Source organism: Deferribacter autotrophicus, assembly GCF_008362905.1.
GTDB classification, from domain to species: Bacteria; Chrysiogenota; Deferribacteres; order Deferribacterales; family Deferribacteraceae; genus Deferribacter; species Deferribacter autotrophicus.
The window spans coordinates 1-57,671 of the sequence record NZ_VFJB01000001.1 but is presented as its reverse complement, the minus strand read 5'-3'; the positions used below and the strand labels follow the sequence as shown (position 1 = coordinate 57,671).

Here is a 57,671-nt window from a genome sequence, read left to right as displayed (position 1 = left end):
CAGGTTGGGATTTTGAAGCTTTGGGTGGACATGTTCACAATTTCAGACCAGATCAGTCCAAAAATTATAGTTATAACAACTCTGTAGTTAGATTCATTCATGATATTGATGGTGCTTACAATGGTTATAACCCTGGTTTTGATTATTTTGTTGGTGGTAGAATTAATGGAAGTCCTACTCAAGGATATGTTGCATATCTGGCTGGACATAAATATATTGAATGTCAAGGGGCAAATAATGGTTCTCAAATTTTAGAAGTTGATTTAAAATTTGATAATGCTTTAAATAATAATGATAATATAACTTTCACTGTTAATTATAATACTTCTCAATCCGTAACTGCTTGGTATGTGGTTAATGGTGGTTATGGTAATGCTGATAATGGTGAGTTAAAGATAATTTTGGATGATGCAACTTTAAAGAAAAACAATGAACTTAAAACAATTTATATTAAAAATGATAGTGTAAGCAAAGTAAATATCGATTCTTTAGTAGTTCATATCAATACCAGTGGATTAAAATTAGACATCAAAGATGTAAATCAAATTTCTGGGAATAAAGATTTGTGCAAAGATTTGACTTCAAACATTCCTAATTATACTTACAGTTGTTCTACAAATATCACTTTGGATAGTTCTGCCACTTCGGGAGAAATTAGCACATGCAATGTGAATTGGTCTCAGAAAAATAAAAGTAAATCAAATACCTGTGGAATAAGATATGTTTTGAACACTGTTCTGGGGTTGCAGTTTACAGTAATTTCTAAAGAGTATGTTACTTCATCTCCCATAATAGATAGTGGGATAATGTATATAGGTTCTTTTGAATTTCCTGCACACAGGGGGCATCTTAAGGCTTTTGATTTGACAGATAATGAAACGTATTTGCTTTGGGACGCTGCAAACAGTATACCATTAGCTGGAACAACAGGTAATCTTTATGCTCCATCAAAAGATAACGGCTATCGATACATTTTTACAAACGATGGTAGCAATAAAATCAGTTTTGATTTGAACAATACCTTGGCGTTGTTAAACAAGCTTAATGTTACAACAGAAAATGAGGCAAAAGTCCTTATAAACACCGTGAGAGGCAGATTTGGTGCTTCTTTAACGAATATTAATGGTACTGGAGAGATAACTTACAAGTTGTGGGGGATTCACAACTCAACCCCTGCAGTTGTTGGTGGCACACCACTAATCCCAGGTGAGGAACATCGGGATAAAATTATTTATGCTGGTGCTGATGATGGTATGTTGCATGCTTTTTACGGAGGATCCTGGGATGCTGCAAATAATAAATATACCGCAGGTAATGGTAAAGAAATATGGGCATTTATACCTTCATCATTACTTCCGTATCTGAAGGATCAACCATTCAATGACAACAACAGGGATGCTGTTGTTAGCGTTGATGGAGCACCTGCGGTTGGAGATTTTTTTGTGGACATTGATGGCGATGGTGTAAAAGAATGGCGAACGATCTTGGTTGGAACAGCAATGGTTAAATCGTTAAATCAAGGAATAATTTTTGCTCTTGACATAACAGATCCTTACAATCCTAAGGTTTTATGGGAAAAAATGTATCCGGCAGAAAACATGGGCAATTCAAAGGGGGTTGCCATTGGTTCTTTGAATATTGGTAATAAGATTGTGAACTATGTATTTTTAACCTCAAATTTCAAGGATAAGATTCTGGATAATGGGACAGGTAATGTGAACGGTAGTTATGGCATCAATGCTTTTGCTTTAGATTTATTAACAGGGGATATTAAATGGAAATTTGAAAGTTTATATACAGGTGATGCAGTTAATGTAAATGAAACGCCAGCTATCCCATCATTGATGGATTTAGATAACAATGGAAATATTGATTATGTTGTTTTTGGTGATATGGCTGGTAGACTATGGGTATTGGACGCACAAACTGGAAGATCGATAATTGTTGATAATGATGAGGATGTGCCAGCTTATGTCGTGCCAAATGGGGCAAATGAACCAATAGGTTCAGGTGTAGCGATTTATAATAACACTGTAATATTTGGCACAGGTGGAGCTGAGTTTGCTTCAAATACATTAAACTATCATCTATATGCTGTAGAAATAAGTAGAACTTCAGCAAAATTGTTATGGGAATATGAGCTTGGTGTAGGAGAAAAAATATGGGTGTCACCTACTGTTGACAAATACGGAAATATCTATTTTGGTACTGGTATTGGTTATTCTAAACAGAAAAAACCTGATGAATTGGAAACAACCGTTGGAAGAATAGTTATTTTAGATAAAAAGGGTAATCTTTTAAAGTCCATTGATACTGAAGGTGCTGAACTTGGTAACATCGATGTTGATTCTGGAATAGCTGTGGCTGTTTCATTTACTGGTAATGTATATAAAATGGGCAGTGCTAATCAAAATGCTAATAATACTGGATCTGGTAAGCTTCTTGTGAAAGTGTATTCATGGAGAATTAGATAGTGAATAAAAAAGGGTTTACCTTAATAGAAATGGTTGTTTTGTTGTCGATTATCTCTATTTTATTTGGAATAGCTATATATTCATACAAAACTATTAATCGTAAATATTCAATAAAACAAGAGGTTTATAAACTCTATGATGATTTAAAATATATTCAAACTCTTGCGGTAAATTTGGGTGCTCATAGTGTTGTAAATGGTAAATTGATAGAAAAGATGGTGTATGTTGTTTTTGATGAAGATCAAAATTCATATTTTGCCTATAAATGGGAAGATTTTGACAATGATAAAGATTTTGATAGCAATGAAATTGAACTTTTGCTATCCAATAAACTGAAGAACAAAGTAACTTTTTCAAAGTTGTCTGGTGTCAACAAATCTGCCTGTTACAATAATGGAACTTCTCCTTCAAAAGATGTTTCTTTTAATATTATAGATCATATCCCTTGTAATGGAAAATCTTGTTTGGAAATGGATGATTATGGGTTTGCTATCAATAATGGTTCGATTTATTTGTCAGATGGTTTTGAAAGCTATGCAATATCAGTGAGCAAGGCTGGGAATTTTAGGATCTGTCGTTGGGATGATAAATTGAAACAATGGCAGTTTTATTATTGATTAAAACAAGTTAGCTTCTTTCGATTTATTTCCTAATTTAATTGGAAAATAAATATTTTTAATTGTCAAAATTATGTGATATACTTAATTATAAGTATGTATATACGTGAGGTTGTGAATGATGAGATTATTCATGCTATTTATTTTCATTTTATTTTTTTCATTTGTTGGTTTAAAGGGGTTTTCCTTAGATAATTTTTTACTCAAGGGTAGAATTGTTGAGTTAAAGCGTGACTATGCCATCGTGAATGTTAATGCTGGCAATTGTGTTGGACGAAAGAAAGTGTATTTTGCCGAAAAAAGTATTCTAAGAGAGTTGAAGGTTGGTGATAGTGTAGCTTTTCTTGTTGAGGAAAATATATGTAAAAAGGAATTTAGAGAGATGACTTCGAACTTTGAGAGGGGAATAAAATGAAAAGTATATATAAAATTTTGTTATTCCAAATTTCCATTTTGTTTTTATTTTCTCTAAATGTTTATTCACAAAATAGTTGTCAGGATTATACATATATTCCACCTACTTTCAGTGCAGTTGTACCACCAACTGTTATGATAGCTCTTGATGTTAGTGGAAGTATGAGCTGGGATGCTTATTTAGATCCAAACTATGATAGTTCTGTTGTTTATGAAGGTTTTTTTGATCCTGAAAAAAATTATAAAAAAATAAATGGAGTATGGTCAGAAACTACTCTATCGGCTTCAAGTTGTCCATCTCCCGACGCGTTTTATTTAGATAGCTCTGGAAATAGAATAATAAAAGCTTGCTGGAATAGCTGGTGGTGGCCAGATACAAATGAAGATTGTTTAGATACATCAAAAGTATATTCTGGAAACTGCTTAAATTATTGGATATTAGCTAGAATAGATGTTTTTCGTTGGGCTATGACTGGTGGTGTGCCAGATTCTTGTCCAAATGGTGCTACTGGTAATACTCAAAAATGTGATCCTGAAATTGCATGTAGTGGAGATAGTTGTATAATTAAAACACATTGGAATGTAAAAATAGAGTCATTAGTTTATGATAATGTTAATCATCATGGAATAATGGATGCTGTTTTATACAAATTGAAGGAAAAAGATTTAAGACCTCGTATTGGTATAATGTTTTTTGCCGGAGATGGTATTACTAGTAATGGAAGAAGCGTATATGTCGGTGATTTTTTAACGGCTAACAGTACTGATGACATATATCCTTACAAAAATTTAATTACATCAATTAATACGGTGGATGTAGGTGGGGCAACACCATCTGGTCCAGCAATGTGGGATGTTTGGAATTATTATTTACAAAATGATCCGCAGTATGGTGGTTTAGATCCAGACGATGGCTCAATTGAATCTAATCATTTTAAAGATCCATTATGGATTTGTACTAATGGAGAAGGAACGGGATTGCAATGTAATTTTGCTCCTTGTTCAAGTAATTACGTGATACTTGCTTCTGATGGTCAGTGGAATACCCCTTCTAATGATATTGCTGAACTTGACTCAAATGGTAATTCGCCTGATCCTGTTGTTCCTGCAAGGGAAATGCATATTGGAGCTGTTAGAAGCAAAGACAATGTGTTTGTTAAGATAGATGCTGTATATACACTTGGCATGTTTTTGGGGGGAACTGGTGAGCAGTCTTTGAAAAATGTGGCGATGTATGGTACTTTTGATAAAAATGTATCTGGTATGGATTGGCCAGGAGGAACAACGCTTGATGATTTGAATGTTTTCGGTGCAGATTCAAGATATCCTGATGATTCATGTAATATGGATGATGCTGGTGATGGTAGAGGAAGTGGATGTGAACCTTTACCAGCTTCTCAACCTGATTGGGATCAAGATGGAAACGGTTTGCCTGATACATTTTACAGTGCTAAAGACGCCAGAGAGCTAAAGGAAAAACTTGAAGCAATTTTTAGTGATATCTTAAGAAGAGCATCATCTGGAACATCTATTGCAACCGTTTCTACTGAGAACAGAGAATCTTCAATGTTATTTCAGGCTTATTATTATCCAGCATTGTATGACAACAACTCTGGAAATGAAATAAGCTGGATAGGTGATGTAAGGACGTATTTCCTAGATGACAAAGAAAATATTAGAGAAGATACAAATACTGATGATAAGCTATCACTGACAGATGATAAGATATTGATTTTTAAGTTTTTGGATATTTACGCTAAAACGATGGGTTTTAAAATTGACGATGCTGATGCTGATTTAATTCCTGATAAATGTGAAATTACAGATACTGATAAACCATATGAGTTAATAGATTTGAATCCTATTTGGAGTGCATCTGAATATTTAAAAAACCTCAGTACAGACAATCGTGACATATTCTTGATGTATAACAATACAAAAACTTTATTTAATCCAACTGACACTAATGTTGTAGACTATTTAGCATCTATATGGAATATGACTACCACTGATACAGTAAAGCTTATGAAGTTTATAAGGGGATATGATTTTCCAGCTGATACGACATATAGAAGTAGGCATTTTATCAATTCTACATCAAGCGAAATATACGGAAACGTCTATAAATTGGGTGATATTATTAGCTCAACACCACGTGTTTTGAAAGATAGCAGGGTGAATCAGTATGATATTATTTATAGAGACCAGACATATTATAGTTTTATAAATTCTGAAACTGTAAGAAATCGGGCTAATGTAGTTTTTGTTGGTGCAAACGATGGTATGGTCCATGCTTTTTTTAGTGGTAAGATTCAAAGTAGTAATGATCTTAATTATGAGGCAGAGGTTAATAATGTTGTTGAAAACAATACAATAACCTTAGGTAAAGAACTGTGGGCATTTATACCAACAAATGTATTGCCATATCTTAAATGGTATTATGAGGAGGGTAAAGATTGTCATGTTCCAAAGGTAGATTATCGTTTTATGCTTGTTGATGCATCTATAGGTGATGATGTTAATAAATCAGATTCTTGGAGAACTCTTCTTATTGGTATGATGGGATTTGGGGGTAAGCCGATAGACATTGATAATGATGGAAATTATGATTATTCGTCATCTGTCTTTGCCATTGATGTTACAGATCCATTAAATCCTAAGGTTTTGTGGGAATATAAATTGCCTGACTATTCTTTGACTTTATCTTTTCCTGGTGTGATAAGAAAAGGAGAACCTGCATCTAAAGGGGAGTGGTACTTGATTTTTGGGAGTGGTCCTTTAAATCCTGAAGGCTCAAATTTTGTTTCTTCTGCAAATATTTTCATTTTGGATCTTAAAACTGGTGTGTTAGTTAAACAGATTTCAGTTGATACAAAAGTTGCAATTGGTGATGTTGAAACCCTTGATGTGGATCATGATTATCAGGTTGATATGGTTGTGTTTGGCTCTTATGGTGGTGCATCAAGTCAGATTGGAAAATTGTATTTTCTTAATCTTCGTGATTCGACTGGATATAAAGATATAGCAAGTTTGAAAGTTGCTGATTTACAAGCAGTATTTGATGTACAACGGCCAATATTCAGTAAAGTAGCTAATACTATTGATGATGATGGTAAATTGTGGCTTTATTTTGTTACAGGTAGATTTTTAAATACCGATGATAAAGTTGACAATTTATCTCAATATATTGTTGGAATTAAAGATTCCGACGGTGTTTGGAAGACTTCTTCTAATTTTAAATTGAGCTTTAATGACCTTTATGATTCAACCGATGCTGTTGTTGAAGCGAATATTTCAAAAGTAGAGTGTTTTTGTTTGGGTGTAAAGTGTGGTGATGCAAGATTAGATTTAACAAGTTTAACATACACCTGTGATAAAGGTTATCCCATAGTGACTGAAACTACTGGGGATTTGCTTATTACTGAGACATTAAATGGTGTGACACCATCAGTTGAGGCATTTGCTAATGCTTTGACTACTCCTGTGAGTAGTGATGGCTTGGGCTACTCTGGATGGTATTACAGACTTGGAGATAGGGAAAGAGGATTTACCCAACCATTTATTGCTGGTTCAATTGTTGATGTACTTACGTTTACTCCAAACAATGATTTGTGTAGTTATGGTGGTACAACAAATCTGCATGCTATGTATTACAAGAGTGGTACGCCAGGACCACAACCTATGTTTTTGCAAGAAAACCAAAATATTAGCATAACAACAGATACTCAGGGTAATATTGAACAGAAAATTACATTTATAAAAAGTCTTGATTTGGGAGTGGGTGCACCACCTATAGGAGAAGGTATTACAGCTACGCCAATGGAAGAAAAGGGGGAATATGTTAAGTTAATACAGACATCTGTTGGCACCATCATAAAACAGAAACAAAAAGGTGAAGATGTATCAAGTAAGCTTTTATTTAGGATTATGAGATAGATTATGAGGATAAATAAGGGTTTTACATTAATAGAATTAATGGTAGTAATAACTATCTTTGTTATACTGATAAGTATTGCATTTATAGCTGGTTCTAAATTTATAAACAGGATTAAATTGAATGAAACGGTGGATAAAATTATTTCTTTAATAAATGATGCGCAAAAATTATCAATACTAAAAGGGGTCGAATGTGATCCCGTTGATAACTGTTCATACGACCTATATGGTATTTGGTTTAGTAGTAGCGGGTATTCTCTTGTCAGATATAGTTCTACAACTTGGCCACCTGCAGATGATACAGATGTTGTTAAAATTGAAAATTATACTTCAAAATTTTTGATTTCAACAAACGACAATATTAGTTTAATCAGTGGGCTTGTGCTATTTAACAAAAAAGGGATGCCAAATTATAATTTTGATGTTACCGGCGGGATAAATTTGACACAGCCCTTTGTCGTTACAGTAAGTGGATATTCTTTGAGTAAAAAAATAACAATAGATCAAACGGGAAATGTTCATGCTGAATAAAAAAGCTTTTACCTTGATAGAACTCATGATTGCTATTTTGATATTTTTGATAGCTATACTCGGGCTTGTGCCTGCTTTTATCAATGCTGTTAAGATAAACAAAATTAATGAAGTCAGAGATAAAGCATATTTGGCTTTAAATAAGAAATTGATTGAAATAGAAAGTATGGATTTTAACAGTCTAGCTAACGATAATGGAACGATTACTATAGATAACACTGATTACAATTATACGATCAATGTTATTGATGATAGCAGTTCAATAGGGAAACTTAAAAAGGTGGTAGTAACAGTTAAATGGACAAAACCATATTACAATGAAGAAAACAGTATATCTGGTACGATATATGTGAGGGCTAAAAATGAATAAAAAGGGAATGACGCTGATAGAACTTATTGTTGGAATGGGGTTATTCGTCATAATTTCTTCTTTTATCTATGTTACATACAATACTTTTTATAGAAGCGGGACTGTTCAGATTGCTGTAAGCAAAACTGCTGATGATATAAGATTGACTGTTTTGAAGCTTGATAAGCTTATAAGGTCTGCGGGTTTTGGTATTGATAGAAACAATGTTGACAATGCTGTAAATGTGATTGGTGATACCTTGACATTTTATACCCTATTTGGTGATGAAACAGATTCTGGAGCGTGGGAAGTATGTTCTGGAACAAAAACATTGAATGTTCCTTGTGTTGAATTGAGTGAGAATAAGGTATTGAAAGGAAAATTAAGTGCTACAGATACTTTTTGTAATAAAGGTGATATTTTAATTAGGTGCAGAGATGCCAATAATGATGGTGTTTGTGATGATCCATATTATTATATCAGAACGATAAAATTAAGTGTAGACCAGCCTTATAACGATTGTGCTGCAGATACATACAATTTGTTATTGGATGATAATGTGATATTAAAATGCGTTGCCGATGTGAAATTTGTGTATGACAGTAATAGTAAAGTTTTGAAAATGGGATTTATTGTGCAAAATGGTAATAGGAGAAAAACTCCTTTAAGTAAAACAATTTCTTACACAATCGATAACTCATCTTATGCAATATCAGGAAATTTAGCATATTATAGGTGGATAATAATTGAAGATATCATTTATCTGGAGAATTTATGATGAATAACAGGGGCTTTATATTAAATACTATATTGATATTTGCTGTTGCTTTGCTTTTATTAGTAGGATCTTTATATTTTGTTTTAACAAGCAGTACTAAGTTTTCGGGTGAATTTAAAAGATTCGCCAACTTGAAAGAAGCTACGAATTCTGGGGTTGATATTGCTGTTCATCTTTTAAAAAACTTTGAAAGTTATGATAAGGTATTTGTCTCATTTAATGATATTAGCATAAGATCGGTATCAGATCCTGATGAAGTGTGTGGTTTGGGAAATACTTTTGATATAAAAAAATACCTAATACTATCTGATCCTAATAACGATACTTGTAAAAGCTTGTTGATGTCAAAAGACAATTACTGGATTGAATTTATACAGGGAAAATATGAAATAAAAATTTATCTGATAAAAGAATACCAAGGTTCAATTGCCGGTGCTGGTGGTGTTGCTTCTTTTCCTCCAAGTGCTGGTTCAAATGTGGCTAAATACAAATATTTAGTAAAGATTATATCGATAGGTGAAGATAAAGTTACTGGTTCGACGTTAAGGGTTGAGGGATTGTTTAGATTGAGCCTTTAAGATTAAAAAAATCATTATACATATTACCTATCCATTCGTGCAGTGTTTTACATGTATACATGTATCATATAAATAGCTTATTTTGGCATAAGACTATCAAAGATATAATTGTTTCTGTTAGTTTTAAAATCTATAGGTGCGACAAAAATATTTAAACCAGCTTTTTGTAAAAAATAAATATAAGGGTAACATTAAATGTGTTTATTAATGATGTCAAAAATACCCGTCCGCCGTTGGGCGATACATTAGGTTCTAAAAAAGAAAAATACTCTACAAATATTAATATTTAAAAAATGCTAAAATCATTAATTAAGTTAATTTTAGAAATGATATTGTAAGAAAGAAATTACTAAAGAAAAATTCAATAACCAAGGGTAACGGTTATTACAAGAGAGAGTTGAAAACAGAGCTTGGATATTTAAAAAGATGCTTGGGTTTTAAAAACTAGGAACAGTAATTTGTCAGGTAAGCTTATGTTATATCGTAATAGAAGTACACTAGGTTTAGATGAGATTATAAAATCTCTAATTACATCAGGAATATCATCTCGCTAGCAGGCCGGGCTATTATGTGATGTTTTGAGAATTAGGCGAGAGGTATAAAAGGTGATAGTTATGAAACTGTCAATATTTTAATCAATAGTTAGAGCAAAATTATATCTCACAGAAAATATAGGTCAATAAATGTTACGCTTTAATAAATATAATTATTTGATATTTCTTGCAAGTTCTGCAACTTTATATTATTATATTTCACAGGAAAATATCAAAATAAAGCAAAAATTGAGATATGGTGTGACTTAAATATCTTAAAGAGAGTTTTTAATAGAAACTAATTATTTCTGGGGGGAAGTATGGCTGAAATTTTGGTTACTGGGGGAGCGGGATATATTGGTTCTCATGTGGTAAAACAGTTGATTGAAGAAACGGATCACAGGGTACATATTATTGACAATTTATCTACCGGTTTTATTGAAACAATAAAGAGGTTAGAAGAGATTGCAGCAGGAAAAAATAAGCAGATTAAATTTACAAAGCTTGATCTCTCTCATTGGGATAAAGTTGATAATTTTATTAAAGAGAATAATTTTGATGCAGTAATACATTTTGCGGCAGCACTAATTGTGCCTGAATCAGTGGAAAATCCATTAAAGTATTATCTTAACAATACAGCAAATACAGCTCACCTTATAAAATGTTGCGTGGAAAACAAGGTAAATAAATTTATATTCAGTTCCACCGCAGCAGTTTATGGTGAGCCAGACAAAAAATCTATCCCAATTGATGAAGATTGTCCTACAAATCCTATTAATCCTTATGGAATGAGCAAAAGAATGAGTGAAATAGTTTTAAAAGATGCAGCTAAAGCACATTCTAATTTTAATTATGTTATTTTGAGATATTTTAATGTGGCTGGTGCTGATCCATTGGGAAGAATTGGACAATCTACGAAAAATGCAACTCATCTAATCAAAGTAGCCGCAGAAACTGCTTTGGGTAAAAGAAAAAAAATGTATATTTTTGGTGATGATTATGAAACAAGGGATGGAACTTGTATCAGAGACTATATACATGTAGATGATCTTGCAAAATCACATCTTTTGGCATATGAATATTTAAAAAATGGTCACAGCAGTGATGTTTTTAACTGTGGATATGGTTATGGATTCACTGTAAAAGAGGTTATTGATACAATGAAGAAGGTGAGTGGCGTAGACTTTGATGTGGAAATTGTAGGAAGAAGAGCAGGGGATCCAGCAGAACTTGTGGCTGATAATAAGAAAATTAAAACAATTCTTAATTTTAAGCCAGTATACGATGATTTAGAATTTATTTGTAAAACTGCATTGGAGTGGGAAAAAAAATTGACTTAACATATGAGTTTTAATTAGTGAGTATTTAAAATTTATGATTAAAGGTATGATTGCAATATTTTAATTTATATGTAACCCTTAAAATTGTAAAATTAACAAGTTTATTATTTTTTATTTTAAGTATTGGAACTTATTTATATTACAGCTAATTTTTTTATAATTACGCTTATTTAAGCGGTAGATAAATATAGAAAGTGGTGCCTTTGTTGATTTCTGATTTCACAGCTATACAACCATTGTGATTTTTGATTATCCTGTAGGTCATAGCAAGCCCAAGCCCATTTCCTTTTTTCTTAGTAGTAAAAAAAGGGTCAAAAATTTTATTTATTATTTTTTCATCAATTCCTTTTCCTTCATCAGTTATTGAGATTTCAACATAATCTCCTTTTTCTAAAACACACTGGTGCAAGATTTGTTTGTTAGTAAATGAAAATTTTTTAACGTTAATATAAATGTTACCATTATCATTCATTGCTTCAATAGCGTTTATTAAAAGATTGCTTAAAACCTGGGTCAATTGAATTTCATCTGCCATAATTTTAATTTTTTCTTCGGGCAGTAAAAAATGTACTTTTACATGTTTACCAACTAGAATCAGTTTTGTCTTATTTTGGATAAAGCTATTTAAATCAATTTCTTTTTTTTGCAATATTTCATCTTTTGAAATGGACAGCATCTGTTTATTCAGCTTGTTAATATTCTGACAGATTTCTTCCATACTCTTAAGATAATTTATTTTTTCCTCATTTGATTCCTTTGTTTTTAAAACGTAGATATGCATTAATAATGCGTTTATCATGTTATTAAGATCATGAACTAATCCTGAAACTAATGTAGAAATCAATTCAAACTTTTCTTTCCTTATTATTTCAAATTCATAATTTTTTAAAAGGGTGAAATCCTTTCCATAAAAAATAAGTGCGTAAATTTCTCCAAAAATGTTTGTAACTGGAATTTTGTAAAAGCTAAAATATCTATTGTTGCCTTCGTTATCTTTTAACTTTATTTCTTTTATATTTATTTTACCGTTAAAATCATTTTTTAATAAATCAGAAGACTCTTTATAATCTAACAACGAAAATATGTTTATATTTTGCTTGTCTGGAGATAATTGAAAAAATTCATAAAAAAACTTGTTTGCAAGCAGTAAATTGCCTTGTTTGTCCGTATAAAAAATTAAATCATTTACCGAATTAATAATGTTTTGTAATATTTTTTCTTTTGACTCAATTTCAGAATAAAGTTTTTGTAATCCAGAATATCCTAAGTAGATCAGTGCTATAATTAATATTAGAGAAAAAATGGCATAGTATGAATATAATTGATATAGACAGTTTAAAATAAGTTTATAGTTTATCATTCCTACAATTTTGATATCATTACTTTCTTGTTTAATAAATTCATATATTTTACCATTAATTTCTAATAGGTTTTTGGAAATAAATTTAACTTTTGTTGTGAACGTTGAATTTAAAAGTGCATTTTTATAGTAGATGAGTAGTTCAGGATCAATTTCTGATGTATATAATTGAGTTATTTTAAGTTTTTTTATTAAAATCACTATATTTTGAACATTGTTATTTAGTATATGTTTGTTTATTGCAGCTATATAAATGTCGCCATTAGAATTAAACAAAAAATAATCTCGGATATTGTCTTTTAATGAATTGATAATATTATCTTGCATAATATTATCAATAATTTTTGGATTCCCTGAATAAATAAAATTTTTATTTCTCAGAGAAATTGAACCAATAAAATCGAGTTTAAATAGATGCCTTGTTTTTATCAATTCTTTCAAATTAAAGTTATTACTATTACTATTACTATTACTAATAAGCATTTTAGATATTGAGAATAAGGTTTCTTTTTCTTTCTCAATTAATGAAAAAGTATTTAATATTTTTAACCGTAGTTTTTCTTTTTCTTTTGTTTTAAAATTATTTAGTTCATGATTTATTAGTGAAATAAAACCAATTGTGAACAGTAAATAAATGGTAATATACAAAAAATAGTAAATTTTTACATCTTTAATCTTTGTGAGGTATTTGATGTAATAGTATGTAAATATAAAAATAAGTAAGAATTGAGGGGCAAGATAATATATCGATGGATTTATATTAAATAAGGCATCCAAAAATACATAAGCAGGTAACAGTAAAACAAATTTAAATTTTCTTTTAAGAGCGTAATTTCTTGGTAAATATATTTGTAAAATTACAAAAACAATAAGAGAAATAGATAAATAAATTTTTGATTTGAAATATAAAAATGGTGGCAGAAAAACAAGCATAAGAAGGTAAAGAAAACATAGTTTTTCATTCACACTATTTTTCTGATAAATAAATAATACTATAGAAAGTATAACTATCGATAAAATAACTATGAAATAGTAACGTTCAAAAATCGGAGAGATGAAAAATGCAAATTTGTATAAAGCAAATCCGATACATAGAAGTAGAAAGTAGTAGCGATTTACAGTTTTATCAAATATTAAAATATCGTATCTTGTGAAAAATAGTTGTATAAAACCTAAAAACAAAAGCAAGCTAATATTAATTAATAATAAAATAGGGTAGACTGTATTGCCAGCAACTATTGAATTGATAAACATCAATAAAACTTATCCACAATATTTATTAGCTCATTATTAAAGTTTATTTTTAATTGCTCCATTCTTTTTTTGTTTATGACAATTTCATAATCATAGGATTCTTCGATTTTAATTTTTCTAATATCTTCACCATTCAATATCTTAACGGCTTTTTCTCCAGCTTTTTTCCCCATTTTGTAAAAATCAACAGTAACTCCTCCAAAAAAACCTGCTTTTGTAAATTCTTTATTTACTCCAATATCGATTATATTAATTTGATTAGTTAAAATTGGTATTAGTCTGTTTATGCTCAAAATCTCATTTTCAATTGGGTCTACAATAGACATTGTTAGAGGTATATAAGCATCAAAATGTCCACTATTTATTTTGTAAATAGCATTTTTTAGATCAAAAGTCGTTTCTACTGGTAAAAACGCGGTATGGTTGATGAACTCAGAGTTTGCAAGCTCTTCTTGTACCTGTTTTCCTAAGATATTTCCAATAAAATCTGTGGAGTATAAAACTGCTACTTTTGGCACTTTGTTATATATAAGATATAAAAATTCAAATTGGTTTTCTATAAAAAGACGCTCATGAACACCAGTGATATTTTTGGTTGGTAAAAATGTTGTTGGGTCAAAAAAGTTTAATTCCTTGTTGTAGTCCATTAGACTTTTATTAATACCGGAAAAAACCAATTTCAGTGTATTGTCAAACAACAATGTTTTTGCAAAGAAATTAAAAGCTAAATCATCAAGTGTAATGATGAGTGCTGGATGCTCTTTTTTTATCTTGCTGTTAATTTGTGCAGTTAGTTTTTTTACTGTTTCTGTTTTTTTATTTTTAGAATCTAAATAAAATGATTTGATATTGTATTTTTCTAATACCCCTGAAAACTCAAGACTATTTATTACACCATCATATTGTGGTTTCCCACACAGGTCATTTTTATTATAGCTGGCAATAATATAAATAAGGTTTTGTGCAAAAGAAAAATTAAATAGAGATAAAAGTAAAATCAAGGATAATAACAGCTTGTGTATTTGATTCATGCCAATATTAATAGCTATTACATGTTTATTAATCAAGCGATTTTTATTAGGTTTAAAAGGTTAAATATAATTTGACTTTTTTAAGTGATTGGATTAAATATTTTCTGTTATGAATTTTTTGATGGGAAATGAATTAATTGCAATTGGCGCTTATCACTCTGGAGTTACTTCCGCCTATGCTTATCCTGGCACACCATCTAGTGAGATTTTAGAAGCCTATTCTCATTATGCAAAAGGGTGTTATTCTCAATGGTCAATTAATGAGAAAATCGCTTTTGAGCTAGCAGCTGCTGAAGCTATCTCTGGGAAATTTGCTATGTGTAGTATGAAGCAAGTTGGATTAAACGTAGCTGCAGATCCCCTTTTTTCTGTTGCTTATACTGGAGTGAAAGGTGCTTTAATAATTGTGTCTGCTGATGATCCTGGTCCTTACAGTTCTCAAACAGAGCAAGATAGCAGGATGTATGCCTTTTCTGCTAAAATACCTGTTTTTGACCCTATAAACCCTGTTGATGCATATGAACTGACGAAGAAAGGGGTAGAATTATCTCATAAATTTGAAATTCCTGTAATGATAAGACCTGTGATGAGGGTATGCCATTCAAGGCAATCATTCGATATTCAGGTAGAGAAAAGTGAATACAACTATGGTAATTTTGAAAAAGATGTTTCGAGATGGGCCGCAACTCCAAAATACCGTAAGGTGTTGCATGCAAAACTTAATGAAAAACTTGAGATAATATCATCAACTTATTATCAAAATTATAAAATTAATAGAAAAAATAAATTTGCTGTTGTTGGCTCAGGTTACTCTTTTGCTATTGTAATGGATATTGTAAAAGAGAAGAAATTAGATATTGACTTATATAAATTTGATATGTCCTTTCCATTGCCTGCAGCTCTTCTTGATGAGCTAATTAATAGATATGAAAAAATCCTTGTAATTGAGGAAACTCAACCATTGATTGAAATTCAGTTTGCTAGAAAGGATAAGATATTTGGAAGATTGAATGATTTTATTACAAAAATGGGTGAGTTGACCTATGATTATTTAACAGAGAAACTTTTTAACTTTATTGGTAAAGAATTTAAAATAAATAAAAATCAGGATTTTAAAGCAAAAGGGGTAAAACCAAGACTTTGCCCGGGTTGTGGTCACAGACCTGCCTTTTATGCAATTAAGAAAGTTGCTAAAAATAAAGGGATTTTCCCTGGAGATATAGGTTGCTATACCCTCGGTGTTAATCTTGATGCTGTTGATACATGTATATGTATGGGGGCTTCTGTTACTTTTGCGGAAGGGCTTTCAAGAAGCAATCCTGAGAAGACAATTATTGCCACAATTGGCGATTCTACTTTTTTTCACACAGGGATACCAGCTTTGATAAATGCTGTTATTAATGATGCCAAATTTGTGCTGTGTATTCTAGATAATGAAACTACTGCCATGACGGGATTTCAACCGGTTCCTCATGAATCAGGAAAAATAAAGATAGAAAAGGTAGTAGAAGGGATTGGGATTGAATTCTGCAAAGTAGTAGATCCATACAAATTTGAAGAAGGGATAAAAGTATTAGAGGAAGCTGTCAGTTTTGTTGAGAGCAATAGGAAGCCTGCTGTTGTAGTTTACAGACATCCATGTGTGACAAAGATAAAGTACCGTAAAAAAAACGATGTAGTGATTACTGATGACTGTAGAAATTGCCGAATATGCTATGAAAAATTCGAATGTCCTGCAATTTTTGAAAACAAATTAAAAAATAAAGCGGAAATAGATAGGCTAATTTGTGTGAATTGTGGCGTTTGCATATCAGTTTGTCCGTTTAATGCAATTGTTAGAAATAGTGAGTAGGATGTAAGGACTTGGTGTTGAGTGTTTTAATGAGGAGTAAAAATTGAAAGGGGTTATCTGCGGTAAAGGTGGGCAGGGTGTTATCACTTTGAATAGGCAGATAGGAACTGTTTTATCAAATTTTGGAGAAAAGATTATTTCAGCTGAGACCCATGGTATGGCAATGCGCGGTGGAAGTGTGAGTACATTTCTAAAAGTGGGGGATTTTTACTCTGCAAACTTTGGGAGTGAAGAGGCTGATTTTATTATTTCAACAGATAAGGATGAGTTTTTCTCGAATTTACAATTTTTAAAATCAGATGGAGTGGCGATTATTAATTCTAATGAGAAGATAGAATATAGTAATGCAAATATTGTTACTGTTGATGCTACTAATCTTTCATTAAAACTTTTTAGTAATCCAAAATATACTAACTGGTTTTTATTTTTTATTTTTTTTAAAGTTTTTCGTGAAAGGTTTGAGTTTGATAATATAGTTAAAATTGTTATAAATTATAAAATGCTTATTAATGATATTTTGGAAAAGGTTTTAAAGGAGATATGATTATGCTTAGTGATAGACAGCTTGAATTATTAAATAAAACTCTGCATCACATTAAGAAAAATAACTCTTTTTACTATGAAAGACTTCGTTTTGATGGAGAAATCAAAAGTTATGATGATATGTTAAAGCTTCCTTTTTTGACAAAGGATGATTTGCGGCAAGGGTATCCTTTCGGTTTTGCCTGTGCTGATAAAAAAGATTTTATGCGTATGCATATGAGCAGCGGGACAACTGGCACTCCAATAATAAATCCTATGACAGAAAATGATATCAATCAATGGGCTGAGATAATGGCAAGGTGTTACAAAACTGCCACTGTGACAAAAGAAGATATTATTCAAATAACCCCTTCGTTTGGACTTTTTAATGGCGGTTTTGGTTTTCATTATGGAGCTGAAAGAATTAAGGCTTTCGTGATTCCTGTGGGGCCTGGCAGGTCTTTTTTACAGCTTAAATTTATGAAAGATTTAGGGACTACTGTTTTATGTTCTATTGCGTCATACCCCCTCAGGCTTATTGAAATTGCAGAGGAAGAAGGTTTTGATTTTAAAAAGGATAGTTATTTAAGAGTTGGTATTTTTGGTGCTGAGGTTTGGTCTGATGAAATGCGTAGAAGAATTGAGTATATTATGGGCATAGAAACCTTTGATATTATAGGTATGACTGAAACAGGTGGTGTAGGACTTGGTATAGATTGTAAAGAGCACAATGGTATACATGTGTGGGATGATCACTATATAATTGAGATAATAGATCCAGAAACAGGTGAACCAGTGAATGATGGGGAAGAGGGTGAAATGGTGATTACCACTCTTACAAGAGAAGGTTTACCATTAATAAGGTACAGGACAAGGGATATCACAAAAGTTGTAAGCAGGGAAAAATGTAATTGTGGGCTTCATACTATCAAGGTGGATAGAATCAAAGGTCGTACTGATGATATGTTAAAGATTAAAGGGGTAAACTTTTATCCTTCCCAAATAGAATCTATCCTTTTGCAGTTTAATGAGCTTTCAATGGAGTATCTTATTATTTTAGAAGATAAAAAAGGGAAAGATGATGTTACACTTCTTGTGGAAAAGGAAAATGGTGCAGATGATGAAGTATTTGACAAAGTTTATACAAAGTTATATGATTTTTTAGGTTTCCATCTTAATCTCAAGCTTGTGGAAAAAGGTACCATTGAAAGAAGCCAGGGGAAAGCCAGAAGAGTTCTTGATAAAAGAGAAAAAACAAACTGACACAAATTTTAATCTGTTTAACTGGAGTCACCCCATTTTTTGGAGACTGTTTTGAATTATAATTATATATCAATAAATTATGTTGAATTGTTTGTGGGAAAACATTTTTCTCATCGTATATTAGAAATATGGAATAAACAATTAACAAAGAGTTAAAAAAAGGTTATGTAATGTATGGAGCACTGAAGGTGAACAAGGACATTTTTCTCATTGGTTGTAAGAAACCGTTGAGAATGTTGTCCCCACCTTCAGCTTTCCAAATACTGGACGGAACATTAGGCTACGAGCCTGTATTATGTTGCGATGATAGTATAAAGGGAAGCAAAGCTCAAGAAAAAATATAGGAGACATTATAAAATGAGAAGATTTGAAAATGTGGTAGGTATTGATGTATCAAAGTCGACATTGTCAATAAGTTTTTATGATGGATCTACGCACAAGTATTACGAGACGAGCAATAGTGTAAGATCTTTTACTAAAGATTTTCTTAAGAAAGTAAAAGGAGTAGATTGGTCGAAAGTACTTTTTATGATGGAAAGTACAGGAGTATATCATTTAAAATTAGCCACCCATTTGAGTAGGGAGTTAGGTTACGAAGTAAGTGTAGCTAATCCGATGTCAATAAAGAAATATTCAGATATGAATTTAAGGAAGGCAAAGACAGACAAATCGGATTCCAAATTGATAGCGGAATATGGGCTGGAATATGGTTATAAATGGAGATTTAAACCTAAGGATGAATTATATTATGAGATAGATAGTCGTTTAAAAGCAATAGAGGATTTTCAATCTCAGATAAATAGATTGAATAATCAGATAGAGGGATTTAGCCAATTGCCATATGAACAAGAAGAGGTTATATCGTGTTATAAAGATGTAATTTCCGCCTATAAGAGCAAGATTAAGAAATTGGAGCAGGAACTAGAGGTTTTGTTGAAAAGTCGTTATAGAGAGGAATATGAGTTAGTTATGAGTATTCCTGGAGTAGGTATGAAGTTAGCGTCGATAGTGTTGGGCAAATTGGAGTGTTTTCGTAATTTCAAGAGGGCGAAGGAGGTTGTTAGTTATATAGGTTTGTGTCCTTCTATTAGGGAATCTGGGACATCTGTAAGGGGAAGGGGACATATATCAAGGAGAGGAAATGCTTATATAAGGAAGATATTGTTTGTATGTTCATTGTCAGCGATACGGTATAATAAATTTTGTTCAAATTTGTATAGAAGGCTTTTATCATCAGGTAAAGCGAAGAAATTGGCGATAATAGCAGTAGCGAATAAATTGATAAGGCAAATATTTGGTGTATTAAAAAACGGTAGGCCATATGATCCAGAATATTTAAAAAATTTAACAGAGGTTACAGAAAATGGTTGACAATTAACACGGAACATTCTCACAAAACGTCCAGTTTTGTTCCGAGGCAAGTTCCTCTAAAACCGCCATCCATGGCGGTTTTATGGGAACTTGAACCCGAAAAATGTTTTCCCACAAACTCATTAAAAAAAGTTTTGCAAAAAATTGGGTGACGCCAGCTGTTTAAAGCTTGTCAAAAATTTCATTGTGTATTATAAGTTCGCATGCTTAAGTATCTTGTTTTTCTGATAATAGGTATAATCACCGGTTATATAGTGAAAAAAGAAGATGTTGTAAAATTCCAAAAATATCTACTTTCTTTTAGTGTTTTAGTATTGCTTTTTTTTATGGGAGTAGGTATAGGAAAAGATCCTGGTTTAAAACAGAAGATCGTAATGTTTGGTTATTCTTCATTGATTATAAGTTTGTTAACAGTTTTTTTTAGTATTCTTGTGGTAGGTATAATGATGAAGGTGTTTCGTAAAAAATGATTTTCTTAATGATACTTTCTGTGATTGCTGGTATTTTGACGGCTCAGTTTGGATTATTACCTGATTTTTTTGTGATGCATTCTGATAGAATAACTGATTATGCCCTATACTTGTTGTTGTTTTTAATAGGTTATGGTATAGGGAGGGATAAAGAATCATTGATAAAGTTGTTTACAGCTGATAGATATGCTTTTTTGGTTCCTATCGGAACGATTATAGGGACATTGTTTGGTGGATATGTAGCATCGTTTTTTTTGAATTTGACAATAAGAGATAGTCTTGCTATTTCTGCAGGGTTTGGATGGTATTCTCTATCAGCTGTAATAATAGCAAAGCTGAAAAGTGCTGACCTTGGCTCTATCGCTTTTTTATCCAATGTGGCAAGGGAGTTGATTAGTATAATATTGGTACCGTTTCTTGCAAGATACGCTGGCCCGTATGTTTCTATAGCACCTGGGGGTGCTACAACTATGGATACTACACTCCCTATTATAGAAAAATATGCTGGTGAGAGTGCAGCAGTTGTTGCGTTTATTAATGGTTTTATCTTGAGTGCTCTTGTTCCTGTGCTTGTGCCGTTTATTTTAAAATTTTAATTGCAAAAAATTGTTTTTATGACTAAATGAATGCGTTTTCCAAATTTTTGGGGTAATATATTTATATGAATAGAGGTGTTAAGATGGATTATGGAATAAAAATTTGGGGAAATTACGATTATTTAATAGAGGATGGGAAAGTTGTTATTAATGAAGGGAATAGACCTGCGTTGATTGATATTGTTAAAGATGTCAGAGAGCAGGGATTTAAAGGTCCTGTGCTTTTTAGATTCCCTCATATTATGAAAAAGCATGTAAATGCTCTTTTTAATAAATTTAATAAATATATAAAAGATTATGAATACGGTGGCACATTTTATTCTGTTTTTCCGTTGAAAGTGAATCAGTACCCTAATTTTGTTACATATCTGATGAAGCAGACAAAAGGGAAACGCTATGGACTTGAGGCAGGGAGTAAGCCTGAACTGATTATAGCTATGAGTTACGTAAATGAAGGAACTCCTATTGTTGTTAATGGGTTTAAAGATAAAGAGATGATCTCCCTTGGTTTTATCTCTGCTAAAATGGGACAAAATATTACTTTGACAATCGAAGGATTGAATGAACTTGAAACTATTTTAGAAGTTGCAAAAGAAATGGGAGAACCTTATCCTAATATAGGCCTAAGAATCAAACTACACAGCTCTGGGATAGGTATTTGGGCTAAAAGTGGTGGTATAAATTCCAAGTTTGGTTTGACTTCAGTGGAACTAGTAGAGGCTCTGAAGCTTTTAAAAGATTCTAAAATGATTGATTATTTAACAATGATACATTTTCATATTGGTTCACAGATAAGTGAAATTTCGCCTGTAAAAAAAGCATTGAGAGAGGCTGGAAATATTTATGCAGAACTTTATAAAATGGGTGCAAAAAGTTTAAAGAGAATTGATATTGGTGGTGGACTTGCTGTTGAATACAGTCAGCATAAGTTACAGCATTCTATTAATTATACCCTAGATGAATATGCCAGCGACGTAGTGTTTTTGCTTAAAATGATAGCAAACAATAAGAACGTACCAGAACCAGATATTTTTATTGAAGCAGGTAGGTTTGTGGCTGCAAGTCACGCTGTTCTTATTGTGCCTGTTTTAGAGCTATTTTCCCAAGAATATAATGAGCAGAAGCTTTGTTTAAAAGAGGTTAATCCTCCACTGATAGAAGAGTTATATGAACTTTATAATACTATCAATGAAAAAAATGCTATAGAATATTTACATGATAGTCTTGACCATATGGAGTCCCTTTTAACCCTTTTTGACCTTGGATATATCGATTTAATTGATAGAAGCAATACAGAGGTGCTTGTTCATTTAATTATTCGAAAGGCAATAAACTTTCTTAAAAATAAAAATCTATCTGAATTGAGAGATATACAAGATATGATCCAGGAAAGGTATCTTTTGAATTTTTCAATTTTTCAAAGTCTACCAGATTACTGGGGGTTGGGGCAAACTTTCCCTGTAATGCCTCTTGATAAACTAGATATAACTCCTACGAGGTCAGCAAGTCTTTGGGACATAACGTGTGATAGTGACGGGGAGATAGCTTTTGATAGCACTAAGCCATTGTTTTTGCATGATGTTGATCTGAAAAAAGAGGACTACTTTTTAGGATTTTTCCTTGTTGGTGCTTATCAGGAAACCCTTGGAATGGAGCACAACCTTTTTACTCATCCAACAGAGTTTGTAGTCACTTTTGATGAAGAAGGGAATTATGTCCTTAATGATGTAATTGAAGCTCAAAATATTTTGGATATACTGGATGACCTAGATTATGATGTGAAAGACATTGAAAGAAGATTAAAACAAAGAATAGAAGATTCTGAGTTAATCCCTGATGATGAGAAAAAAGAGGTTATAGGTAGTTTGTATTTAGTTCTTAGTGAAAATAGTTATTTAAAAACAGTAGCAGGTTCAAGGAATTAGCGATAAAAATTAAAGAAGAGGTGTATTATGGGTAAAGTGTTAATTATTGGCGCTGGTGGCGTCGGTAATGTGGTGGCAAAGAAATGTGCACAGAATCCTGAGGTATTTCATGAGATTTGCCTTGCGAGTAGAACCAAGGAAAAATGCGATAAAATAGCTGAAGATATTAAAAAACAGTACGGAATTGAAATCAAAACTGCAAAAGTAGACGCTGATAAGACTGAAGAAGTGGTGGCTTTGATAAAAGATTTTGAGCCTGATATTGTGATAAATGTGGCGCTGCCATATCAAGATTTAACTATAATGGATGCATGTCTTGAAACAGGTGTTCACTATCTTGATACAGCTAATTATGAGCCAAAGGATAATCCAAAGTTTGAATACAAATGGCAATGGGCTTATCAGGATAGATATAAAGAAGCAGGTATTATGGCTGTTCTTGGTTGTGGTTTTGATCCAGGTGTAACAAATGTTTTTTGCGCTTACGCACAAAAACATTTTTATGATGAAATAAAAACCATTGATATACTTGATTGTAATGCTGGTGTTCATGGACACCCTTTTGCTACAAATTTTAATCCTGAAATCAATATTAGGGAAGTTACTCAGGTTGTAAGACATTGGAGAAATGGGGAATGGGTAGAAACCCCACCCATTTTAGAAGAAGATAGTATTCATTTTACTTTTAATTACCCAGAAGTGGGTCCACGAGAAAGCTATTTACTTTATCATGAAGAGATGGAGTCGCTTGTAAAACATATTAAAGGGCTTGAAAGGATAAGGTTTTGGATGACATTTTCTGATGAGTATCTTACTCATTTGAGGGTTTTAAAAAATGTTGGTATGACAAGAATAGATGAAGTGGAGTATGAAGGGTGCAAAGTTGTTCCTTTGAAATTTTTGAAGAAATTGCTTCCTGATCCATCTGAACTTGGGATAAGTTATAAGGGTAAGACTGTTATTGGTTGTATTTTTGATGGGATTAAGGATGGAAATAGATTTAAAAAATATATTTATAATGTTTGTGATCATGCTGAAGCTTACAAAGAAGTGCAGGCTCAGGCGGTGTCATATACTACTGGTGTTCCAGCAATGATTGGAGCAATGCTTGTCCTAAAAGGGGTATGGGCAGGAAAAGGTGTTTTTAATGTGGAGCAACTTGATCCAGATCCTTTTATGGATGCATTGATTAAATATGGTTTACCATGGAAAGTAGAAGACTTTGATGGTGAATTACCGGAGTTTTAAATTGAAAGAATTACATAAAGAAGCGCTGAAATTTTTTCCAAAGGAAATAACAGATTTGGTTGATACACCATGTTATTTGATTAGTGAGGATATTATTGAAAAAAATTGTAGAATTCTGGATGATGTTCAAAAAAGGACAGGGGCAAAGATACTGCTTGCTCAGAAAGCGTACTCTTTGCCCATCACTTATCCTTTAATATCAAGGTATTTACATGGTGTGTGTGCAAGTGGGCTCTGGGAGGCACGACTTGGATGTGAAGAGTTTAAAAAGGAAGTGCATACCTATGCTCCTGCTTTTGAAGAAGGGGAGATAGATGAAATAATCGATTACTCATCTGTAGTGATTTTCAACTCTATTAATCAACTGAAAAAATATGGAGAAAGGGTTAAAGATCGAGGAAAACAGGTAGGGCTCAGGGTTAATCCTGGTTATTCTGAAGTAGAGATTGATTTATACAACCCTTGTATTCCCGGTTCAAGATTTGGAGTAAATCCAGAAGATATAAAAGATATTGATCTTGAAATTGTCGATGGTTTTCATTTTCACGCTTTATGTGAACAAAATGCAGATGTGTTGGTGCGTGTTTTGAATAGTTTTGAGAAAAGATTTAGTAAATATATTAACAAATTAAAATGGGTTAATTTTGGTGGTGGACATCATATAACAAGAAAAGATTATGATGTTGAGTTGCTCTGCAATACTATTAATTCTTTCAGAGACAGGTATAATAATATTGAAGTGTATCTTGAGCCTGGTGAGGCTGTAGTATTGCATGCTGGTGTTTTTGTTACACAGGTTTTAGATATTATTAATAATGGTGTGGATATCGCTATTGTTGATTCTTCTGCTGAAACTCATACTCCAGATGTTTTAGCAATGCCTTATAGGCCTGAGATTATTGAAAGTGGTAAGTGGGATGAGTATAAATATAATTATAGGATTGGTGGATGTTCCTGTCTTGCAGGCGATTTTTTTGGGGAATACTCTTTTGAAAGACCATTAAAAATTGGGGATAGACTTGTTATGCTTGATATGGCGTTGTATTCCTTTGTTAAAAATAATACATTCAATGGTGTTAAATTACCTTCCATTATAGTCTTCAATAAAAATGATGGGATAAAATGGCAGAAAAAATTTGATTATGCTGATTTTATTACAAGAATAAAATAAATAATAGTTGAAGAACGTTAAGAATTTATATATAATTGGGTAAAGTGAGGTAATGATTTTAGAAAGAAAATTCATTGAGGGGTTGATTGATGAGCAAGAAGATTAATATTCAGGATGTTTTTTTGAACTACGTGAGAAAAAAAAGGATGCCAGTTACTGTTTATTTAATTAATGGTGTTAAGCTTGAGGGATTGATTAAAGGTTTTGACAACTTTGTGATTGTTTTAAAAGATGATTCTCAAAAGATGATTTATAAGCATGCTATTTCCACTATTTCACCTTCTGAAGAAATTGATGAGATTGAAATGGTATAAATGGTTTATGGTGGAGGCGTTAGAAAGCCTCAGAAAGTAGTTTTTTTTAATGCAATACTAATCGATGTAAAATATGAAAATATAATAGACGATTATTTAAATTCCATTTTTGGCTCGCCGAAAATAGTATCAGAAAAATTCAGCTTTTCGCATACATCTTATTATGAAAAAGAAATGGGTAATAATTTGGTGAAATATTTTGCTTGTTATGATATAATTGATTATCCTGATAAGTTAGTTAATTATAAAAGGATTGCAGTGGATATAGAAGATTTTTTTAAAGAAAATGGTAAACGTAAAGTGAACATTGACCCAGGTTATGTAGCAATGGAAAAAGTGGTAGCTGCTAGCACAAAGAATTTTACCCATAGAATTTACCTTGGTGAATCTATTTATGCTGATTTACAGCTTTATAGGAAAAAGAAAAGTTATGTAGCATTGCCTTGGACTTTTTATGATTATCAAACAAGTAATGCATTAATTTTTTTTGAAAAGTGTAGAATTTTTTTGGAGGAAAAACTCAATGCCAATTAATCTAAACGACTTTTATGATATGATTGTAACTGAGATTATAAATATATTGAAAAAGATTAAAGATAATAATGAGGATTTGTCTATAAATACTATAAAAAAATATTTGCTACAAAATGAGAGGTTAACAGATTTTTTTAATAAAAATATATGTATTGTAGGGGTTGAAGCTTATAAAAGTCAAATAAGTAAATTGATTAAAAAAGTGGAAGATATATTACCAAAAGATTTTATAGAAAATTTTGAAGAGAATATAAAAAATACAAATGATATTTGCAAATTAAATGATATATTAATAGATATTTTAAGTTATCTTATTAATTTTCTGATTAGAGTAATCAATACTTTTAATAAGAGCTGGGATCTTCTAAAAGAAATTTTAAAATATATGGAAATCTCAAATGAAAAACTTTTTAAAGTTCTTGAAAGCAGTAGAGAAATATTTATAGAAGAGATTAGGAACAATAATGAACTAACAAATAATTTAGAAGAGCTTGAAAAAGAAACAAAGCTTGAAAATGATATTGAGAAACTAAAAAATAAATTAATTTCAAAATTAAATGAAATTAAAACTAATTTGAGAGAAAAAGAAAATATAAGAAAAGAAAAATTTAATAAATTTGATTCAGACGTAAAAAAGATAAAAAATGATTTGGAAAAGTATAGAAAGCAGGTAAACCAACTTCAGGAAAGTATAAAAAGATATAAAAAAGAAGCTGTAGTTGATCTTCTAACAAATGTTTACAATAGGAACTTTTTAGATAGAAAATTAGCTGAAGAGTTTGAAAAGTTTCATAGGTATAAGTCTCCATTATCGGTGATTATGCTTGATGTTGATGACTTCAAAGCTGTTAACGATAATTATGGACATCAAATTGGAGACCAAGTACTTAAATATTTTGCAAATGTTATTAAAAACAATATTAGAAAAGTTGATATTCCTTTTAGGTATGGTGGGGAAGAATTTTTTATAGTCTTACCTCATACCAGAAAGGAACAGGCTAAAGTTGTAGCTAATAGAATACTGAAAGAGTTAAACGAAACTGTTTTTAAAGTAAAAGGTGATAGACTTAAAATTACAGCAAGTATTGGTGTAACTGAAGCTAAAGAAAATGATAGTGTAGAAACTTTGATTAAAAGAGTTGATGATTTACTGCTTAAAGCGAAGAAGGAAGGGAAGAATAGGATCATAAGTGGTTGAGTCCAAGCTCGATTCTTTGATTAGTTACTTTAGTAATAAAGATGCTAACAACTTGAGTGAAAAAGATAAATTGCTGCTTTTAAAAACGTTAAAATTACCAAAAAATGAATTATTACTTAGACTTTATGAGAAATTAAAATTTATCTCTACAATTGAAAGAGAGCTTTACTTAAAAAAATCAACTAAGGAGCAGATAGATTTGATGTTATCAAAATCAATTCCCATAGATTTCAGACGACTACATATAATAATCTATTTGCTGGTTAAAAATTATTCAGAATTTATAAAGAATGTTTGTGCGTTTTTACGAGATTTATCTTTTGAGCAAAAGAAGGAAATTTTAAGCAGTATTCTTTTTGATGAAAAAGAAATAAAAGTGTTGGCTCTTTATTTAAAAGATGATTCTGACTTTATTAGAGCATTAATAGAGAAGAATAAAATTACACCAGAAACTTTTAAAATATTATCTCAGTCACAAGAACCTGAATCCTTATTTTTCTTGTCAAATTTAAATGTGTTATTAAGGGAAAATCCTGAACTTATTGATTTACTTTTAACTAATCCTTTTACCCCAGATGAATCTGTAGTGAAGTTAAAATACCTAAAATATGAAATAGAAGAGCTTGAAAGACTGAAAGAAGAAGATTTAAAAGAAAAAGAGGAAAATGAAAAAGATGAAATAAAAGAAAAAGATGAATCTTTGAAAGTTCAAGAGTTACCTGAAAGTTTTGAACGGGAATTAGAGGAAAAGGTTGACGAGAATCTTTATGCAAAAGTTTTGAGGATGAGTGTTCCGGAAAAGATTAAATTAGCTTTAAAAGGTAATAAGAGTGCAAGGAACATACTGATAAAGGACGCAAATAAACAGGTATCATTAAGTGTTTTAAAAAATCCTAGAATAACCGAGGATGAAATTGATTTTATAACTAAAAATAAAGTTACTCCTGATCATGTGTTAAGAGAAATTGCCAGAAATAGCAACTGGGTAAGAAATTATCAGATTGTTAGGAATCTTGCTTTCAACCCCAAGACACCAATAGATATTGGATTGCATCTTTTGAGTAGGTTGTATGTAAAAGATCTTGAAAATTTATCTAAGTCAAGGGAAGTATCAAGCGTTATCAAATCTCAAGCTTATAGATTATTTAAACTGAAGCAGAAAAAATGATCAGACATACTTTAATTTTAATTGCATTAATAATTTTTTTGTTGGTATATCTGGTTTTTGGTGATTATGGTCTCGTTGAGTATTTTAAACTTGTTAAAATAAAGAACCGTTATGAGCAGCAACTAACTAGGATGGATAAAAAAATTTATGAGCTTCAAAGAGAACTAGAGTTTTTAAAAAAAGATAAAAAGTACTTAGAGATGATTATTAGAAAAGAGTTAAATTTGAAGCGGCCTAATGAAGATTTATTCATTATTAAAAAAGATAATAATGAAAAAAAATGAAGAAATTTACAGTATCAGAATTAACTAAAAGCATAAAAAGGCTACTCGAAGGGAATTTTCCTTCCTCGATAAATGTAGTGGGGGAAGTGTCTAATTATTCAGTCTCAACACTAGGTCATTGTTATTTTACCTTGAAGGATGAAAATGCTCAAATCAAATGTGTATTTTTTAAGAGATACAGGCTGTTAAATAGTGATTATGAGCCTAAAAATGGTGATAAAGTTATTGTAACAGGTGATTTAACAGTTTATGAAAAGGATGGGAACTATCAGCTTTTGGTAAAAAAGATTGAGTATGATTCTGTAGGTGATTTCTATAAAAAGTTTGAAGAGACTAAAAGGAAACTGGAAAAAGAGGGGTTGTTTGATACTGAAAATAAAAAAGAGATACCTTTTTTTGTTAAGAAAGTTGCTGTAGTAACTTCACCTTCAGGGGCCGCAATTAAAGATTTCATTAGAACGTTAAGAAAAAATGGTGCAAATATTGATGTGGATTTATGGCCTGCTCCTGTTCAGGGGGATGATGCAATACCTGTAATAATAAATCAACTTTCTTTTTTAAACCAGTTTACGCACCTTTATGATGTGGTTGTTTTAATGCGTGGTGGTGGCTCATTGGAAGACCTTTCTATATTCAATGATGAATTTTTGGCTAGGGCATTTTATGCTTGCAACATCCCAACAATTTCAGCAATAGGTCATGAAAGAGATTTTACAATATGTGATTTTGTTGCTGATTTGAGGGTAGCAACTCCCACAGCAGCAGCGGAGAAATTATCAGAATATTATATTACCATAGGTGACAGAATTGATAATCTTGAAAGGCGTTTGGTTAAAGAGTTTGAGCATAATTTGATTATGAAATATCAGTATTTGGATACCTTAGAAGCAAAACTTCTCAAGAATTCACCTGTAAATAAGATTAGACAGAAAATTAAGGAATTAGAGTTTTATGAAAACAATATAATTTCTTTAATAAAGCATAAGCTTTCAGATATGGAGAAAATACTTAGTGGATTAATGCAAAAAATTATACCTTACAATCCTACATACAAGCTTGCACATCTTTACTCAACTATTGATAACTCATTGAAAATAATGACATCTATTTTAATGGCAAAAATGCAAAACAGTAAAGATAAAATTGATAATCTTATTAATGCATTAAGACTATTAAATCCAGAAAATATATTAGATAAAGGGTATGCTATTGTTATTAAAGAGAAAAAACCCGTTGGGTCTGTAAAAAATATTCATCTTGAAGATGAGCTTGAAATTAGAATGAAAGATGGTTATATTAGCAGTTTTGTAACAGGTAAAAAAACATGGAGGAAATGAATGGATAGAATTCCAATTACTAAAGAGGGATACGAAAAAATTAAAGCTGAGCTTGAAAGGCTTAAAAAAGTTGAAAGAAAAGAGGCCATTAAAGCTATTGAAGAAGCAAGAGGACATGGGGATTTAAGCGAAAATGCTGAATATGATGCTGCCAAGGAAAGGCAGGGAATGATTGAGGCAAAGATTGCTGAGCTTGAATCAAAAATGGCGCGTTTTGAAGTTATTGATACGAGCAAGCTTAAAGGGGATAAAGTTGTTTTTGGGGCAACCGTAAAAATTGAAAATTTAGATACAGGTGAAACAAAAACCTATAAAATTGTTGGGCCTGATGAAGCTGATATTTCTAAAGGGCACATCTCTATTTTATCCCCTATTGCAAGAGCTATGGTTGGTAAAAAAGTTGGTGACGAAGTAATTGTAAATGCTCCTGGCGGTGAGATTGAATACGAAATATTAGAGATTTCGTTTGATTAATTGTAGATGAGTTATAATATTTTAATTGTAGATGATGAAAAATCATTTCGAGAGTTTTTGGAGATTTTGTTTATAAATGAGGGGTTCAAAGTATTTTCTGCTAAAAATTTAGAATCGGCCACTAGAATAATTCAGAAAGAGAATATTGATATTGTTTTATGTGACCTTGTATTAGGGGGTGAGGATGGTCTTGACCTTGCAAGATTTTGCTTTGAAAATCATAAAAACATACCATTTATTCTCATGACTGCTTATGCTAGTGATGAAACAGCATTAAAATCAGTAGAGCTAGGTGTTATAGATTATATAACAAAACCTTTTGATACTGATGAGTTGCTTGATTTGATAAAAGCTGTTTTAAAAAAAGATAAAGTTGATAATCATGAATGCTGTAAAGAGCTAGATGATATTATCGGATTGAGTGAGTCTGTTCTTAAAGTTAAAAGTGAAATTATCAATGTTGCACCAAGTGATGCTACTGTTCTGATTACAGGAGAATCAGGAACTGGTAAAGAGCTTGTAGCAAGAGCAATTCATAAGATGAGTGATAGGAAAGATAATCCATTTATACCTATTAATTGTAGTGCAATACCTTCTGATTTATTGGAATCTGAGCTTTTTGGGTATAAAAAAGGTGCTTTTACCGGAGCTAATAACGATAAAATTGGAATTTTTGAAGCAGCAAATAATGGGACAATTTTTTTAGATGAAATAGGTGAAATGCCTCTTTTTTTACAGGCAAAACTCTTGAGAGTTTTACAGGAAGGGGTGATAAGACCTATTGGTTCAAACAGAGAAATAAAAGTAAATACAAGAGTTATTGCTGCTACTAATAAAAATCTTATCAATGAAGTTAAAGAGGGAAGATTTAGAGAGGATTTATTTTATAGGCTCAACGTTATAAATATTCATCTTCCACCTTTGAGAGAGCGTTTGGAAGATTTGCTTCTGCTTGTAAATTATTTTATTAAAAAATATTCAGAAAAGTTTAATAAACAAGTTTCAGATATCTCTTTTGCTGCCATGAGGATGCTTGAAAATTATAGCTTTCCTGGAAATATTAGAGAGCTTGAAAATATTATTGAGAGAGCTGTTTTAATTGAAAGAACTAATAAAATATTACCTTCAAGTATTGATATTAAGATTACAGATGAGGTTAAAACTGAAGAAGTGGAGATCCCTGAGAATTTTTCTCTTGATAAATATATTGAAAACATAGAAAAAAAGTATATAAAAAAAGCATTAATGTTAACTAATGGGAATCAATCTCGAGCAGCTAAAAAGCTAGGGATATCTCTTAGGAGTTTAAGGTATAAAATTGAAAAATATGAAATCAGGTAATTTTAATATTGCAAATCAAATTACTTTTTTTAGATTGCTAATAATTCCTGTTTTTTTAATATTTCTTTTTATAAATAAACCGTATTCTAATATAGTAGCTGCAATTATTTTTATTGTTGCTTCGTTGAGTGATTTTATTGATGGATATATTGCTAGAAAATATGATTTAGTTACTAATTTAGGTAAAATTGCTGATCCTGTTGCTGATAAAATACTTGTGGCTTCAGCAATGGTTGCACTTGTAGAATTACAAAGGATTCCATCATGGGTGGTTATAGTTATTTTGGCTAGAGAATTTGCAGTAGGTGCATTGAGGAATTTTGCATCTACTAATGGGGTCATAATACCTGCAGGGTGGAGCGGGAAGATAAAAACAACTATACAGCTGATTAGTTTAACTATGATTATTTTCAAAGAAAAGTTCTTAGGGGTGAATATGTACCTTATTGGTAAGGTGTTACTTTATATTTCTGTAGTTGTATCGATATTGTCACTTGTAGATTATTTTTACAGGTATTTTAAAAAAGGCAATCCTCAGTGAAGGTTATAATTGATCAAGTTAGAGATTATAATTTAGAAGAATTAAAAGAGTTTTTTAAAAATTTTTTAAAAGAGTGTGAATTTTTTTTAAAAAGTAAAAGTATCCTATTAAAACCAAATTTATTGCAAGCATCTCCTCCTGAAAAAGCTATTACAACTCATCCTGTATTTATTGAAGCCTGCATTATTGCTGTAAAGGAATTAAATCCTGAATGTAGTATTTATATAGGTGATAGTCCTGGGGCAAATTTTATAAACTATGAAATTGTGTTGAAAACAACTGGAATAATGGATGCTGCTAAAAAATATAATGTGGAAATTGTAAAATTTGAAAAATATGCACCTAAAAAAATAAATGATTTTATAATTACTTCTTTTGTTGATAAAGTGGATTGTATTTTAAACCTTGCAAAGTTAAAAACACATTCTTTAACAGGCTTAACTTTATGTGTAAAAAATCTGTTTGGATTAGTGCCCGGGACAAACAAAGTAGGATATCATAAAAAATATCCTGATAGCAGTAAATTAGCGGAAAATATTTATCAGATTTATGAAATTGTAAAAGATAAAACTTTGTCATTTCTTGATGGAATTCTTGCTCATGAAGGGGAAGGACCTTCAAGGGGTAAACCTGTTAAATTAGGGATTGTAGGTGCGTCAGTACATGCAGAAGCCTTGGATATGGTTATTACTAATGTTTTGGGGTTTCCTGTTGATTTTTGTAAAACCAATCTAGTTCTTTTGCGTAAAGGTATAAATTTGCAAGATGTTGAAATTGAAGGGAAAATAGATAATATTCCCAAGATCAGAGTTCCCATATCTACGAAAGTAGTATTTTTACCTAATTGGTTTAAACGGTGGTTTGCTGAACATATTTCTGTTAAACCAGAAATTGATAAAAATAGTTGTATTAAATGTTTTTTGTGTTATAAATCTTGCCCTGTGAATGCAATTAATAAAATTGATGGATTTTTTTTGGAAATTGATAAAGATAAATGTATAGAATGTTTCTGTTGTTATGAAGTTTGTGAGTCAGATGCAATTAATTTAAAAAGATCATTATTACATAAGGTGATTGCAAAATGAAATTTTGGTTTCCTGTAATTGCATATTTCATAGGGGCTATCCCCACTGCATATGTAATTGTAAAAATTTTAAAAGGTATAGATATCCGAACTGTTGGCAGTGGTAATGTAGGTGCCACAAATGCAGGAAGAGTTTTAGGGTTTAAAGGTTTTCTGGTAGTTTTTATAATTGATATGTTAAAGGGGTTTATTCCTGTTTATTTGGCGAAAAGTTATTTTGGTGATTCTATCTTTTTGTATCTTGTTGCTTTTGCAGCCATAATTGGCCATATATTCACTGTATTTTTGAATTTTAAAGGTGGTAAAGGGGTGGCCACAGGTGTTGGTGTTTATATTGCACTCACCCCTATAAATGTTTTCTATGTATTTCTTGTTTTTATGATAACTGTAGGATTATTTAAAATGGTTTCTTTGGGTTCGATTGTTTCTGTTATAACTCTAACAGTATTAGTATGGATAAATGAACAATCTTTGTATTTAAAAGTTTTTACACTAGCTCTTGCTCTTTTTATTATAATAAAACACAGAGAAAATATAAAACGTATTTTAAATGGAACAGAAAAGAAAATCGGAGAAAAGGTTAATTTATGATTCGACCTCACGATATAATGAAAGAGTGTGTCCAGCTAGCACTACTTGGTAAAGGAAAAACGAAGACAAATCCTACTGTTGGAGCTGTTGTTGTTAAAAATGGAAGGATAATTGGGCGTGGCTATCACTCTGGTTATGGAAATCCTCATGCTGAAATTGAAGCTATGAAAGATGCAAGTGAGCCACTTGAAGGGTCAGATCTTTATGTAACTCTCGAGCCTTGTTCTCATTACGGAAAAACACCACCTTGTGTTGATGCTATTATAGAAAACAAAATTAAAAGAGTTTTTATAGGAGTAGTTGATCCAAATCCTGATGTGACCGGTAAAGGGATTGATAAGTTAATCGAAGCAGGTATTGATGTATTTGTAGGATTTAATGAGGAGTTGTGTGCAAGTATTATAGAAGATTTTACTAAAGGGGTTTTAAGGAAGGAGCCATATTATACTTTAAAAATTGCAGAATCTCTTGATGGCAAGATTGCGACTAAGACTGGAGATTCAAAGTGGATTACTTCAGAATCATCGAGAACCTATGTCCACTTTCTTAGAAGCATTAGTGATGCTGTCTTAGTGGGAGTTAACACTGTTAATAAAGACAATCCAAGGCTTGATGCAAGGATGATAGACTCCGATGTAAATCCTTACAAAGTTGTGTTAGATCCGCACTTGTCAATAAATATGGATACAATTCTTACTAATGAATATTCGGATAGATTAATTGTCTTTACAAAACATGAGTATAAAAAAGCTAAAGAACTGAGAGAAAGAGGGGCTAAAGTCTTTATAGATGAGTCAGAAGGCGAAAGAATCGATTTGGATTTTGTTTCAAAATGTTTATTGGAAGAAAAAATACTCAATGTGTTTGTTGAAGGTGGTAGTGAGACGGCAGGTCTTTTAATTGATGCAGGTAAAATAGATAGGGTTTATTTTTTTGTGGCACCAAAAATTATTGGCGGAAAAAATGCAATAACATCTGTTGGTGGGGATGGTATTGCGTGTATAAAAGATGCTAATGAGTTGAAAGAGATTGAAATAAAAAGATTTGAGAAAGATATTTTGATTACTGGAAAATTAAACGATTATAAGGAATATATAGTAAAATTAACTGACAAGGTAAGAAACAGATGTTCACTGGGATTGTAGAAGAGATTGGGAAAGTAAAAGGGGTGCAAAATAAAGGTAATTCTTCTGTGCTTACAATTGAGTGCAATAAAGTTCTAGAAAATACAAATATTGGTGATTCCATCTCTGTTAATGGTGTATGTTTAACAGTGGCGACAATGGGAAACAATTTTTTTTCAGCTGATGTTTCTTATGAAACTTTGAATAAAAGTTCTCTTAAATATTTAAAAAATGGTGATGTAGTAAATTTAGAAAGAGCCCTTACTTTAACTACAAGGTTAGGTGGTCATCTTGTTTTGGGGCATGTGGACGGTATAGGAGTTATAAAGGGTCTCAGAAGAATAGGCGAGTCTTACATTTTGACTGTGAGCTATCCGGAACATCTTGATAGATATATTGCAGAAAAAGGATCTGTATCAGTGGATGGGATTAGTCTTACAGTTGCCGAAGAAAAAAGCTATACCTTTGATGTGGCAGTAATACCGCATACCTTTGAATCCACGGCACTAAAATATAAAAAAGTTGGAGACTACGTTAATCTTGAAGTGGATGTGATAGCGAGGTATCTTGAGAAGTTGTTGAAAAAAGAGGAAAAAACTTCTAAATTATATGAAAATGTACAATATTTGAAAGGATTGGAGGATTTTTAAGTATGGATAGATCTGTAATAGCTACAGTTGAAGAAGCCATTGAAGAAGTAAAAAAAGGGAAAATGATCATCCTTGTGGATGATGAAGATAGAGAAAATGAAGGTGACTTGGTTGTTGCAGCCCAGTTTGTAACTCCTGAAACTATAAACTTTATGGCTAAATATGGGAGAGGGCTTATCTGTTTAGCGTTAACTTCAAAGAGATGTGATGAGCTAAATTTGCCCCTTATGGTGAATGAAAATTCAAATAGTACAAAATTTGGTACAGCTTTCACTGTATCTATCGAAGCAAAAGAAGGAGTCACTACAGGTATCTCAGCTTATGATAGAGCAAGAACAATACAAGTGGCTATTGATCCTAAAACAAGACCTGAAGACTTAGCAAGGCCTGGACATGTCTTCCCTTTAAGGGCAAGAGATGGAGGTGTTCTTGTAAGGGCTGGACAGACTGAAGGGTCAGTGGATTTGATGAAATTGGCTGGTTTGTATCCAGCTGCAGTAATTTGCGAAATAATGAATGATGATGGCACCATGGCACGGATGCCTCAATTAATTGAGTTTGCAAAAAGACATAACTTAAAGATACTGACAATAGCAGATTTAATTGCATACAGAGTTGAACATGAATCTTTGATAGAAGAGGCAGCTATAGCAAGTTTGCCTACAATTTTTGGTGATTTTAAAATTATGGGTTTTAGGAATAAAATAGATGGACAGGAGGCTGTGGCTCTTATCAAGGGTGAGGTAAAGACAGAAGAGCCTGTACTTGTGAGAGTTCATTCACAATGTCTTACAGGTGATGTTTTTGGCTCTTTAAGGTGTGATTGTAGGGATCAATTGCACAGGGCTATGGAGATGATTGATGAGGAAGGCAGGGGTATTCTTCTTTATATGTTCCAGGAAGGAAGAGGAATTGGTTTGCTAAATAAAATAAAAGCTTACCATTTGCAAGAGCAGGGGCTTGATACCGTGGAAGCGAACCTTCATTTGGGGTTTGAAGATGATCTAAGAGACTACGGTTTTGGTGCCCAAATATTAAGGTTTCTTGGAGTGAAAAAACTGAGATTGATGACAAATAACCCTAAAAAAATTAGATGTTTGTCAGGTTATGGGTTAGAGGTGGTTGACAGGGTACCTATAGTGTGTGGAATCAGGCCTGAGAACGAAAGGTATTTAAAAACAAAAAAAGAAAAAATGGGGCATGAGCTTGATATATAAATATTAATATGAAAGTATGGGGGTTAAGATGAATATAAAAATTCTAGAAGGCAAATATGATGGCAGTGGGTTAAAAGTTGCTATTGTTGCTTCAAGATTTAATGATTTTGTAGTGAAAAGTCTTGTAGCTGGTGCTGTTGATGCTCTTGTAAGACACAATGTTGATGAAAATGATATTGTAGTTTATAAAGTTCCTGGAGCTTTTGAAATACCACCTGTGGCAAAAAAACTTGCCAATTCTAAAAAATATGATGCTGTCATAGCCCTCGGAGCGGTTATTAGAGGAGGCACTCCTCATTTTGATTATGTGGCAAATGAGGTTTCTAAAGGGATTGCTAAAGTAGCTTATGATACGGAGGTTCCGGTGATTTTTGGTGTTTTGACTACTGATACTATTGAACAGGCAATAGAAAGAGCTGGAACTAAAGCCGGGAATAAAGGGGCAGAAGCCGCTTTATCCGCATTAGAATTAGTAAACTTAATGAAAATGATATAAGCTGATGGATATGCAGAGATTGAGAAGCAAAGGTCGAGAAAAAGCATTTCAAATGCTTTATCAGTATGAAATGACGAAGTTTAAACCTGGTGATATAATTTCTCAATTTTGGAAGTTAAATAACGAAAAAAATGAAAAGATTAAACTTTTTGCTAATAATTTGTTTAACTTAGCTGTAAATAAAAAGGAATTTGCTGATGATATAATTAGTAAATACCTTAAAGAAGGATGGAGTATAGATAGGCTAACAGAGCCTGTTAAAAATATTTTAAGACTTGGTTTGGCAGAACTTTTCAATGGGGAAGCGCCAGTTTATGCTATACTTGACGAATATACTACTATGGCTAAAGAATATGAAGATGAAAAGGCAGCGGCTTTTGTAAATGGAATTTTGGATAAAATAAGAAAAGATTTCAATATTGAGCGATAATGTTAAATAAAGTTGTGTTGACTTTTGAAAAAAGTGAGCATTTTCCTGTTTTTATAGATTACGATTTCAAATTACAGAGATGCAGAGGGTATTCTTTGAGGATTGACTTTATGTATAGAGGTGTGCTTACAGATTTTATTAAGACAGTAAATCATAAAAATGGTTTTCTTTTTATTAAGAAGTCCCCATTTTTTTTAACACAAGGTTTTTTTTTGTATGATTTTAGTTTAATTCTTGAAAATATTGAATTATTTCTTGAAACAATTAATAAATTAAATTTTTCTGAAATAATAATGGAGAAATCAAAAATTTTAAATGACTCCATATATGAAAAGATGAATAATAATGTAAATGTAACTTTATTGGAGCTTGTATGAATAAACTTTATACAGTTAGGGTAAAATTTAAAACGGATAAAAAAGATATCATATATATCAACAGTATTATTGATTCTTACGAAGGGATAGGGATAGTAAGAACCATAGATAAAAAAGAAGGAAAAGTGGTTGTGTATTCCACCAATGGTATGTATAAATACGTTGTTGATGTTTTAAATGAGTTAAAAAAAGAGGGTGTCAAAATTAGTGAAATAAATATTGAAGAAAGTGAGAAGGTGGATGAGTGGTAAAAGCCTTTATTACGACATTATAAATATGTTAAAAGTGTATGGTGATTATGCGGAAATTTATATCGAAAAGACAGAATACAATTCTATAGTATTTGAAGATAAAAACCTTGAACGTTTTGAAAATGTACATGATTCAGGCATAGGTTTTAGACTTATAAGAGATTTTAAAACTTATTATGCGTTTACTAACAGTTTTGAAATTCAGGATATTAAGGAGTGTGCAGAAGCTATTTGCAAATACTCTGAATCTGGTAATTCTGATTATCTACTAGACTTTACCAAGAAAGAATTTGATTATAACTATAAAAAATTACCTAAAGATATTAATATTAAAGATAAAATTGAGTTAGTTAAGCGTGTAGATTCTAATGGTTGGAACTCAAATCTTGTTAAACAGGTTGTTACAACGTATAAGGATACAATCAAAAACGTGAGGATAATTAATACAGAAGGTTGTGATTATTCTCAACAGCTTTCATATATTACACTTTTTTGCACAGTAATATGTGAAAAGGATGGAGTTATCCAGACCGGATATGAATCTCTTGGTGGGTTATATGATTACGACACGTTTATAAAAGAGGATGTGGAAAAAGTTAGTGAAAAAGCATTGAAAAGAGCTCTTTTGAATTTAGATGCTGATTATGCGCCAGCTGGCGAAATGACAGTTGTTTTATCTAGTAGTGCTGGTGGCACAATGATTCATGAAGCTGTAGGGCATGGTCTTGAAGCGGATCTTGCTACCAATGGACTGAGTGTATATCAAGGCAGACTTGGTGAAAAAGTTGCATCAGAAAAGATTACTGTGGTTGATGATGCAACTTTTATGGGGAAAAGAGGGAGTTTTCTTTTTGATGATGAAGGTGTAGAAGCGCAAAAAACAGTTTTAATAAAAGATGGAGTATTAATAAGTTATATGTATGATAGGCTTTATGCGATGAAAAATGGTGTTCAAAGTACTGGGAATGGAAGAAGACAATCTTACAGGTATAAACCGATAGTTAGAATGACCAATACATACATTGAAAGTGGTAAAGATGATCCTGAGGATATAATAAAATCTGTTGATAAAGGTATACTGGTTGTGAAAATGGGGGGAGGTCAAGTGAATACAGTTAATGGTGATTTTGTTTTTGAAGTCAATGAAGGATATTTATTGGAAAATGGTGAGGTTAAGAAACCAATTCGCAATGCAACTCTTATTGGAAATGGTCCAAAAATAATGCAAGAAATAGATATGGTGGGTTCAGATTTGGGCTTTGGAATAGGGACATGCGGAAAAGACGGTCAGGGTGTACCTATAAGTGATGCACAACCAACAATTAGAATTCCTAGAATTACTGTTGGAGGTAAATAAAAAGAGGTTTTTATGGATTTAAAAGTAAAAGGTAAAAAATATTTAATTTTTGAAATAACAAAAAGCATAACTAAAGACAATAGACCCTATATAAAAGTTATTTTGATGGATAAAGAGGGGAATACTTTTAATGGTATCATGTTTGATAGTAATAAACTAGCTTTTGAGCCTGAGAAAGGAAATGTGGTGGAAGTGATTGCCAATATACAAAATTACAATGGTCAGCCACAATTTAAAATTAGCACTATGTCATTGGTGGAAGGGGAGAATAGATTTGATTTTTTCCCTAAAACAAAATTTAACGTTAATGAGATGCTAGAAGAGTTGAAAAGTAAGATTTTAAGTAACTTAACTAACTTGTACTTAATAAAAATGGTTGAAGAATTCTTCTCTGACTCTGAAATTATTGAAAAGTTTAAAATGATGCCTGCTGCAAAAAATGTACATCATGCCTACATTGGTGGATTACTTGAGCATACATTATCGGTGGTTAAACTTGCTGTTTTAGTGGGTGATTTTTATAAAGAGCATGTAGATAAAGAGTTACTTATCATCGGTGCACTTTTTCATGATATTGGTAAGATATTTGAGCTTACCATTGAAAATGCATTTGATTATTCAGATGAAGGAAAGCTTTTGGGACATTTACTGTTAGGTATTGAATTGGTAAATAAATACGTAGAAAACATTGACGGATTTCCAAAGCGATTGAAGCATTTAATAAATCATATGATTGCAAGTCATCATGGAATTTTGGAATTTGGTTCTCCAAAAAAACCGAAAACAATTGAGGCTCTTTTACTTCATTATATTGATGATATGGATGCAAAGTTAAATACATTTATTTCGATATTTAACAAAGAAAATGTGGAAGAAGGTTGGAGTAATTATGATAGATTGCTAGAAAGGCAACTTTTTAATCATAATTCAAATTTTTAAGGAGGTATAATGGAAAATAATGCCTTTAAGACCCTAATTGTCGGTGTGCAAATGCTTTTTGTCGCATTTGGTGCACTAGTTTTAGTCCCATTACTTACTGGACTTGACCCATCCATTGCTCTTTTTACTGCTGGAGCAGGTACTCTTTTATTTCAGTTCATTACAAAGAGAAAAGTTCCTGTTTTTTTAGCAAGTTCTTTTGCTTTTATAGCACCTATTCAGTATGGAATGAAACATTTTGGTGTAGCTAAAACCCTAGGTGGTTTAGCATGTGCAGGGCTAGTATATTTGTTGTTTGCATATCTTGTTAAAAAAGGTGGGGTCAAAGCTATTGAAAGGTATTTACCTCCAATTGTGACTGGTCCAGTTATCATGGTTATTGGTTTAAAACTTGCTCCAGTAGCTGTAAAAATGGCAAAAAGTTTTGATGGTTCTGGTAACTTTGACTCAAAAGCAATGTTTTTATCTATGATTTCACTGATTACGGCCATTTTTGTAGTAATGTATGGAAAGAGAATTTTAAGTCTTATACCAATACTTACTGGGATTTTTGTAGGATATATCGTTGCATTAATTATGGGTGTGGTTAATTTTGATCCTGTTACCAATGCTAAATGGTTCAGTATTCCTTGGGTGGAAGCTATAAAAAATGGTAGTTATGCTTTTCCTCAATTTGATATTTCTGCTATAATGTATATAGTTCCTGTAGCTATTGCTCCTGCAATAGAACATGTGGGCGATGTTCTTGCAATTTCATCAGTTACAGGGAAGAATTATTTAGAAGAACCAGGTTTGCATAGAACATTAACAGGGGACGGATTGGCTACGACTTTTGCAGCGATTTTGGGTGGTCCGCCCAATACTACTTATTCTGAAGTTACTGGTGCAGTGGCACTTACAAGAGCTTTTAATCCTGTTTATATGACAATTGCATCTATTACTGCTATTATATTATCGTTTTTTGGAAAATTAGGTGCCATATTGAAAACAATTCCTGTTCCTGTTATGGGTGGAATTTTAATACTGTTATTTGGTATGATAGCAGCTATTGGTGTTGGAACACTTGTTAGGAACAATGTAAATATGGCAAAATCTAGAAACCTTGTAATTGCTTCGGTTGTTTTGGTAGTTGGAATAGGTGATATGGTTATATCCGTTGGTAGAGTAAGTCTTGGTGGTATAGGTCTTGCTGGTATTGTTGGTATAATTTTAAATGCAGTATTACCGGAGGATAAATAATGAAATTTGAAAATCTTGTTATAATAGATCATCCTTTAATTAAGCATAAACTAACATATGTTAGAGACAAAAATACTCCAAAGAAAGAGTTTAAAGAACTTGTAGATGAAATAGCTATGCTGATGGCTTATGAAATTACAAAGGATTTTCCAATAGAAGAAGTGGAAATTGAGACTCCTGTTTGTAAAACTAAATCTTGGGTTGTATCTGGCAAAAAAGTTGTTTTGGTGCCAATCTTGAGAGCTGGTTTAGGAATGGTGGATGGTATTTTGAAGTTAATGCCATCAGCAAGAGTAGGGCATATTGGTATTTATCGTGATCCTAAAACTGTTAAGCCTATTACTTATTATTTTAAAATACCAACTGATTGTGAGGACAGAGATTTTATATTGATAGATCCTATGTTAGCTACTGGAGGCTCAGCTATAGAGGCTGCAAGAATTTTAAAAGAGAGTGGTGTTAGGAATATTAAGTTTATGTGTTTGATAGCTGCTCCTGAAGGTGTTGAGGCATTTACAAAGGCTCATCCAGATATAAAAATCTATACTGCAGCTTTAGATGAAAGATTAAATGAAAAAAAATACATCGTGCCTGGTTTAGGTGATGCAGGGGATAGGTTATTTGGGACAAAATAATAATTATTTAGGAACAAAATCTTATGAAAAGATTTAAGAATTATTTGCGTAATACTTTTATTGCAGGGATTTTTACTGTTCTGCCTATAATAGTGACATATTTCTTTTTAAGTTTTGTTTTTAATAAGTTCTCAGGTTTTTTGATCCCCTATCTCCGGATAGGGGTTCGTTATATTCCTTTACAATTTAATGTGGCTGAATCATGGTTACGTTTAATATCGTTTGTTTTGATGATGTTGATTATATTTTTAATAGGATTATTCACAAAAAATTACTTGGGAAGTAAATTCCTTTATTTGCTTGACAAGACATTTAAAAATATACCATTTGTTAAAACCATCTATACATCTACAAAACAGATCATTGATGCTTTTCAGACATCTAAGGGTGCAAACTTTAAGAAAGTAGTGTTATTGGAATATCCTCGAAAAGGGATTTATAGTTTAGGTTTTGTGACAAAAGATACTTCAGATTTTTTTAACAATCTTGTAAATGATGAATGCTATAATATTTTTATTCCAACCACACCAAATCCAACATCAGGTTTTATTCTTATTGTGCCAAAAAAGGATGTAATTGAGTTGAATATAACAATTGAAGATAGTATCAAATTTGTAATTTCTGCTGGTCTTGTTAGTCCTGATATGATAAAAGATAAGGATGAGTCCTAAAAATTACTGTTTAATTGGTCATCCTGTTAATCATTCGTTATCTCCAATAATTCATAATTATTTTATTTTTCATGCAAAACTTAATGCTGGTTATGTGTGTTTTGATATAGTTGAAAATGAGTTTGAAAAGTATATTGACTTACTTAGAAATAATTTTGATGGTTTTAATATTACTGTTCCTTATAAAGAGAAAATTATCAAATACTTGGATGAGATAGATATCGAAGCTGGAAATATTGGCGCAGTTAATTGTGTTAAAAACATAAATGGTAAACTAGTTGGTTTTAATACAGATATTTATGGAATAAAAATAACATTTGAAAAATATAATGTTAATCTTAATTATAAAGATATATTAGTAATAGGCAGTGGTGGTGCTACAAAACCGCTTATTCAATATATAAAAAATTTTAGTTATTCTAAGTTAGATATTGTCAATAGAACTGTTAGTAAAGCAGAAAATTTGATTGAAAAATTTAAGTTAAAAAAAACAAGAGCTTTTCCTCTAGAATATTTGGGAAAAAATGAAATTTATGATATAATTATAAATACTACCTCTATTGGCTTGGAAGGTGGATGGTTTTGCAAAATGAATATTGAGGCTAAGGAGTTTGTTTTTGATATGCAATACAAATTAGAGTCAAAAACACCTTTTTTATCACAAATTAATGTTGAACAGTTTTGTGATGGTAAGATAATGTTGATTTATCAAGCTTATAAATCATTTGAGATATGGAATAGTATTTCATTACAATTTGATTTGACAAAAATCATAAAACAGATGAGGGGATAAATGGTTTCAGTAAAAATTGGTGCATTACTACTCAGTGAAAATTTAATTACACAAGAGCAATTAGAAAAAGCATTAGAAATTCAAAAAAAAGAGGGAGGGCGATTAGGTAGTATATTGATTAAATTAGGTTATGTGGATGAGAAAAAAATCGCTGAGTTTTTAAGTAAACAATACGGTGTTCCCTTTGTAGATTTAAGGGATACTCATATTGATGATAAGATTTTAAGTTTAATTCCGCAAGATTTAATGCATAAATTTCTTGTTGTTCCTATTGATAGAGAAGGACAAACTTTGAAAGTAGCAATAGCAGATCCATCGAATGTATATGCGTTGGAAGAGTTACGATTTTTAACAGGTTTTAATATAAAACCTTATGTGGCTGTGGAATCAGCGATTAGAGATTTCTTGGAAAAACATGTTGATGCTGAAACAAGTGTGTTAGCTGAATTTGAAGAGATGGATCTTGAAGAGCTTGAGTTTGAGGAAGTTGAAGAGGATGAGAAGTCCACAGAAGCTCTAAGAAGAGAAGTAGATGAAACTCCTGTTGTTAAACTAGTTAATTATATTTTAAATGAAGCTGTAAAAAGAGGTGCATCTGATATACATGTTGAGCCTTATGAAAGAGAGTTTAGAATAAGGTTAAGAGTTGATGGTGTAATGCATGAATTAATCAGACCTCCTAGAAAAATAAAAGATGCGGTTACTTCTCGTTTAAAAATTCTTGCAAATCTCGATATAGCAGAAAAAAGGCTGCCTCAAGACGGCAGAATTAAGATGAGATTGCAGGGGCGATCCATTGATATGAGGGTATCAACTTTGCCTGTTCTTTACGGTGAAAAGGTTGTTTTAAGGATACTTGACAAATCTAGTTTGCAGCTTGACTTGGAAAAGTTGGGATTTGAGGAAGTTTCATTAAAAAGATTTTTAAAGGCAATAGAAAGCCCTTATGGAATGGTATTGGTTACTGGACCTACAGGTAGTGGTAAATCAACGACATTATATTCTGCTTTAAACAGGTTAAATAAGGAAGAAGTAAATATAATGACTGCTGAAGATCCTGTAGAATACAACCTATTTGGTATTAATCAAGTTCAAATGAAAGAGGATATTGGTTTAAATTTTGCTGCTGCTCTGAGAAGCTTTTTAAGACAAGACCCTGATATAATTATGGTTGGTGAGATTAGGGATTATGAAACTGCTGAAATTGCTATTAAAGCAGCTTTAACAGGTCATTTGGTATTATCTACTTTGCACACAAATGATGCACCAAGTACTGTGAACAGGCTTTTAAATATGGGTATTGAACCATTTTTAGTGGCCTCATCCACTATACTGATTTTAGCACAAAGGCTTGCTAGAAAAATATGTCCAAACTGTAAGGAAGAAATAAAGCTACCAAAAGAAGCATTACTTTCAGTAGGATTTAGGAAGGATGAGATTGGAACATTTAAGATTATGAAAGGTAAAGGTTGTGAAAACTGCAGTGGAACAGGCTATAAGGGTAGGGTTGCTCTTTATGAAGTTATGGAATTAAGCGAAAACATAAGAGAATTAATTTTAAGAGGCGCAAATGCTACTGAAATAAAAAAGATGGCTGTTGAAGAAGGTATGATGACATTACGTAGAAGTGGACTTGAAAAAGTTAAAAAAGGTATCACTACAATAGAAGAAGTTGTTAGAGTAACATTTGCTGACTGATTAGGAGGTTACCATGTATTCATTGCAAGAATTGTTACAAAAAATGATTGAATTAAATGCCAGTGACTTACATTTAACGGTTGGCACTCAACCTGTGTATAGAATTAATGGAGAATTAATGAAAATTGAAGGAGAGCCTTTAACCCCTTCGATGACTAAACAGATGTGTTACAGTATTTTGACTGAAGCGCAAAAGAAAAGATTTGAGCAAGAATGGGAGCTTGATTTTTCATTTGGAATAAAAGGGGTAAGCCGATTTAGGGCTAATGTTTTTATGCAGAGAGGTGCGGTAGCTGCAGCGTTTAGAAGAATTCCATACCAGGTAATGAGTTTTGAAGAACTTGGTTTACCTAGTATTGTAAAATCATTATGTGATAAACCAAGAGGATTAGTATTAGTAACAGGTCCTACAGGAAGTGGTAAATCAACAACTCTTGCCGCAATGATAGATAAGATAAACACTGAGAAAAAAGTTCATATTGTCACCATAGAGGATCCTATTGAATATTTGCATCCACATAAAGAAGCCATTGTTAATCAAAGAGAGGTGCATGCGGATACTAAGTCATTTATAACTGCATTAAAATACATTTTGAGACAGGATCCTGATGTAGTACTTATTGGTGAAATGAGAGATTTGGAAACTATAGAGGCTGCTTTAACAGTTTCAGAGACTGGACATTTGACATTTGGAACTCTGCATACAAATAGTGCCGTTCAAACTATTAATAGAATTATTGATGTATTCCCTCCTCATCAACAGCCACAAATACGTGCTCAGTTATCATTTGTTTTAGAGGGAGTTATATGTCAGCAGCTTATACAAAGGGCTGATGGAAAAGGTAGGGTTTTGGCATGCGAAGTTCTTATGCCAAATCCTGCTATAAGAAATTTAATTAGAGAAGATAAACTTCATCAAGTTTATTCGATGATGCAAACCGGTCAAGAAGAACATGGAATGATTACAATGAGTCAATCATTATATGAGTTATATCGTAAAGGGTTAATTACATATGAAGATGCTATAAACCGAGCTGTTTATCCAGATGAAGTAAGGAATATGATTGAGCAGGGGGGACTAAGAAAGAGAGGTAGGTTTTAATAGGAATGTTTGAATGATGAGTGAGAAATCTTGGATTAAATTATGTTTTGTTAGTTTTTTAGGAGGATAAATAATGGCCAGATTTATTTATAAGGGAAAAGATAGTGTTGGTAAACCTATTTCTGGGGTTATAGAGGCAAAAAATAAAGCTGAAGCTATGCAGTCTTTAAAATCAAGAAGAATAGAAGTTCATGAAATAAAAATGGATTGGAAACATATAGAGTTATCTTTTGGTGAGAGAATTAATGACATGGATATTGTTATTGCAACTAGGCAGCTTGCCACAATGATTAATGCTGGACTTCCCATTGTAAGAGCTTTGGATATCATTTCTGCACAAGCTCCAAAGAAAAAACTGAGAAAAATATACACTGATATTAAAGAGGATATAGAGCAGGGGTTATCTTTTAGTAAAGCTTTAGAAAAACACAGAAACATTTTTGGTGATTTATATATAAACATGATTGCTGCTGGTGAGGCTGGTGGTTTATTAGATGATATTTTAGAAAGATTATCTCAGTATATGGAAAAGGCCATATCATTAAAGAGAAAAGTAAAATCAGCTATGATGTATCCTTCTATCGTTCTTTTTGTAGCAGTTGTTGTTGTATGGGGGTTAATGGTATTTATTATTCCAAAGTTTAAAGAAATGTATGAGGGGTTTGGTGGGACATTACCTGCATTAACTCAATTTACGATTGCTTTGAGTGATTTTTTGTCTAGTTGGTATGGTGGTGGTTTAATATTTGGAGGAATAATTGCTTCTTTCATTACAATTAGACTAGTTTATAAAAAATCTGAAAGAGGCAGATATTTTTTGGATAATTTATTGTTAAAAACGCCTAAAATAGGTGATTTAATAAAAAAAGTGGCGATCTCAAAATTTGCAAGAACTTTCGGTACTCTACTAAGTAGTGGTGTGGCCATTCTCGAAGCTTTAGATATTGTTGCAAAAACAAGTGGTAACAAAGTAATAGAAAAACATCTGAAAAAGAGTAGAGGTGATATTGAGGCTGGTAAAACTGTTGTGCAACCACTTGAAAAAGCAGGAATATTTCCACCAATGGTAACTCAAATGATCGCTGTTGGAGAAGAAACTGGTGCTCTTGATAAAATGCTTACGAAAATTGCAGATTTTTATGATGATGAAGTTGATAGAGCAGTTGAGGGGCTTACAAAGATGATAGAACCGATGTTAATGATTTTTGTGGGTGGCGCAGTTGGTTTTGTTATTATTGCAATGTATCTGCCAATATTTAAACTTGGCACTGTGGTTGGATGAAATACCAAAACAAATTACGTGTCTCAGGTTCAATTAAAAATAAAAATATTTTTAATTTGAAAATTATTAATAATATAATTTTATTAATCAGATTGCTTTTTTTTTATTTAATTTTTTTATTTATATATCTTACAAATATTAATAAAACTGAACTTATAAATGAATTGATTTTTTTAGCAGTAGTTATTGGTTTTTTTTCAACAATTATTTTTATTGCAAACACTTTCATTCATGACACGATTATTCTGTATATTCAATCATTTTTCGATACCATAATAATAACATATTTAATGTACAGAACTAATTTTTTAGATAGCCCTTATATTATATTTTTTGCATTTGTTGTTGGGTATTTGTCATTTGTAAAAGGTTTTAAAGGGGGACTGGTTGGTTTAATACAATTTTTATTTGCTACTCTAATATTATTTATTGTTTTTAAAAAAAGTGAGAACATCAATATAACTTATCTTACGAATCAGTTTCAATATTTATTTGCTTTCATCTTGATATATGCATTGTCATCATATCTTAATTATAACTATCAAAAAAGAGTCCAAGAATTAAAAAACCTACAAAATATTCAACAGTTGATTGTAAAAAACATAGGGATTGGAATAATGCTCATAGATAAAACAGGAAATATTCTTTCATGTAATGATGCGGGTAAAAAAATTTTAAATCTTAAAATGAATAGTTTATTAGATAGAACATTAAAAGATATCGGATTAGTTTTGAAAGGAGATGAAAATATTATAAAATACAATGACAAATTTATAGGTTATAAGTTACAAGATTTTATAGATGAGTCAAATAAAAAGGTTGGTAAACTTTTAATTTTTCAAGATGTAACTGAGAAAGAGTTATTAAAAATAGAGTTACAAAAAAAACAAAAATTAGCAAATTTAGGTCAATTTGCCACAATCATTGCTCATGAAATCAAAAATCCTCTGGGTGCAATAAAAGGGAGTATTCAGATATTAAAAAAACAGTTTAAGGCTGATAAATTGATAAATATTGTGGAAAGAGAAATTAACAGACTTGATATGATTCTTAATAATTTACTTTATGTAAGCAGACCTGCAAAAAAGAATAAAGATTTAATAAAAATCAGCGAGTTTTTTAATGATTTCGTGGATTATTTTAAAATATATGATCTATATGAAGAGTTGAAGATTAATTTGAATGTTATTGATGACTTTGAGATTTTAATTTCTGATATAGAGTTAAGACAGATAATATGGAACCTTATTATCAATAGTTATGAGGCGAAAAATGATGTTCACATAACAATAACTACTTATATCAAGGACGGTAAAAAGATATTTTCCTATAGTGATAACGGACCTGGAATTTCAAGTGAAATTATAAAAGATGTAATGAAGCCTTTTTATTCTACAAAAAGTAAAGGAAGCGGGTTAGGATTATATATCATTAAATTAATTTGTGATAAAAATAGTATAATTTACAAGCTGTATTCTAATAAAGAAGTCAATGGCTTCCAAATGGATTTTATCTTTAAATAAAAAAACGGTGTTGCACATTTATATTTTTACAATATGTAATTTAATGATAACTTTGAAATTGTTCACTTTGCTCAAATGGCAAAAGGCAGTAAATAGTGGATAGTGAGTGATATTAATTTACACTTCACTATCCACTATTCATAGAAAGTCTTAGCCTCAACTTTAACATTGAACCCGTGGAATAAGGTTTTTGCATATGTTTTTTGAGATATAAGTATAAGGTTCATTACTTGTAAGCTAAAATTTGCACTTTAGTATTCCACGGGTTGAACTTTGAACACGTGTAATAAAGCATTTGTATAATATATTGACCACGCACAACTCAAGTTATATTGTTCAGAAATTACAATACGTACGGTATTATTACACGTGTTGAACCTTGAACTTTCCCCATCTCCTTTTCTATTTCATAAATAATGTCTGCTGAAAAAGTCGACAATGTAGATATATGAAGTATTCTTGCTTGCGTAAGAATTACTTAAAGGGGGTAACCCCCTTTATAACCCCCAAAATAAGGAATAGCTCTCAATTAGTTAACTCATTTCCTTTGCAGGAAATGCTTAAAGGGGCAAAGCCCCTTTAGACCCCCCTGTTTCCACTATTATCCCTCAATTTTTAGTAAAATTTACGTAAAAACTGGGAGATAATGTTTTAAAAATTAAAAAATTCTTTCTTATTATCAATTAGTTGCCACTTTTTCAGTGGCAATTAACTACAATGTGAATAACCACAGGAATAACAAACATCACAACCTTCTACATAATTTAATATTCCACCACATTCTGGGCAAGCACCATTTCTTGGAGTAGCTTTTTCTGATTTTTCAGTATTTCCTTCAAATTCTTTTAATAATTTATCAACGGTGATTTCTTCTTGTTTTATGACTTTTATTTCAGTTGGCATATTTAGTGCCTGCTCAATAGCTTTTCCAACTGCATCTGCACAACTTAACACCTGATTTGGTCCAAAACCATATCTCATATGACATGAGATTCCTTTCAACTGTTTTATAATATTTTCTGGTTCACCGCCACTTCTTAAAACTAATGATATGAGCCTACCAATTGCTTCACATTGACTCTGCGCACATCCTCCAGCTTTACCCATGCTTGTGAACACTTCAAATGGTTCACCATTTTCATCTTGATTGATTGTAACATAGAGTTTGCCACAACCGGTCATCATTTCAATGGTTTTTCCTACAAGTACCTTAGGCCTTGGACGAGGTTTAAACTGTCCTTTAATTTCTATAGTTTCCTGCTCTTCTTTTTTCTCTATTGTCCCTATATTTATAACTTGCTGTTCTCTACTACCATCTCTATAAATTGTTATACCTTTACATCCTAATTTATAAGCAAGGAGATATACCTCTCTTACATCTTCAACAGTAGCTTCTTTTGGAAAATTAACTGTTTTACTCACAGCATTGTCAGTATATTTTTGAAAAGCTGCTTGCATTTTTACATGCCAAATGGGTGAAGTTTCATGAGCTGTTACAAAAACTTTTTTCCATTTTTCGGGAACTTCATCTAAGTTCTCTAAATGGCCTTGTTCTGCAATTTTTTCCATTAATTCATCTGAATAAAAACCTTCTCTTTTTGCAATTTCTTTAAAAATAGGGTTAACCTCAACTAATTTATCATTATCCAAAACATTTCTATAAAAAGCTATGGCAAAATAAGGCTCAATTCCTGATGAACATCCTGCTATAATGGAGATTGTACCCGTTGGAGCTATAGTAGTAACTGTAGCATTTCTCATCATTTTGAATCCCATTTCAGGATAGATGCTATCTTCAAAGTTTGGAAAGCTACCTCTTTTTTCTGCTAACTTCATAGAGGCTTTTCTGCCTTCTTCTCTTATAAAAGACATAACTTTTTCGGCTAGACTTATCGCTTCTTCGCTGTTGTATGGTATTTCAAGAAGGGCAAGCATATCTGCCCAACCCATAATCCCTAAGCCTATTTTTCTGTTCTTTTTAGTCATTTCTTCAATTTGAGGAATAGGGTAGTTGTTCATATCAATTACATTGTCCAGAAAATGTACAGCAGTATGTATTACATCCTTCAATTCGTTCCACAAAATTTTCTTGTTTTTTACAAACTTACCTAGATTTATAGAACCTAAATTACATGATTCATATGGTAATAATGGCTGTTCTCCACATGGATTTGTACTTTCTATTTCACCTTCTTTTGGAGTAGGGTTATCCCTGTTAATTCTATCTATAAAAATGATCCCAGGGTCACCACCTTCCCAGGCTAGTTTTACCATTTGATCAAAGACATCTTTAGCATTCAGTTTTTTGACAACCTTACCACTTTTTGGATTGATAAGAGGATATTCTTCATTTTTTAAAACAGCTTCCATAAATTTTTCTGTTACGGCCACAGATAAATTAAAATTTGTTAGTTTGGTTTTATCTTTTTTGGCGTAAATAAACTCCATTATGTCTGGGTGATCTACTCTCAAGATACCCATGTTGGCACCACGTCTTGTACCACCCTGTTTGATTGTTTCAGTTGCAGAATCAAAAACCGTCATAAAAGAAACAGGACCACTAGAAACTCCCTTCGTTGTTTTTACCACATCATCCTTAGGTCTTAATCTTGAGAATGAAAAACCTGTTCCACCACCTGATTTATGAATTAGTGCTGTATATTTTACAGCATCAAAAATTTTATCCAAAGAATCTTCCACAGGTAGAACAAAACATGCAGAAAGCTGCTGCAGTTCTTTTCCTGCATTCATCAAAGTAGGTGAATTTGGCAAAAATTTCAAAGATACCATAACATCGAAAAACTTTTTTGCAGTGGCATCTAAATCTGCTTTTTTATCATAATTTAAATCGGCCTTGGCAATATTCATTGCAACGCGTTGAAACATCCCTTTGGGTGTTTCTATTACATTCCCTTTTTCATCTTTTTTTAAATATCTTTTTCTTAAAACGGTCAACGCATTTGCAGAAAGTTTTGGCTCTTCACCTAACAACTCTAAAATATTTTCAGAAAACATTAATCTCCTCCGATTTTATAACTTATTGATAAAATTAAAAAATAACGTTCGATAAATTGTAGTATAAAAGGTAAAATTTCTCAAGAGGTATTTATTTTTTTTAATAGAGTTAAAAATAAAAGGGGGTTATTCCCCCATAAAGAGAATAACCTATTTTTTGACAAGCTCATACTTTAATTTAATAAATAAATAATAGAGTGTAATCAGTAAAGCAACAAAAAGTATTAGAAAAATAATAAAGATACTCCATTGTGGTTTAACTTCTAAATATGATGGGTTAAAATATTTTGAGAAGTAACCAATTTCAATGAACCTTCTAACCGAAACCATAAAAAATACTGATAGAAATGTAAATCCAAAAACCATTTTTTCATTCTCTTTTTTAGTAAGAATGAAAAATACCGGAATAAACGCCATTACAATTCCCATGGTCAAAAATACCATTGTCAAGATATTGACATAATAGTTTACCGGATGAGACAGCAAAAACCATGTTCCAATAATAAGTTGGGTAAGAGTAGGGATTAGAAAGGTATATTTTCCTAAATTGTACATCGTATCAGATAATTCCTTATCATAGCTTTTTCTTATTCTTGCATAGAGCATATAAAAAGCGCCGCTGAATGCAATGGCTGCAAAAAGGAAATGAAAAAATCTCAATACAAGTGTTTTAGCTGAAAAAACAGATACTTTTCCTAAATACATATCTTTCCATAATTCAGGTTGCATTGAAACCAGTGTGTTTGTTACAAGCATTAAAGCTACATAAAGAAAAAGTATTGTGGCTAAAACTATAAAGATAAATCCTTTTCCTCCAGTAAATTTGATATATAACGGTTTAAATTTGTAAAGATAGTAGAAGTAATAAGCAAAAATAATTGCCAATAAAACAAATAGCCATTTCCAAGACAACAACACTGAAGCTGTATAAAAAAATTGGCCGTAAAGCACTTGAAGGAATAATAATGGAGCCACACCTGTTGTTACTGTTAAAGAAATATTGAAAGTATTGAGCCAGCCAATTTCTTCAGCTATTCTGTTATAATTATTATTTCCTTTAACTTTTGCAAAATATTTGGCAATGATAAGCATTACACTCCCACCTAAGGTTAAATTCATAAATAAAAAATGGATAAATAAGGTTACGACCAAGAAAAATATAAAAATATACGGATGACTTGGCAATGGTAATACATCTGGTGCAGGTATATAATTTAAAATACTATTCATAACCTCCTCCTTTATTGAGCTATTTTAGCTAAATATTTTGCCAGGGCTTCTCTTTCCGCATCTGTTCCTACAAAAGGAGGCATAAGGGGATTGGAATCCAGATCCATAAGCATAGCATCTATGTCTTCAGCTTCTAAACCTTCTATTTTCGGTCTGAGTGCATTAAAACCGTTTAATGAGTGACAAATTTTGCATTCTGCCACAAAGACAGCTCTTCCGATTTTCATAACATCTTTTTCATTTTCAATATTTGCCCATTTTGCTTTTGATAGAATCCCTTCTTCATTGAGTTTTTCTACTTCAGAAACCAAAATTCCATTGGAATACATATAATCTCTAATTACAAAAGGCTTTCTTGCTCTTTCTCTTGTGAATTCGTAATAACCAAAGCTAATTTGTCCCAAAATTAAAATAATCAATGTTATGGCAATATTTATATAACGTGGCAGAACAAACATAAATAATAGTGTCAAAAATCCCATAATAGCGGTTATATAACCGGAATATTTAAAGAAATTGGTTAATGTCATGTTTCCACCCAAAAACTGCTCTCTTATATCAGCAGGTATAGCAAATACCCACCATGTCATACCTACAAAAGTTAAAATTATACCTGCCAATACAAAATAACCTGAAAATCGTGATGCGTTTTTTTTCACTTCACTATTTTTCATTAAAGAGAGGGTTATCATCGCATAGATTCCTGCAAGCAAAAGTGCAATTCCCGTTCTACCTACAATAGAAGGGATATAAGTTGGATTTAAAAATCCATCCCAGAAACTGTGAGTTTCAATCCATTTGCCAGGTGTAAGTTGGAAAGTAATAATCCCTACAATAATTACCAGACTCATATAAGCTCCAACAAAGTAGAGCCAACCTAATAAAACATGATATTTATCTGATACTTTATTCCAGGTATAATAGTAAACAAGGATGGTAACTATTTCTAAAACAAAGAAAACCCATTCTGCAGCCCATCCCCAAACGAAATTATGGATTAAGGCAGATGTTCCTGCAGGGGAGACCAAAGCAATAGTAAACCAGATACCAACACCTGTCAGTGCTCCTAAAACAGCAGAAATCAGTAAAACAAGTGCGCTAGTTTTTTTTACGAAAATTTTTAGCTCTTCATTCTGCTCTTTTAAAGCTTTTTTTTCAGCTAATACTAAAAATAATCCCATACCTACAGCAAAATGCGAAATAAAAACATGAAATATTGAAACAAGGGCAATGACTAAGGCTCCAGAAATGTCACTATTAGCCAGCCAAAGGGGATAATCCATAAACCACCTCCAATAAAATCTTAGACACTTTTATTATAACAAATATAATTGAAAAATTAAATTAATATAGAATGATTATAAAACAGACAGTCTGAATTTTATAATTATGGCTAAATTTTTATGTTTTAGTTAACTTGTTGTGTTTTAAGAATTATACTGTTCCCATAATTGGTTACTAAAACGCTGCAAAGCCGCCGCCAAAATTGACAATATCCGAGCTTTATATCCCATAATTGGTTACTAAAACTCATCGCATCCTGCACCCTGCACAACTGGCAGAGTGCTTTATATCCCATAATTGGTTACTAAAACTGTCTTTACCCTGCTTTTTTAAAACAGGGTCAGGATTCTTTATATCCCATAATTGGTTACTAAAACCTGCGGTATTTGAACTTGAGTGCTCAAGAGCAGTTGCTTTATATCCCATAATTGGTTACTAAAACTCGTGGATGATACCGAAAAGCGAATTAGTGCGATTACTTTATATCCCATAATTGGTTACTAAAACCTCAATCTTATTTGAAAAAAGTAATTCTATGATATTCTTTATATCCCATAATTGGTTACTAAAACGCTCTCTTTATCAACATTGTAGTTTTCCGCATCTTCCTTTATATCCCATAATTGGTTACTAAAACTTTGCCTTTTGTGCCAGCTATACTAAAGCCACCGCACTTTATATCCCATAATTGGTTACTAAAACGTGAAACTCATGCACCAGTGCAGCAAACAGCCACACCTTTATATCCCATAATTGGTTACTAAAACAACTGGCTGATTGTGAGATTAGGATTGATAGTTTTGCTTTATATCCCATAATTGGTTACTAAAACTAGGTCACAATCTTGTCCTTTTGTCAGCCATTTTGACTTTATATCCCATAATTGGTTACTAAAACCTACACCTCTCATTTTGTCTGGAAGAGGACATTCATCCTTTATATCCCATAATTGGTTACTAAAACGATTTAGTAGTATTTCCTGCAAAACCAAGTTGGTTGCTTTATATCCCATAATTGGTTACTAAAACTGCTTATTTCGGCATCAAAAGTGCTGAGGCTTCCAACTTTATATCCCATAATTGGTTACTAAAACCTTCACTCCTCACATCTTTATTTAAACAAAATCCAACTTTATATCCCATAATTGGTTACTAAAACAGGGTCTCCAAAGTAATAAGGGTCAAATATAAATTTCTTTATATCCCATAATTGGTTACTAAAACCCATTATATATAGAACAAAAAAATTGTTATTTACCTATCACTTACAGTTATTCACCTGTCAAACAACATGCAAAAAATTCTCGAACCTCCAGTAGTGCATTTTATATCAAATTGTCAGTTGGATCAAAATCTATGCCAACAGTTTCCCTTTCTATATTATTTTTGTTAGCAATTTTATAAAATACAACATAATCCGTTTCATGGTTTATTAATCTATTAGCAGCCTTTTTCAATGCAAAAAATTTTGCTTCGCTCAATTCCCCTTCAAATACCGATTTTTGAGTATGATGAAGATATTGCCTAAAAAGCTTCATAATTTTAGTAAGCCGTTTTTGACCTTCTGATGTGATTGTTGAAATGTCATACACAGCTACCACATACATATTACCACCATATCCTAAAACTTTTATATTTTTGTTCACCAAGCAAATGTTTTATCAATTTGTATAGTTCCAGTTTTATCAGCTTTCTAAAACTAACTTTTCTTTTCAATTGCTTATGCGTTATCGTTGTGTTTAACTTATCTTCTTGCCTGTATCGCTGACATTCGGACAGTGATATCGTTTTTATTCGGACACCGTATCGGAAACATTCGGACACCATAGCGCTACTATTCGGACACCTTGAGTTAAGCGAAACTAACCTCTAAACTCCCC

52 protein-coding genes, 1 pseudogene and 1 CRISPR repeat array (1 of these 54 running past the window's edge) are annotated in these 57,671 nt (G+C 31.8%); of the genes and pseudogenes, 46 read left to right on the top strand and 7 right to left on the bottom strand.

What is annotated here, in order from left to right:
- From FHQ18_RS00260 to galE, 9 genes are all read left to right on the top strand, one after another.
- Window positions 1-2,474, top strand: partial view of a pilus assembly protein gene (locus FHQ18_RS00260; protein ID WP_149265166.1) — the 3' portion only. The gene continues 1,006 nt to the left of window position 1, outside the view; 2,474 of the gene's 3,480 nt are visible here — the last part of the coding sequence; its start codon lies off the left edge, out of view; its stop codon occupies window positions 2,472-2,474.
- Window positions 2,474-3,091: a pilus assembly FimT family protein gene (locus tag FHQ18_RS00255; protein WP_188020296.1), complete on the top strand. Its 618-nt coding sequence runs from the start codon at window positions 2,474-2,476 to the stop codon at window positions 3,089-3,091. Before FHQ18_RS00260 ends, FHQ18_RS00255 begins: the two co-directional genes overlap by 1 nt.
- A gap of 118 nt (window positions 3,092-3,209) precedes the next feature.
- A complete protein-coding gene (locus FHQ18_RS00250; protein ID WP_149265164.1) occupies window positions 3,210-3,506 on the top strand; it encodes a hypothetical protein in 297 nt (98 codons plus the stop codon).
- Window positions 3,503-7,441: a pilus assembly protein gene (locus FHQ18_RS00245; RefSeq protein WP_149265163.1), complete on the top strand. Its 3,939-nt coding sequence runs from the start codon at window positions 3,503-3,505 to the stop codon at window positions 7,439-7,441. Before FHQ18_RS00250 ends, FHQ18_RS00245 begins: the two co-directional genes overlap by 4 nt.
- A gap of 3 nt (window positions 7,442-7,444) precedes the next feature.
- Window positions 7,445-7,972 (top strand): pilus assembly FimT family protein, encoded by a 528-nt coding sequence (locus FHQ18_RS00240; RefSeq protein WP_149265162.1) that lies wholly within the window; start codon window positions 7,445-7,447, stop codon window positions 7,970-7,972.
- Complete coding sequence (locus FHQ18_RS00235) at window positions 7,962-8,342, top strand: prepilin-type N-terminal cleavage/methylation domain-containing protein (RefSeq protein ID WP_188020295.1); 381 nt, start codon at window positions 7,962-7,964, stop codon at window positions 8,340-8,342. Before FHQ18_RS00240 ends, FHQ18_RS00235 begins: the two co-directional genes overlap by 11 nt.
- Entirely contained in the window at window positions 8,335-9,099 is a 765-nt protein-coding gene (locus FHQ18_RS00230) for a PilW family protein (protein WP_149265160.1), read from the top strand. Before FHQ18_RS00235 ends, FHQ18_RS00230 begins: the two co-directional genes overlap by 8 nt.
- Complete coding sequence (locus tag FHQ18_RS00225; RefSeq protein ID WP_149265159.1) at window positions 9,096-9,677, top strand: hypothetical protein; 582 nt, start codon at window positions 9,096-9,098, stop codon at window positions 9,675-9,677. The genes FHQ18_RS00230 and FHQ18_RS00225 overlap by 4 nt, the downstream gene beginning before the upstream one ends.
- Window positions 9,678-10,530: 853 nt before the next feature.
- Window positions 10,531-11,550, top strand: a complete 1,020-nt coding sequence (gene galE / locus FHQ18_RS00220) for a UDP-glucose 4-epimerase GalE (protein WP_149265158.1) — start codon at window positions 10,531-10,533, stop codon at window positions 11,548-11,550.
- A gap of 166 nt (window positions 11,551-11,716) precedes the next feature.
- On the opposite strand, the gene FHQ18_RS00215 is transcribed toward galE, so the two are convergent.
- Both FHQ18_RS00215 and FHQ18_RS00210 read right to left on the bottom strand, forming a co-directional pair.
- Window positions 11,717-14,164, bottom strand: a complete 2,448-nt coding sequence (locus FHQ18_RS00215) for an ATP-binding protein (RefSeq protein WP_149265157.1) — start codon at window positions 14,162-14,164, stop codon at window positions 11,717-11,719.
- On the bottom strand, window positions 14,164-15,195 hold the full coding sequence (locus tag FHQ18_RS00210; RefSeq protein ID WP_149265156.1) for an ABC transporter substrate-binding protein: 1,032 nt from the start codon (window positions 15,193-15,195) through the stop codon (window positions 14,164-14,166). The genes FHQ18_RS00215 and FHQ18_RS00210 overlap by 1 nt, the downstream gene beginning before the upstream one ends.
- 109 nt (window positions 15,196-15,304) lie before the next feature.
- On the opposite strand from FHQ18_RS00210, the gene FHQ18_RS00205 reads away from it, so the two are divergent.
- The 37 genes from FHQ18_RS00205 (at window position 15,305) to FHQ18_RS00025 (ending at window position 50,263) form a co-directional block, all read left to right on the top strand.
- Window positions 15,305-17,047, top strand: coding sequence for a thiamine pyrophosphate-dependent enzyme (locus FHQ18_RS00205; RefSeq protein ID WP_149265155.1), 1,743 nt, complete (start codon window positions 15,305-15,307; stop codon window positions 17,045-17,047).
- A 43-nt stretch (window positions 17,048-17,090) separates the two neighbouring features.
- Window positions 17,091-17,591: a 2-oxoacid:ferredoxin oxidoreductase subunit gamma family protein gene (locus FHQ18_RS00200; protein ID WP_149265154.1), complete on the top strand. Its 501-nt coding sequence runs from the start codon at window positions 17,091-17,093 to the stop codon at window positions 17,589-17,591.
- A gap of 2 nt (window positions 17,592-17,593) precedes the next feature.
- Window positions 17,594-18,832: a phenylacetate--CoA ligase family protein gene (locus FHQ18_RS00195; RefSeq protein ID WP_149265153.1), complete on the top strand. Its 1,239-nt coding sequence runs from the start codon at window positions 17,594-17,596 to the stop codon at window positions 18,830-18,832.
- Between the two features lie 357 nt (window positions 18,833-19,189).
- Window positions 19,190-20,203 (top strand): IS110 family RNA-guided transposase, encoded by a 1,014-nt coding sequence (locus FHQ18_RS00190; RefSeq protein ID WP_149265152.1) that lies wholly within the window; start codon window positions 19,190-19,192, stop codon window positions 20,201-20,203.
- A 203-nt stretch (window positions 20,204-20,406) separates the two neighbouring features.
- Window positions 20,407-20,673: a LysO family transporter gene (locus FHQ18_RS00185; protein ID WP_149265151.1), complete on the top strand. Its 267-nt coding sequence runs from the start codon at window positions 20,407-20,409 to the stop codon at window positions 20,671-20,673.
- Window positions 20,670-21,269 carry a LysO family transporter gene (locus FHQ18_RS00180; protein WP_149265150.1) on the top strand — a complete coding sequence of 200 codons (600 nt, stop codon included), beginning with the start codon at window positions 20,670-20,672 and terminating at the stop codon, window positions 21,267-21,269. The genes FHQ18_RS00185 and FHQ18_RS00180 overlap by 4 nt, the downstream gene beginning before the upstream one ends.
- Window positions 21,270-21,334: 65 nt before the next feature.
- Window positions 21,335-23,194 (top strand): biosynthetic arginine decarboxylase, encoded by a 1,860-nt coding sequence (gene speA, locus FHQ18_RS00175; protein WP_246798607.1) that lies wholly within the window; start codon window positions 21,335-21,337, stop codon window positions 23,192-23,194.
- A gap of 27 nt (window positions 23,195-23,221) precedes the next feature.
- Window positions 23,222-24,442 carry a saccharopine dehydrogenase family protein gene (locus FHQ18_RS00170; protein WP_149265149.1) on the top strand — a complete coding sequence of 407 codons (1,221 nt, stop codon included), beginning with the start codon at window positions 23,222-23,224 and terminating at the stop codon, window positions 24,440-24,442.
- On the top strand, window positions 24,420-25,613 hold the full coding sequence (gene nspC, locus FHQ18_RS00165; RefSeq protein WP_149265148.1) for a carboxynorspermidine decarboxylase: 1,194 nt from the start codon (window positions 24,420-24,422) through the stop codon (window positions 25,611-25,613). The genes FHQ18_RS00170 and nspC overlap by 23 nt, the downstream gene beginning before the upstream one ends.
- Window positions 25,614-25,702: 89 nt before the next feature.
- Window positions 25,703-25,927 carry an RNA chaperone Hfq gene (gene hfq, locus FHQ18_RS00160; RefSeq protein WP_149265147.1) on the top strand — a complete coding sequence of 75 codons (225 nt, stop codon included), beginning with the start codon at window positions 25,703-25,705 and terminating at the stop codon, window positions 25,925-25,927.
- Window positions 25,928-26,461, top strand: coding sequence for a DUF4416 family protein (locus FHQ18_RS00155; RefSeq protein WP_149265146.1), 534 nt, complete (start codon window positions 25,928-25,930; stop codon window positions 26,459-26,461).
- On the top strand, window positions 26,451-27,659 hold the full coding sequence (locus tag FHQ18_RS00150; protein WP_149265145.1) for a GGDEF domain-containing protein: 1,209 nt from the start codon (window positions 26,451-26,453) through the stop codon (window positions 27,657-27,659). Before FHQ18_RS00155 ends, FHQ18_RS00150 begins: the two co-directional genes overlap by 11 nt.
- Window positions 27,652-28,827 carry a hypothetical protein gene (locus FHQ18_RS00145; protein WP_149265144.1) on the top strand — a complete coding sequence of 392 codons (1,176 nt, stop codon included), beginning with the start codon at window positions 27,652-27,654 and terminating at the stop codon, window positions 28,825-28,827. Before FHQ18_RS00150 ends, FHQ18_RS00145 begins: the two co-directional genes overlap by 8 nt.
- Window positions 28,824-29,111, top strand: a complete 288-nt coding sequence (locus FHQ18_RS00140) for an FtsB family cell division protein (protein WP_149265143.1) — start codon at window positions 28,824-28,826, stop codon at window positions 29,109-29,111. The genes FHQ18_RS00145 and FHQ18_RS00140 overlap by 4 nt, the downstream gene beginning before the upstream one ends.
- The gene (gene xseA, locus FHQ18_RS00135; protein ID WP_149265142.1) at window positions 29,108-30,448 is read left to right on the top strand and encodes an exodeoxyribonuclease VII large subunit; all 1,341 of its coding nucleotides are present in this window, start codon (window positions 29,108-29,110) and stop codon (window positions 30,446-30,448) included. Before FHQ18_RS00140 ends, xseA begins: the two co-directional genes overlap by 4 nt.
- Window positions 30,449-30,922, top strand: a complete 474-nt coding sequence (gene greA, locus FHQ18_RS00130; RefSeq protein ID WP_149265141.1) for a transcription elongation factor GreA — start codon at window positions 30,449-30,451, stop codon at window positions 30,920-30,922.
- Window positions 30,923-30,928: 6 nt separating this feature from the next.
- Window positions 30,929-32,263, top strand: a complete 1,335-nt coding sequence (locus FHQ18_RS00125) for a sigma-54-dependent transcriptional regulator (RefSeq protein ID WP_149265140.1) — start codon at window positions 30,929-30,931, stop codon at window positions 32,261-32,263.
- Window positions 32,250-32,804, top strand: a complete 555-nt coding sequence (pgsA, locus tag FHQ18_RS00120; RefSeq protein ID WP_149265401.1) for a CDP-diacylglycerol--glycerol-3-phosphate 3-phosphatidyltransferase — start codon at window positions 32,250-32,252, stop codon at window positions 32,802-32,804. Before FHQ18_RS00125 ends, pgsA begins: the two co-directional genes overlap by 14 nt.
- Window positions 32,801-33,889 (top strand): DUF362 domain-containing protein, encoded by a 1,089-nt coding sequence (locus FHQ18_RS00115; RefSeq protein WP_149265139.1) that lies wholly within the window; start codon window positions 32,801-32,803, stop codon window positions 33,887-33,889. Before pgsA ends, FHQ18_RS00115 begins: the two co-directional genes overlap by 4 nt.
- The gene (plsY, locus tag FHQ18_RS00110; protein ID WP_149265138.1) at window positions 33,886-34,479 is read left to right on the top strand and encodes a glycerol-3-phosphate 1-O-acyltransferase PlsY; all 594 of its coding nucleotides are present in this window, start codon (window positions 33,886-33,888) and stop codon (window positions 34,477-34,479) included. Before FHQ18_RS00115 ends, plsY begins: the two co-directional genes overlap by 4 nt.
- Window positions 34,476-35,624, top strand: coding sequence for a bifunctional diaminohydroxyphosphoribosylaminopyrimidine deaminase/5-amino-6-(5-phosphoribosylamino)uracil reductase RibD (gene ribD / locus FHQ18_RS00105; RefSeq protein ID WP_188020294.1), 1,149 nt, complete (start codon window positions 34,476-34,478; stop codon window positions 35,622-35,624). The genes plsY and ribD overlap by 4 nt, the downstream gene beginning before the upstream one ends.
- Window positions 35,606-36,253: a riboflavin synthase gene (locus tag FHQ18_RS00100; protein WP_149265137.1), complete on the top strand. Its 648-nt coding sequence runs from the start codon at window positions 35,606-35,608 to the stop codon at window positions 36,251-36,253. Before ribD ends, FHQ18_RS00100 begins: the two co-directional genes overlap by 19 nt.
- A gap of 2 nt (window positions 36,254-36,255) precedes the next feature.
- The gene (locus FHQ18_RS00095; RefSeq protein ID WP_149265136.1) at window positions 36,256-37,470 is read left to right on the top strand and encodes a bifunctional 3,4-dihydroxy-2-butanone-4-phosphate synthase/GTP cyclohydrolase II; all 1,215 of its coding nucleotides are present in this window, start codon (window positions 36,256-36,258) and stop codon (window positions 37,468-37,470) included.
- Window positions 37,471-37,504: 34 nt separating this feature from the next.
- Window positions 37,505-37,966 carry a 6,7-dimethyl-8-ribityllumazine synthase gene (gene ribH, locus FHQ18_RS00090; RefSeq protein ID WP_342788473.1) on the top strand — a complete coding sequence of 154 codons (462 nt, stop codon included), beginning with the start codon at window positions 37,505-37,507 and terminating at the stop codon, window positions 37,964-37,966.
- A gap of 4 nt (window positions 37,967-37,970) precedes the next feature.
- Window positions 37,971-38,396 (top strand): transcription antitermination factor NusB, encoded by a 426-nt coding sequence (nusB, locus tag FHQ18_RS00085; RefSeq protein WP_149265134.1) that lies wholly within the window; start codon window positions 37,971-37,973, stop codon window positions 38,394-38,396.
- A complete protein-coding gene (locus FHQ18_RS00080; RefSeq protein ID WP_149265133.1) occupies window positions 38,396-38,773 on the top strand; it encodes a hypothetical protein in 378 nt (125 codons plus the stop codon). Before nusB ends, FHQ18_RS00080 begins: the two co-directional genes overlap by 1 nt.
- Complete coding sequence (locus tag FHQ18_RS00075) at window positions 38,770-39,024, top strand: DUF4911 domain-containing protein (protein WP_149265132.1); 255 nt, start codon at window positions 38,770-38,772, stop codon at window positions 39,022-39,024. The genes FHQ18_RS00080 and FHQ18_RS00075 overlap by 4 nt, the downstream gene beginning before the upstream one ends.
- Window positions 39,014-40,381: a TldD/PmbA family protein gene (locus tag FHQ18_RS00070; protein WP_149265131.1), complete on the top strand. Its 1,368-nt coding sequence runs from the start codon at window positions 39,014-39,016 to the stop codon at window positions 40,379-40,381. The genes FHQ18_RS00075 and FHQ18_RS00070 overlap by 11 nt, the downstream gene beginning before the upstream one ends.
- A gap of 12 nt (window positions 40,382-40,393) precedes the next feature.
- Entirely contained in the window at window positions 40,394-41,320 is a 927-nt protein-coding gene (locus FHQ18_RS00065) for a 3'-5' exoribonuclease YhaM family protein (protein ID WP_149265130.1), read from the top strand.
- 9 nt (window positions 41,321-41,329) lie between these two features.
- Window positions 41,330-42,559: a uracil-xanthine permease family protein gene (locus FHQ18_RS00060; RefSeq protein ID WP_149265129.1), complete on the top strand. Its 1,230-nt coding sequence runs from the start codon at window positions 41,330-41,332 to the stop codon at window positions 42,557-42,559.
- On the top strand, window positions 42,559-43,194 hold the full coding sequence (gene upp / locus FHQ18_RS00055) for a uracil phosphoribosyltransferase (protein WP_149265128.1): 636 nt from the start codon (window positions 42,559-42,561) through the stop codon (window positions 43,192-43,194). Before FHQ18_RS00060 ends, upp begins: the two co-directional genes overlap by 1 nt.
- Before the next feature lie 23 nt (window positions 43,195-43,217).
- Window positions 43,218-43,865: a DUF502 domain-containing protein gene (locus FHQ18_RS00050; RefSeq protein WP_149265127.1), complete on the top strand. Its 648-nt coding sequence runs from the start codon at window positions 43,218-43,220 to the stop codon at window positions 43,863-43,865.
- Complete coding sequence (gene aroE, locus FHQ18_RS00045) at window positions 43,855-44,658, top strand: shikimate dehydrogenase (protein WP_149265126.1); 804 nt, start codon at window positions 43,855-43,857, stop codon at window positions 44,656-44,658. Before FHQ18_RS00050 ends, aroE begins: the two co-directional genes overlap by 11 nt.
- On the top strand, window positions 44,659-46,356 hold the full coding sequence (pilB, locus tag FHQ18_RS00040; RefSeq protein WP_149265125.1) for a type IV-A pilus assembly ATPase PilB: 1,698 nt from the start codon (window positions 44,659-44,661) through the stop codon (window positions 46,354-46,356).
- Window positions 46,357-46,369: 13 nt separating this feature from the next.
- Window positions 46,370-47,458: a type IV pilus twitching motility protein PilT gene (locus FHQ18_RS00035; RefSeq protein WP_149265124.1), complete on the top strand. Its 1,089-nt coding sequence runs from the start codon at window positions 46,370-46,372 to the stop codon at window positions 47,456-47,458.
- Window positions 47,459-47,531: 73 nt separating this feature from the next.
- Window positions 47,532-48,740 (top strand): type II secretion system F family protein, encoded by a 1,209-nt coding sequence (locus tag FHQ18_RS00030; protein WP_149265123.1) that lies wholly within the window; start codon window positions 47,532-47,534, stop codon window positions 48,738-48,740.
- A 92-nt stretch (window positions 48,741-48,832) separates the two neighbouring features.
- Window positions 48,833-50,263, top strand: coding sequence for a sensor histidine kinase (locus tag FHQ18_RS00025; RefSeq protein ID WP_188020293.1), 1,431 nt, complete (start codon window positions 48,833-48,835; stop codon window positions 50,261-50,263).
- A gap of 708 nt (window positions 50,264-50,971) precedes the next feature.
- Here FHQ18_RS00025 and FHQ18_RS00020 read toward each other — a convergent pair.
- The 5 genes and pseudogenes from FHQ18_RS00020 to FHQ18_RS12930 form a co-directional block, all read right to left on the bottom strand.
- Window positions 50,972-53,278 carry a vitamin B12-dependent ribonucleotide reductase gene (locus FHQ18_RS00020; RefSeq protein ID WP_149265121.1) on the bottom strand — a complete coding sequence of 769 codons (2,307 nt, stop codon included), beginning with the start codon at window positions 53,276-53,278 and terminating at the stop codon, window positions 50,972-50,974.
- Between the two features lie 150 nt (window positions 53,279-53,428).
- Window positions 53,429-54,508: a hypothetical protein gene (locus FHQ18_RS00015; protein ID WP_149265120.1), complete on the bottom strand. Its 1,080-nt coding sequence runs from the start codon at window positions 54,506-54,508 to the stop codon at window positions 53,429-53,431.
- An 11-nt stretch (window positions 54,509-54,519) separates the two neighbouring features.
- Complete coding sequence (locus FHQ18_RS00010; protein ID WP_149265119.1) at window positions 54,520-55,791, bottom strand: cytochrome ubiquinol oxidase subunit I; 1,272 nt, start codon at window positions 55,789-55,791, stop codon at window positions 54,520-54,522.
- Window positions 55,792-56,009: 218 nt separating this feature from the next.
- A CRISPR array of direct repeats spans window positions 56,010-57,015; the repeat unit is 29 nt; unit sequence CTTTATATCCCATAATTGGTTACTAAAAC.
- Window positions 57,016-57,116: 101 nt separating this feature from the next.
- The gene (gene cas2 / locus FHQ18_RS00005; RefSeq protein WP_149265118.1) at window positions 57,117-57,437 is read right to left on the bottom strand and encodes a CRISPR-associated endonuclease Cas2; all 321 of its coding nucleotides are present in this window, start codon (window positions 57,435-57,437) and stop codon (window positions 57,117-57,119) included.
- A pseudogene (locus FHQ18_RS12930) lies at window positions 57,400-57,543 on the bottom strand (type I-B CRISPR-associated endonuclease Cas1b); the annotation flags it as partial. The gene cas2 and the pseudogene FHQ18_RS12930, both read right to left, overlap by 38 nt.
- Window positions 57,544-57,671: the final 128 nt, after the last annotated feature.

Coding starts and splice junctions, on each gene's coding strand:
- FHQ18_RS00250 (WP_149265164.1), top strand. CDS start 3,210: ATGATGAGATTATTCATGCTATTTATTTTCATTTTATTTTTTTCATTT.
- FHQ18_RS00245 (WP_149265163.1), top strand. CDS start 3,503: ATGAAAAGTATATATAAAATTTTGTTATTCCAAATTTCCATTTTGTTT.
- FHQ18_RS00240 (WP_149265162.1), top strand. CDS start 7,445: ATGAGGATAAATAAGGGTTTTACATTAATAGAATTAATGGTAGTAATA.
- FHQ18_RS00235 (WP_188020295.1), top strand. CDS start 7,962: ATGCTGAATAAAAAAGCTTTTACCTTGATAGAACTCATGATTGCTATT.
- FHQ18_RS00230 (WP_149265160.1), top strand. CDS start 8,335: ATGAATAAAAAGGGAATGACGCTGATAGAACTTATTGTTGGAATGGGG.
- FHQ18_RS00225 (WP_149265159.1), top strand. CDS start 9,096: ATGATGAATAACAGGGGCTTTATATTAAATACTATATTGATATTTGCT.
- galE (WP_149265158.1), top strand. CDS start 10,531: ATGGCTGAAATTTTGGTTACTGGGGGAGCGGGATATATTGGTTCTCAT.
- FHQ18_RS00215 (WP_149265157.1), bottom strand. CDS start 14,164: ATGTTTATCAATTCAATAGTTGCTGGCAATACAGTCTACCCTATTTTA.
- FHQ18_RS00210 (WP_149265156.1), bottom strand. CDS start 15,195: ATGAATCAAATACACAAGCTGTTATTATCCTTGATTTTACTTTTATCT.
- FHQ18_RS00205 (WP_149265155.1), top strand. CDS start 15,305: ATGAATTTTTTGATGGGAAATGAATTAATTGCAATTGGCGCTTATCAC.
- FHQ18_RS00195 (WP_149265153.1), top strand. CDS start 17,594: ATGCTTAGTGATAGACAGCTTGAATTATTAAATAAAACTCTGCATCAC.
- FHQ18_RS00190 (WP_149265152.1), top strand. CDS start 19,190: ATGAGAAGATTTGAAAATGTGGTAGGTATTGATGTATCAAAGTCGACA.
- FHQ18_RS00185 (WP_149265151.1), top strand. CDS start 20,407: ATGCTTAAGTATCTTGTTTTTCTGATAATAGGTATAATCACCGGTTAT.
- FHQ18_RS00180 (WP_149265150.1), top strand. CDS start 20,670: ATGATTTTCTTAATGATACTTTCTGTGATTGCTGGTATTTTGACGGCT.
- speA (WP_246798607.1), top strand. CDS start 21,335: ATGAATAGAGGTGTTAAGATGGATTATGGAATAAAAATTTGGGGAAAT.
- FHQ18_RS00170 (WP_149265149.1), top strand. CDS start 23,222: ATGGGTAAAGTGTTAATTATTGGCGCTGGTGGCGTCGGTAATGTGGTG.
- nspC (WP_149265148.1), top strand. CDS start 24,420: ATGGTGAATTACCGGAGTTTTAAATTGAAAGAATTACATAAAGAAGCG.
- hfq (WP_149265147.1), top strand. CDS start 25,703: ATGAGCAAGAAGATTAATATTCAGGATGTTTTTTTGAACTACGTGAGA.
- FHQ18_RS00155 (WP_149265146.1), top strand. CDS start 25,928: ATGGTTTATGGTGGAGGCGTTAGAAAGCCTCAGAAAGTAGTTTTTTTT.
- FHQ18_RS00150 (WP_149265145.1), top strand. CDS start 26,451: ATGCCAATTAATCTAAACGACTTTTATGATATGATTGTAACTGAGATT.
- FHQ18_RS00140 (WP_149265143.1), top strand. CDS start 28,824: ATGATCAGACATACTTTAATTTTAATTGCATTAATAATTTTTTTGTTG.
- xseA (WP_149265142.1), top strand. CDS start 29,108: ATGAAGAAATTTACAGTATCAGAATTAACTAAAAGCATAAAAAGGCTA.
- greA (WP_149265141.1), top strand. CDS start 30,449: ATGGATAGAATTCCAATTACTAAAGAGGGATACGAAAAAATTAAAGCT.
- FHQ18_RS00125 (WP_149265140.1), top strand. CDS start 30,929: ATGAGTTATAATATTTTAATTGTAGATGATGAAAAATCATTTCGAGAG.
- pgsA (WP_149265401.1), top strand. CDS start 32,250: ATGAAATCAGGTAATTTTAATATTGCAAATCAAATTACTTTTTTTAGA.
- plsY (WP_149265138.1), top strand. CDS start 33,886: ATGAAATTTTGGTTTCCTGTAATTGCATATTTCATAGGGGCTATCCCC.
- ribD (WP_188020294.1), top strand. CDS start 34,476: ATGATTCGACCTCACGATATAATGAAAGAGTGTGTCCAGCTAGCACTA.
- FHQ18_RS00100 (WP_149265137.1), top strand. CDS start 35,606: ATGTTCACTGGGATTGTAGAAGAGATTGGGAAAGTAAAAGGGGTGCAA.
- FHQ18_RS00095 (WP_149265136.1), top strand. CDS start 36,256: ATGGATAGATCTGTAATAGCTACAGTTGAAGAAGCCATTGAAGAAGTA.
- nusB (WP_149265134.1), top strand. CDS start 37,971: ATGGATATGCAGAGATTGAGAAGCAAAGGTCGAGAAAAAGCATTTCAA.
- FHQ18_RS00080 (WP_149265133.1), top strand. CDS start 38,396: ATGTTAAATAAAGTTGTGTTGACTTTTGAAAAAAGTGAGCATTTTCCT.
- FHQ18_RS00075 (WP_149265132.1), top strand. CDS start 38,770: ATGAATAAACTTTATACAGTTAGGGTAAAATTTAAAACGGATAAAAAA.
- FHQ18_RS00070 (WP_149265131.1), top strand. CDS start 39,014: ATGAGTGGTAAAAGCCTTTATTACGACATTATAAATATGTTAAAAGTG.
- FHQ18_RS00065 (WP_149265130.1), top strand. CDS start 40,394: ATGGATTTAAAAGTAAAAGGTAAAAAATATTTAATTTTTGAAATAACA.
- FHQ18_RS00060 (WP_149265129.1), top strand. CDS start 41,330: ATGGAAAATAATGCCTTTAAGACCCTAATTGTCGGTGTGCAAATGCTT.
- upp (WP_149265128.1), top strand. CDS start 42,559: ATGAAATTTGAAAATCTTGTTATAATAGATCATCCTTTAATTAAGCAT.
- FHQ18_RS00050 (WP_149265127.1), top strand. CDS start 43,218: ATGAAAAGATTTAAGAATTATTTGCGTAATACTTTTATTGCAGGGATT.
- aroE (WP_149265126.1), top strand. CDS start 43,855: ATGAGTCCTAAAAATTACTGTTTAATTGGTCATCCTGTTAATCATTCG.
- pilB (WP_149265125.1), top strand. CDS start 44,659: ATGGTTTCAGTAAAAATTGGTGCATTACTACTCAGTGAAAATTTAATT.
- FHQ18_RS00035 (WP_149265124.1), top strand. CDS start 46,370: ATGTATTCATTGCAAGAATTGTTACAAAAAATGATTGAATTAAATGCC.
- FHQ18_RS00030 (WP_149265123.1), top strand. CDS start 47,532: ATGGCCAGATTTATTTATAAGGGAAAAGATAGTGTTGGTAAACCTATT.
- FHQ18_RS00020 (WP_149265121.1), bottom strand. CDS start 53,278: ATGTTTTCTGAAAATATTTTAGAGTTGTTAGGTGAAGAGCCAAAACTT.
- FHQ18_RS00015 (WP_149265120.1), bottom strand. CDS start 54,508: ATGAATAGTATTTTAAATTATATACCTGCACCAGATGTATTACCATTG.
- FHQ18_RS00010 (WP_149265119.1), bottom strand. CDS start 55,791: ATGGATTATCCCCTTTGGCTGGCTAATAGTGACATTTCTGGAGCCTTA.